The sequence below is a fragment of the Campylobacter jejuni genome (genome assembly GCF_049221745.1).
Taxonomy (GTDB): Bacteria; Campylobacterota; Campylobacteria; order Campylobacterales; family Campylobacteraceae; genus Campylobacter_D; species Campylobacter_D jejuni_E.
Genome location: NZ_JBMJAO010000010.1, coordinates 1 through 56,780, shown reverse-complemented (window position 1 = coordinate 56,780; position 56,780 = coordinate 1). Strand labels below are relative to the sequence as shown.

Genomic DNA, 56,780 nt, shown 5'->3' with positions numbered 1-56,780 from the left:
CCTTCAAAATCTTCGTAAGATCCTTTTTCAAGAGCCAAATTAGAACTCGCATTAATAGCCTCAAAACTAATTTGCTCCATAATCTCATCAATTTTATTTAAATGCTCATCACTTCCCCAATGAATCTTAGCCTCAGCAAGCATTTGTGCTTCACCCATGACTCCAAGACCTATAGCACGGGATTTTAAATTTGTATCTTTTACTTTTCTATGAGGATAAAAATTTAAATCGATTACATTATCAAGCATACGAATAGCCGTTGGCACAACACGCTCTATATCTTCTTTAGTATATACTTTGCTAAGATTTATACTTGCTAGATTACAAACGGCTGTTTTTCCATCATTTTTATATTTTTCTACTATATAAACTTTATTACCATTGATACTATCTAAAGTTGATATTTTTTTGGCTGGTTTTTCATACCCTCCATCAATGACCACCTTTTGTTCTTCATCAAAATGAAGCTCATCTCCATTTTCAAAAACTACTTTGATTTGATAATAATTTGGTTCAGTATTTTGAAAAATTTCAGTGCATAAATTTGAACTTCTAATAATTCCCACATGAGCATTTGGGTTTGCTCTATTGGCACTATCTTTAAAACATAAAAATGGCAAGCCTGTTTCAAAATAATTTAGCAAAATTTTCTTCCAAAGCTCTTTAGCTTCTACGATTTCTTTGGTAATACTTTCGTCTTTTTCATATTCTTCATAGCGTTTTTCAAAAGCCTCGCCATATAAATCACACAAATCCGCTGTATCTGCAGGATCAAAAAGAGTCCATTTATCATTTGCTCTAACTCTTTTCATAAAAAGATCATTGATCCATAAAGCAGGGAAAAGTTCATGAGCGCGACGTCTTTCTTCGCCTGAATTTTTACGCAAATCGATAAAATCACTTATATCCATGTGCCAAGGTTCTATATAAACTGCAATAGCTCCCTTTCTAGTACCTAATTGATCTACAGCTACGGCAATATCATTAGTAATTTTTAAAAAAGGTATAATTCCACCTGCAGCATTTTTATGTCCATCTATGCTTCCACCCATTGCACGCACTTTAGACCAATCCCAGCCTATACCTCCTCCGAATTTAGAAAGCAAAGCCATTTCTTGATAAGAATCAAAAATGCCTTCAATATTATCAGGAGTTGAACCTATATAGCAAGAGCTAAGTTGATGGCGCGTTGTCCTAGCGTTTGATAAAGTTGGAGTTGCAAGCATGAGTTCAAATTTAGAAATAAGATCATAAAATTTCTTTGCCCATTCTTGGGGATTAAATTCATTCTGCGCTAAAAACATTGCAATAGCCATAAACATTTGCTGAGGAAGCTCTATAGGCATACCTTTACTATCTTTAATCAAGTATCTATCATATAAAGTTTTAATACCAAGATAAGTAAATTGCATATCGCGTTCAGGTTTAATATAAGCGTTTAAATCATCTAAATCGTATTTTTCTTTAAGACCAAGTAAAATTCTTCCTTCTTTTTCACCTTTTTCAAAATATTCACGCAAATGATTATAACGATTCATGCCATTAACTTTTTTATATAAGTCAAATAAAAACAGTCTAGCTGCAACAAAGGTCCAATTTGGACAATCAATATCTATTTTATCTACTGCAGTTTTAATTAAAGTTTTTTGAATTTCTTCAGTTGAAATTCCATCACGAAATTGAATCTTTGCATCGAGTTCAAGTTCGCTTAAATTCACACCTTCTAAATCTTTTACAGCATCAGAGGTGCATTTTTTGATCTTAGAAATATCCAATTCTTCTGTACGACCATTTCTTTTAATAACTTTCATTGCCTTCCTTGCTTTTTATTTAAATGTTCTTTTAAAAATTGCATCAACATTTTTTGTATAGTAGTTATAATCGAAACATTTTCTTACATCCTCTTCGCTCAAACTTTTTCTTAAATCTTCATCGCTTAAAAGCGCTAACAAAAACAAACTTTCATTTTTTTCATTGATGGCAGCCTTGCCATTTTGCAAATCTGTCCATACTTTCATTGCATTTCTTTGAACTATTTTATAAGCTTCTTCACGACTAATGCCTTTAAATGGAAGTTCTAAAAGCACCCTACCTGAAAATACAAGCCCGCCTGTAAGATTTAAATTTTTCATCATATTTTCAGGATAAACCAAAAGCTTATCAATCAAATTTGTAAGACGCATAAGCATAAAATCAGCCGTGATAAAAGCATCAGGCAAAATAAATCTTTCAACACTAGAATGAGATATATCTCTTTCATGCCAAAGTGCAACATTTTCTAAAGCTGGAGTTACAAAAGATCTAAGCACACGACAAAGCCCTGTGATATTTTCACTTAAAACAGGATTTCTTTTATGTGGCATAGCTGAACTTCCTTTTTGTCCTACACTAAAATACTCTTCAGCCTCATAAACTTCAGTTCTTTGAAAATGTCTTATGGCTACAGCGATTTGCTCACAACTTGAAGCTAAAATTGCAATAGCAGAAATAACTTGAGCATAACGATCTCTTTGAATCACTTGATTTGAAACAGGAGCGGCTTTAAGACCTAAATTTTTACAAACTTCTTCTTCAAATTCTAAGGGAGCATGGGCAAAATTTCCCATTGCACCACTGATTTTTCCATAGCTTATCACTTCTTTTGCATGTACTAAAAGCTCTTTTGCATGCGAAATTTCATCATACCAAATAGCTAACACCAAACCAAAAGTAATAGGCTCTCCATGAATTCCATGACTTCTTCCTACCATTAAAGTATTTTTGTGTTCTAAAGCACGTTTTTTAATCGTTTCTAAAAGCAAAGAAACATCTTCTAAAATAAGTTCTAAACTCTCTTTTATCTGTAAAGCAACAGCCGTATCTATACAATCAGAGCTTGTCATTGCATAATGCACAAAACGACTCTCTTCTCCTAAGCTTTCACTTACACTTGTAAGAAAAGCAATAACATCGTGTTTTGTGGTTTTTTCTATTTCATTTATTCTTGCAATATCAAATTTTGCGTTTTTAAGAATTTTTTCACAGTCTGTGTCATTAATGAGACCAAGTTTATTCCAAGCTTTTACTGCAGCTAATTCTACTTTTAGCCATGCATTATATTTTGCTTGTGTGTCCCATTTTCTAGCCATGATTTCTCTGCTATATCTTTCAACCATCTTTGAAACCTTTTTAGCTATAATTTTATATTTTAAAAAACAGAAATTATATCAAATTATCCTAAGAAAGTTATTAAATGGCCTACATAAAAATAAAACTCTCAAACAATGGAAAAAAGGCATTTCAAGTCCTTATGGAAAATTTAAAAATTAGCATAAATGAAGCACAAAAACTCATAGATAAAAAAAGACTTTTTTGTGATGGAATTTTAGTAGAAGAAAAGAATAAAATTTTAAATGGTTTAGTGGAGCTTATAGTCTATGAAAACAATCCCAAAGGGGTAGAAATTGTCTTTGAAAATGAAGACTTTGCCATACTTGAAAAAGAAAGTGGGATCTTAAGCCATCCAAATGGTAGGCATTGTAAATACAGTCTTAGTGATGAAATTTGGCATCTTTGGGGAAAAGAAGCTTGCGTAGCACACAGGCTTGATAAAGAAACAAGTGGGCTTATACTTGTAGCCAAAAATAAAAAAGCACAGATTGATCTTAAAAGCTTATTTGAAAAAAAACTGATTCAAAAAGAATACCTTGCTCTAGCTCATGGAAAAATAGAAGAAAATTTTATAGTTGATAAAGCTATAAATTTAGCCAAAAACTACAATGATGCAAAAACAAGAATGCAAATTTGTAAAGAAGGAAAACAAGCTATCACTGAATTTGAAATTTTAGAATACTTTCCTAAAATCAATGCTACCCTTTTGCTTTGCAAACCCTTAACAGGCAGACAACACCAAATAAGAGTACATTTGCATTATAAAAACCATACCATTTTAGGCGATCCACTTTATGGACTTAGCAAAGAACAAATCGAAAGTATTTTAGATGAAAAATTAAATCCTAAAGAACGCTTAAAACTTACAGGTGCCTTGCGTTTGTGTTTGCATTCTTATCGTTTGAAATTTCAATATAAAAATCAAAATTTTGATATCAACTCAAAAATAAATATAAAAGAAATTTTCAACAATTCTATAAAATAAAATGATGTTTCACTACGCTACAATCAATCACTTTTTTACCAAAATTTTAAAACAAAAAAATAATTCTTGCTAAAACTTTAAGTATAATTAAATAAAAAAGCGAGATTTTCCAATGAAATTTGTTAATTTTATACAGGATCAAAAACCCCATCTAGGAGTACTAAATTCTAGCGGAAAAATTGTAAGTTTTACTGATCTTGGCATCGAAACTAACGACATGAATGAATTTATTATCCATTTTGATAAATTTAAACACAAGCTTACAGACTTGGATTCTAAAACAGCTTATGAAATCCCAAAAGAAAATTATCTAGCTCCTATTATAGAACCTCGTCAAGATATTATATGTCTTGGGATTAATTTTTTAGATCATGCTAAAGAATCTGCCAAATTTAAGGGTGAAAAATTTGAAGAAAGAGAGTATCCTGTATATTTTGGAAAACGCTGCAATCAAGCTACGCCACCTTTTGGTGATATACCTTTACATGCAGATGTAACTTCTCAGCTTGATTATGAATGTGAGCTTGCATTTATTTTAAGTAAAGATGCTTATAAAATCAAAGCTAAAGATGCAAAAGATTATATCTTTGGCTATACTATTATCAATGAAATTTCAGCTCGTGAACTTCAAAAACGCCACAAACAATTCTACCGAGCAAAAAGTCTTGAAGGTAGCACTATAATGGGACCTTACATCACAAGCGTAGATGAAATTTCTTATCCTCCTAAACTTCAACTTCAAAGCTATGTCAATGATGAACTACGCCAAAACTCTAACACCCAATTGTTTATTTTTGATATTGCTTATGTCTTAGAAGAACTTAGTACAGGCATGCTTTTAAAAGCTGGAAGCATTATATCTATGGGAACTCCTAGTGGAGTAGGCATGGGATTAAATCCACCTACTTTTTTAAAATCAGGAGATAAAGTACGTTGCGTCATAGAAAATTTAGGAGAACTTTGCAATAAAATAAAATAAAATAAAAAATATCAATTATTAAACAATTTACTAAAATTACGCTATAATGGCACTTTAAAAACTTAAATTAAGGCAGAAATTTATCATGAAAAAAATAATAATGATTTTATGTTTATCTTATGCAAATATAGTCTTTGCAATAGATATGATAACCCCTATTCCAAATTCCATCTCTTATGATAAAGAAAAAGCTGAACTTGGAAAAAGTCTTTATATGGATAAAAGTTTATCCAAAGATGGAAAAGTTTCGTGCAATACTTGCCATAGGCTTGATCAACACGGCGTTGATGGACTAGAATTTTCAATAGGAGTTAATAATCAACTCGATAAACCCTTTAACACTCCTACAACATTTAATTCGGTATTTAATTTTGTGCAATTTTGGAATGGTAGAGCCAAAGATTTAGCAGAACAAGCAAAGGTGCCTTTTTTTAATCCAAAAGAAATGGGGCTAAGTCCTGAACTTCTTTTACAAAAAGTTAATTCTAATGAAAATTATGTAAAAGCTTTTAAAAAACTTTATGGAGAAGTTACGGTAGAAAATATAGCTCTTGCAGTTGCTGAATTTGAAAAAACCTTAATCACTCCAAATTCTCCTTTTGATCGCTATCTTAGCGGAGATCAAAATGCTATTTCAACTCAAGCTAAAAAAGGTTATGAAGATTTTAAAGCTAATGGCTGCATTTCTTGTCATCAAGGTCAAAATATAGGTGGAAATATGTTTCAAAAAATTGGTATTTTTGAAGAATACCCAAATCAAGAAGATTTAGGACGCTACGAAATCACAAAAAGAGAAGCTGATAAAATGGTATTTAAAGTTCCTAGTCTTAGAAATATAGCTAAAACTGCACCTTATTTTCATGATGGATCTATACCTACTTTAGATGCTTGTGTTCAGTTTATGGCTTACTATCAATTGGGAAAATTTTTAGATCAAGAAACAGTTGATAATATAGTTGCATTTTTAGAAAGCTTAACAGGAGAATATCATGACAAATAAAAAAAGTTCATTTTTGATAAAATTTATTATTTTGTCTATGCTAGTTTTAGCTTTCATTCTTGTTTTATTAGGTATTATTTTTAATAATTATTCTTCATCTAAAGATAATAAAGACTTAATAAACATAGTTCAGCAGCTACAAATTTCAGATGAAAAAATCAATTCCGTTTTTCAAAATAGTTTTAATTTTATTAACTACGATCCAAGTGTTCAGGCAATAAAAAAAATGCAAGAAAATTTTGAAAAGCTTAAAAATTTTGGGATTAACATAAGCAAAGCAGAAGAAATTTTTAATGCTAAACTAATCCAGCTTAATTATTTTAAATCCGCAAATTCCATAGCAGTAAATTCAAAACTTTACTTATTTGAATTGGCTAAAAATTATTTTGAAGAATTAGAACAAAACCACGAAACAAATAAAAACAACTATAGAATAATGAGTTCTATGTTAAGCGTTCTTTCAACTGAAAGTATTTTGCAAAAAACAACACTTAATCAACTCAACAGTCTTATGAAAGAAATCAAAAACGATACAAAAAGTGAAAATTTACAACTTTTTTTAAAACACTATAAAATGATTGTAAAACAGATTTCTATCATGCAAGATAATTCTTCTATTTATGAAAATAATTCTCTTATGAAAGAGTTAAAACAACTTAACACTTTTACCCAAAACGCTATAGAACAATCTAATTTATTTAAATTTTATATCGCTTTAACAGTGTTTGGAATCACTCTTATATTATTTGTATTTTTTATTTTATTAACACTAAAAAAAGTCATCATACCAATTCATACTTTAGAAAAACTAAGCGCTAATTTAGCTAGCAAAGAAGCCAATCTACACTCTCGTTTAAATATAGATCCAAAAAGCGAGCTTGGAAAAAGTGCTCAATATATTAATTCATTTATTTCCACCGTTCAAAACTCAATCATAGAAGCTATAGAAAACGCAAAATCAAGTCATCAAAATTCACAAAAGCTCAAAAACAACTCTATGATGCTTGAAAACAGCTCTAATTCACAACATGAGCAAATTCAAGGCGTTAAAGAAATCACCTATGTCTTAGATGATCATATCAATCTTGCGGGAAATTTAGCACAAGAAAGCATAGAAAATATGCAAGATATGCACATACTGATGGATAAGGTAGAACTTACTCTATCTGAACTTGTAAATTTGATAAATGAAAACAATGAAAAAGAACAAAATATAGTAGCCAATATGGATAACCTAACTCAAAGTGCAGATAATATCATAGAAATTACAAGTTCTATTAGAGATATAGCCGATCAAACCAATCTACTTGCCTTAAATGCAGCTATTGAAGCTGCAAGAGCGGGTGAACATGGGCGTGGTTTTGCAGTTGTAGCTGATGAAGTAGGTCAACTTGCCGATAAAACAAGTAAATCTCTTTTAAATATCAATGCTACTGTTAATGCTATAGTTCAACAAATCAATGACAACAAAGCCTTGATGGATCTTATCCATGATTCTATGAAGGAAACCTCTTCAAAAACCAATGATTTACAACAAGAACTTGTAAATTCTATGCATAAACTAGAAAGCTCTATAGAATCAACTCAAACCATGAAAGATAAAAGCATGGAAGTAAAAGATAAAATGCTTATCCTAGGAACAAGCATAGACAAGGTTAACGAACTTGCAAATTCTGTTAAAGATTTATCATGCGAAATCAACAACATCTCTCAAAATGTTCTAAATGGCGCTTCTAAACTCTCTGAAAAATTGAGCAGCTTTCAGTAACTTTTTTCGTGTTAATTTAAATTAACACGAAATTTTAATAAAAAATTTATTTTTAATTTATGTTTTTCAAGTAAAATTAGCGGTTTTTATTTCAAAGGAGATACTATGGAGTTTCTTGAACTTTTATTAGTTTTAATCGCCTTGATACTGATTATCAAAAAACCAGAAAAAGAAAATTTGGCTTTTGGTTTGGTAATGGTAGCTTGGCTTTTAATGGTTTTTTTCTATGTTGGCCACAAAACAGGCGCACTATTAACAATAATGAATCTGTAAGGAAGGGCTAGATGAACGAAATCAATAAAACAAAAAATTTCTACACACTAATGTGTTTAGCAGGCTTTTTAATCATACTCTTGCCTGTAGGTATTGCAAATTTTGTATTTGGTTATATGCTAGGAGATAGTCCTTGCACGCTTTGCTGGGGACAAAGAGAAGCAATGATCTTTATCGGTGTAATGGCACTTTTCATTGTTCGTTATGGTATGAAAGGCAAATACCTTGCTGCTCTTTTAATCATGACAGCAGTAGGACTTTATCAATCTTTTGCTCACTATGGTAATCACGCTCATAGAGATTTAGATCAAGGTTTTGGTTTAGCAGTTTTTGGTATCCATACTTATTTTTGGGCTGAAGTGGTATTTTGGGCTGTTGTATTGCTTTTAGGTGTGATTTTTGCTTTTGCTCCTAAATTTAATGCTTTTGAAACAGAATTAAACGGAGAAAAATTTAGAAAATATACGAAATTTTCTCTTGCAGCTGTAGTTATCAGTGCGATTGTAGTAGCTTCAAATGTTTTCCAAGCTTTTGTAAGCACAGGAATTCCTCCTTATGTAGGACAAGGCGATCCTGTAAGATTTAGCTTAAATCCAAAATACATCATTTGGAGTAAAGAAGGTTGGAATAGTTTGTGGCAAAATATTTCTTTCTTAGGAAAGCGCGATGTTAAAGCTCCTGATTATGCTTTTGCACCTGCAAGTGAAAAACTTGGCATAAAATTTGATAATGATATCAACAATGCTCCATTTGTAAAAATCAATGATGAGCTTAAAATCACAAATGAACAAACCATAAATTTTGACAAAGCAATCAATACTCTTGATTATATCAACAATGAATTTGTAGCAAGCTCTAAATGGGATGTAGCTTTCTTAGACAATAATTTTAGCGTTAAAGAAGGTTTTGAACTCGATCCTTATTTCTCAGCTACCATCGATCCAATCATCGGTATCATACCTTATATGAACGATAAATTCATTCTTATGGGTTCAAACAAATCTTTCTTAAGATTTGCAAAAAATCCTAATGCAAGTGAAGAAGATATCGCTAAACAATACGCTGATTTTGTAAAAGGCAATGATAAATTTAAAGGCCAAGGCGAAGGTTTGGGTCGTGGAAGACTTGATACTGTAAGAGCGAAATTTAACCATGTAGCAAGCATGACTACAGATGGAAATTATCTTTATCTTGCAACTGTTCCAAACAATAAAGACGCTAAAACTTTTGTAATCTCTAAAGTTTCTTTAAAAGATCGTGTTCTTTCAGGAGAATTTACTCCAAAAGCTAATCTTAAAGAAGGTAAAACTTTAGGCGATCTTTATGTAACTTCTATGACTTTTAAAGATGGAGAAATTTATGCACTTAGCAAAAATCACAATGTGATTGCCGTAATTGATCCAATCAAAGAAGAAGTAGTAAAAACCATTGCTTTCCCAAGCTCTATCACTAATGCTAGAAGCATTTTCTTTAAAGATGGAAAAATCAACATTCTTTCTTATCAAGATGGAGTAAATAAACTTTATACTCTAAACTAAACTTTAAGTCCTAGTTTGCAACTAGGACTTGTATTTAATCTTATCTTTAAACCCTGCTTTTTCAAAACCTTTTAAACGAAGCAAACAGCTATCACACTCCCCACAAGCTTCATCTTCACTTTCATAACAAGACCAAGTAAGTTCTAAAGGCACATTTTCTTTTAAGGCTAGTTCTACAATTTGAGCTTTGTTTAGTCTAACAAGCGGAGTTTTTATACAAACTTTAAAATTCTCACTTGTACCTTCATTGACAAATTCTTGTGCCTTTTGTATAAACTCATTGGTGCAGTCAGGATAACCACTACCATCTTCTTCTACCACGCCTATAAAAATACTCTCACAATTTTCCTTTTCAGCTAAAGCTCCTGCTATACTTAAAAAAATTCCGTTGCGAAAAGGTACATAAGTAATAGGCGGAGTATCACCTATACAAAGATCATTTTTAGGAATATCCATACTTTTATCGGTTAAGGCATTACCCCCTATATCTTTGATAAAACTCACATCTAAAATATAAGATTTTTCTACTTTTAAAGCCTTGCAAATTTGCTTAAAACATTCTCTTTCTTTCTCTTGTGTGCGTTGCTCATAGTCAAAATGCAAAGCAATAATTTCATAACCTTCTTTTTTAGCTAGATAAGCACACAAAGTGCTATCCATACCACCACTTATAATACAAAGTGCTTTTTTACTCATTTTTATCCTTAAATTTGCTATAATTTCGCAATTTTAACGAAAATTTTTAAATTTAAATTGCAAAAAAGGCAAAAGCATGATAAACATAAAACTCATAGAACATATTTTTAAAGCTGCTTCTATCAGTCGCTGGAATGATTATCCAAGAATGGCAAATTTAGTCGAACTTGACAAACAAGCTCATAAATTCATCATCGCATATTTTATCGCTAAAATGGAAAAAGATGTGGATATGAGAATGATTATAGAAGGGGGAATTTTTGAGTTTTTAAGTCGTGTGGTAGTAACCGATATACGCCCTGATGTCTATCATGAAATCGTACGTCAAAAAAAGGCTGAAGTAAATGCTTGGGTTTTAAGCAAAATCGAACCTATGATAGAAGATATAGAAGAAGGAGAGTTTTTAAAGCGTTTTGAAGCGTATTTAAATGGCAATGCTTATGCTAAAGAAAGGCTTATCTTAAAAGCGGCATCATATTTTGCTACAAGATGGGAATTTAACATAGTTTATCAAACTTCTGCTTTTTTAAATGATATTGATGAGATTAAAAACAAAGTTGAAGAAGAATTAGAAGATTACTATGAGCTTATAGGGGCTAGAAAAATCGCTTTAAATCAAAAAATAGCCAAAATTATTGATCTTAGCGGAAGACTTCGCTTTCAAAAGCGTTGGGCTCAAACTCCACGCATACCAGAAACTGCAGTTTTAGGACATATGCTTGTAGTAGCAATCTTAGGATATTTTTACTCACTAAAAATCAAGGCTTGTGATAAAAGACTTGAGAATAATTTTTACTGTGCTTTATTTCATGATTTGCCAGAATCTTTAACGCGTGATATTATAAGCCCCGTAAAATACGGTATTGATGGACTTCATAACATCATAAATGATTATGAAATGAAACTGATTAATGAAAGAATTTTACCCTTTGTACCTGAGGGTTTAAGGGCTGAGTTTTCTTATATTTTAGGCATTAGAGAAGGCAGAAACGATGAGTCAAATTTTGTAAAAAATGAATTTGAAAATCGTACTTATAAAAATGCTAAAATAGAGCTTTGCAGCGGAAGTTTGAGTTCATTTAATAAAAATGAATTTGGTGCTATAGATGGTAAGGCACTTAAATACTGTGATAAAATCGCTGCTTTTATAGAAGCAGGACTTAGTATAAGTTATGGTGTAAAGTCTAAAGAGCTTGAAAGCGGTTTTTTAGGAATGCATGAGTTTTTTAAAGAAAATCCTACTATAGATGGAGTAAATTTTTTTGAAATTTGTGAAAGTTTAAGAGAATATTTTAAAATTTAAATATGGTTTTTATACTCTTATTTTCAATATATTTTAAACAAAAATATTATAAATTCAAATTTTATTTTGTATAAAATATAAAGGAGTCATTATGAATAAATACTTTCAAAAGCGCTATACTTTAGCCTTTTTTATAGGTATATTAGCGGGTATTTTCGGAGCTATTGTTAAATGGGGTTGGGAAGTACCTTTTCCTCCAAGAAATCCCAATGTTTTTTGGCCAACAGATGCTTTAGAACGCGTTACTCCACCTAAAATTTTTCTAGAACAACTAGGCTTACCTACTGATTGGACTTATATGTTTTCAGGTATGCAAATGCCTTTGTCAATTTTTATAGTGCATGTTGGTTTTTCTATCATTTTTGGAGTGGCTTATTGTATGATAGCGGAAAAATGGCATCGTATTACTATGTGGCAAGGTGCAGTTTTTGGATTTTTTGTTTATCTTTTTGCCCATGTTATTGTAATGCCTTTAATTGCAGAAGTTCCACCACTTTCTGAAATTCCTCTTGATGAGCATCTGTCTGAAATTTTTGGCCATATTGTTTGGCTATGGGGTATGGAAATAGTTCGTAGAGATATAAGAAATCGTATAACCAAAGAAATAGAAGAATGAAAGGAAATCTTTCATTCCATATCTAAAACCGCACCTTTGCTAGCATTGCTAACAAGTTTTTGATACATTCTAAGCCATCTTGAAGATATTTCTTTTTTAACTGGTATAAATTCTTTTTTGCGTTTAGCAATTTCTTCTTCACTTAGATTTACATGGATAGTATAAGCATCTACATCGATTTCTATTTCATCTCCATCTTTTAAAAGCGCTATAAGCCCACCTTCAGCTGCCTCAGGTGAAATATGCCCTATGCTTAAACCCCTTGTAGCTCCACTAAAACGTCCATCAGTGATTAAAGCCACATCAGCACCCAAACCCATACCCATTAAAAGTGAAGTAGGACTCAACATCTCTTGCATACCTGGACCACCTTTTGGGCCTTCATAACGTATCACACAAACATTTCCTTTTTGTACTTTACCTTTGATAATACCTTTTATAGATTCATCTTGAGAATTAAAACAAACTGCTTTACCTTTAAATTTTCTTTCTCCAACTATCCCCGCAGTTTTTATGACGCAACCTTGCTCAGCTAAATTTCCAAACAAAATAGCAAGCCCACCCACTTTTGAGTAAGCATTATCTACTTTGCGAATGATATTTTCATCTTTGATTTTAGCATTTTTTAAGCGTTCTTTAAGACTTTCTCCTGTGATAGTAAATGCATCAAGCTCTAAAATATGTCCTGGTCTGCTTGAAATTTCAGCCATAACCGCACTTACACCTCCTGCTTTATGAATATCATCCATATAAACACTATTAAGCGATGGAGCTATTTTTGCTATGTGTGCGACTTTGCTTGAAATGAAATTTAAATCTTTAATATCTAGTGCCACACCTGCTTCACGTGAAATCGCAAGCATGTGTAAAACAGTATTGCTACTTCCTCCCATTGCCATATCTACTACCATAGCATTACGCACGGCTTTTTGAGTGATGATATTGCGAATTTTAAAACGCTCATCCAAAGCAATTTCACAAATACGACGTGCTGCTTTTCTTAAAAGCCCTTCTCTTTCTTTACTTAAAGCCAAAATAGTACCATTACCTTCTAATGCTATGCCCATAGCTTCACATAAAGTATTCATAGAATTGGCTGTAAACATTCCAGAACAAGATCCACCGCTTGGACAGGCTGAACATTCTATGTCTTTAAATTCTTCTTCGCTAATTTTTTTAGCTTCATAAGCTCCAACAGCTTCAAATACAGAACTAAGGCTGATTTTTTCTCCTTTTTTGGTTAGTCCTGAAGCCATAGGCCCACCACTTACAAAAATGGTTGGAACATTTACCCTTAAAGCTCCCATTAACATACCAGGAGTGATTTTATCACAGTTTGGAATACAAATTAAAGCATCGAGTTGATGAGCATTCATCACTGTTTCAATGGAATTTGCGATGATTTCACGACTTGGCAAAGAATAAAGCATGCCATCATGTCCCATAGCAATACCATCATCTACGCCTATAGTATTAAATTCAAAAGGTACACAACCATTTTTGCGTATCTCATCTTTAATGATTTTAGCATAATCATTTAAAAAATAATGCCCTGGGATTATATCTATATAGCTATTTGCTACACCTATAAAAGGTTTGTCAAAATCTTCATCTTTCAAACCACAAGCACGAAGTAAAGAACGATTAGGTGCTTTTAAATGTCCTTTTTTTATCGCATCGCTTCTCATTGCAACTCCTGATAATAATTTTTTAAAATTATATTTAGCAAAGCTTAATTTTTATGAAATTCATTTTGATATACATTTTCATAAATGATAAAAATTATCAATTGACAAAGATATTTTTTTATAATACAATGCTTTTTGATAATCAAAAAGGAGTCAAAATGAGACAATATGAAACCTATAAATGCCAAAAATGTGGCAATGAAGTAGAAGTTCAAAATGTGGGTGGCGGTAAGCTTAGTTGTTGTGGTGAAGAGATGCAATGTATCACTACAGATTTAACTGCGGTAAATTTGATGAAAGCTTTTGCAGGTGAATCTATGGCAAGAAATAAATATGATTTATTTGCTGATGTAGCTGAAGAAGAAGGTTGGCATGCGGTTGCTAGACATTTTAGAGAAGCAGCTGAAAATGAAAAATGGCATGCAAGGGCAGAATTTAAAGCTTATCATGAAATCGTTGATGGCAAACCTTTAGAAGTAACTACAAAAAATCTAGTAAGTGCCGCAGAAGGTGAAAACTACGAACATACAACCATGTATCCAAATTTTGCAAAAATTGCTGAAGATGAAGGCAAAAAAGCCATAGCAAGACTATTTACAGCTATTGGTAAAGTAGAGATTGAACATGAAAGAGAATATCTAGCGCTTAAAAAAATGCTTGAAGAAGAAGAATTTTTCAATAGTGAAGTAGAAGAACTATGGGTTTGTGAAGTATGCGGACATATACACCGTGGCAAAAAAGCTCCAGCAGCCTGTCCTTTATGTAAAGCACCAAAAGAGTATTTTAAACGCGAATTTTTGGGTTAAATTAAAAAATTCTTATCCTTTTTAAGATAATATTATAATTATTTTTTAATAAAAGGATAAGAAAATGAAAAAATTACTATTTTTATTTTTTGCTTTAACAGCTTTTCTATTTGGTGCTGTAAATATCAACACTGCAACACTAAAAGAGTTAAAAAGCTTAAATGGTATTGGCGAAGCCAAGGCTAAAGCGATTTTAGAGTACCGCAAAGAAGTAAATTTTACAAGTATTGACGATCTTAAAAAAGTTAAAGGCATAGGTGATAAGCTTTTTGAAAAAATCAAAAATAATATTACAGTAGAATAAAAGGGCATTTTACCTTTCTTTTTGGAAAAATTTTGAAAACTTTATTTGACACAAAAGAACTTTTAAACGAATTTGATATAAATTTAATCGGTATTGATGAAGCAGGACGCGGTGCTTTAGCAGGTCCTATGATGATGGCAGCTTGTAAACTGAACAAAAAACTTGATGGGCTGTGTGATTCTAAAAAATTAAGCGAAAAAAAACGCGAAGAACTTTATGAAATTATTATTAAAAATTCAAACTATCTCATACTTACTTTTTCTTCAGAACAAATCGACACACTAGGCTTAAGCACTTGTTTAAAAACGGGCTTAATGCTTATAAAAAAACATTTTAAAACAGAGGATAACTTTTTATATGATGGCAATACTAGTTTAGGCATAAGTGGAATAAAAACACAAATCAAAGCCGATACCAACATTTTACAAGTAAGTGCAGCTAGCATACTTGCAAAAGTCAGCAAAGATAGGGTGATGAATTTCTTAGCTAAAGACTTTCCTTGTTATGAATTTGAAAAAAACAAAGCCTATGGTACAAAAGCACATAAAGAACTTATAGCTAAATTTGGAAGTTGCAAACTCCACCGAAAAAGTTTTAAACTTTTATGATTATTTTGCTAAATTTTGATGCAAACTCTTAGAAGTTTTGAAACCTTATCTTTGCTGTCTATATTTTCATTCACTTTAAATTCAATCTCACTTTCTTTGAGTAAATTAACGCGCCTATCGACTATACTTTTATCAAGCTTCATATCAGGGATACCATACATCAAAAGTTGCCTATTTTATCACTTCTTACAAAAACACTTACTTTATAGCCTAGTGAATTTAGAGTATTAGCACAAGCAAGCCCATCAGGCCCACTTTTCCTATGATAGCGATTTTTTGTCATTGTATTGCTTAGGTTTATTTACTCTTACTAAATTTTCTTTAAAAGCATTTTCTATAATGGATAATTTATTATTTTAATACTCACACTTATACCATTTATTGCACATACACAAGAATCCTTACAAGGAGCAGGGCAAACACGACCAGTAAATTCAGGGAAAGGATTAGTAAAATCAAGTCTTTCATAACACCTGCATGACAAAAAGCCACGCCACAATCCATACAACGCCTACCTTGAATTTCTTGTTCTTTTTTTATCTAAAGGTATAGTAAATTCTTTATAATTTAAAGCCCTTTCTTTAGGAGCAATTTTTTTAAAATCCATTCTTTTAAAGTCTAAAAAATCTCTTGCATTTCCCATTTTTTACTCCTTATTTTTGTGTAATTTTCAAAAATGCTGCTAAATTTGGTTCTTTTTCATTTTTATAAAGATCAAGCATTTTTGACATCTTTTCATAGTCTCCATGCAAAATGATGAATTTCTTTAGACTCACCGCTTTCGATGATAAGGCTTGTATGCGTTCTTAATTTTTTTACTAGATGATTATGCACTCCAGAAACAGCAAGCAAAGTTTGCATTATTTTCATCTGGTTTTAACAAATTCCCTTCACTTCCTAGATAAATCCTTGCAGAAGTCACAATCTCTTCTTTTATAGCATCAAGAGGAGGATTAGTTACTTGTGCAAAAAGTTGTTTAAAATAATTATACAAAGGTTGATAAGTTTTAGAAAATATAGCCAAAGGAGTATCCACTCCCATAGCTACTATAGCTTCTTTACCATTTTAAGCCAGCAGCCACACTCATTTTAAGCTCATTATAACTCCAACCAAAAGCTTTTTGAAGTTTTAAAATCTCATCTTCTTTTAAAAACTGATGTTTATAAACTCCACTTTTTTGTTTTTCAAGTTCAACTAAATTTTAAGCCATTTTTTATAAGGCTTAGCATTAGCATAATACTCTTTGATTTCATTATCAGCTATAACCCCTCTTTTTGATATTCTTTTCATCTAATTTTAAAGCTCCCGTTTCACTTGAAAGTATAAGCATATCGTCTTTTGTAAGATAATATCTTGAAGGACGAAAACCATTTCTATCTAAACTTGTCCCATAATCACTCCATCAGTAAAAATTATAACAGTAGGTCCATCCCAAGGTTTCATCAATAAAGAATGATACTCATAAAAAGCACGCTTTTTACTTTCCATATTTTCATTCTTATGCCAAGGTTCAGGTACCATCATCATAAAAGCTTTTTCTAAAGTGCGACCATTTAAAGCTAAAAATTCTAAAGTATTATTAAACATTGCAGAATCGCTACTAAGCTTTGCTATAATGAGTTAAAAAGCATTCCTTTATAAACTATGGTACGTAAAGAAAAGCTTGAAAAATAAAATTTGGTACATTTAAAGCTCTTTTTTCTATAAGGCGACACGTACTATAAAGCACTCTTTCAAACTCAAGTCCTGCACTTATTTTACTTGGTTTTTTTACAAAAGCTTGTAAAAAATAAGGCATAGCTTTTAAAGCGCTTAAACCTATATCACTAGGATAAAAGGTACCTCTTTAAAACCTAAAAATTCAAGTTTTTTATCCTTTAAGCCTTGTAAAAATATCTCTTTTGCTTCTTCTTTTGCATTAGTATTGGGTGATATAAACCTATGCTTTGATTATTTTCTAGAATATTTTCTAAATCCATTTTGCTCTTCTTATAAAACTGATTTAAATTTTATTAGCTTTATAAAGATTATAGCATACATTTTTTTTATAATCGATATATTTTTTATCTTAAAAATAAATAAATTAAAAAATATTTTAATGGATTTATATGAATTATATAAAAAATCATAAAAACATAGCAATAATACTACCTAAAATCAATAATGGGCCATTATAAAAAATAAAAGTTGGTATGCAAGTATCTTTAATATGATCATGTTGCTTATCGGTATTTAAACCTACAGTAGTTCCCATAGTTGTCTCGCTAGCTGGACTTCCCGCATCTCCTAAAGCTCCTGCTACTCCTAAAATAAATATAATAAGTGCTGTGCTAAAACCAAGTTCTAAACAAATAGGACAAAAAAGCGTAGCTATGATAGGTATAGTCCCAAAAGAAGTGCCTATACCCATAGTGATAATAAGTCCTATTAAAAGCATGAAAAATACTGCTAAAAACTTACTTTGTCCCATCCAAGGAACAACTGAATTTACAAGCTCTGCTACTGATCCGCTTTGTTTTAAAACTTCTCCATATCCCGCAGCAACAAGGATTACAAAAGCTATAAAACCCATCATTTTAAGTCCATCATCAAAAACTTCATTGACTTTAGAAAATTCAACTCCACCTAAAACAACCATTAAAACAAAACCCAAGAGTCCTGATAAAGGTAAATCCATAGTTAGAATTTGCAAAATCAGAGTCAAAATAAGTCCAACTAAAACGCCCCATTCTTTACGCGTCATTTTAAGATTTTCTAAATCGAGTTTAGCAATCTCTATTTCTTGATACTCTCTTGGTTTCCTATAAAACACAAAAAGTGCTAAAAAAAGTCCTATTATCATACAAATAGCTGCAAAATACATAGTATTTGTAACATCATTTAAAGAAACATTTACATTATTTGCATTTAAATTATCTTTTAAAAGATCTTGAAAAGTAAGTCCAAAACCTACTGGCAAGACCATATAAGGTGTAGTAAGTCCAAAAGTTAAAGCACAAGCTACAGCTCTACGATCGATTTTAAGCTTGTTAAAAAGACTTAAAAGAGGTGGAATTAACAAAGGTATAAAAGCTACATGGATAGGAACTAAATTTTGAGAAAAACAAGAAATTAAAGCTATAGACAAAAGCAATAAATATTTTTTATGAAAAATAAAATGACTCACTATCTTAATCAAATATGCTGTTAAATTTGTTTTTGAAATCGCTGCAGCAATAGCTCCTAAGAATATATAACTTAAGGCAGTCTTTAGATTTTCTTTCATTCCACTTATAAGTATATTCATAGTATCTATAAGTTCAAGGTGAGAAAACACTCCTGCAACAAGAGCTGAGATTAAAAGACTTAAAAGTACATTAAAACGAAATAAACAAAGTAAAGTCATTAAGGCAACACTTATAATAATAGGATTGGTAAGTAAAGTCAAAATTATTCCTTAAATATTTTTTAAAAATTTAATTGTAGAAAAAACTTAGTTAAAATGTAATAAAACTCGAACATATAATGATTTTATTTTAATATGCAAAATTATAAAAATAATTAATTTTTTTAATCAAAAAGATTAATATAGTTAATTATTTAAATCCTAAAAAATTTATAATAAAATAAAAACTATTAAAAATATAGGATTTAGCTTGCTTGGTATCGGCGTATTGTCAAATTTTTCTTTTGAGAATTTTTTAGGAAGCAAGGTTTTAGCAAAAAAACTACCTAATTAGACTTGTTTGTGGAGGTTATCCTGCAAGCACAATCTGTAATTACTAATATTAAAAACGGTTCTGAAATAAAAGCAAATAAAAAATTTGAAGTTAGAGGCAAAGCTTGGGCTGGAGAACTTGAAGTTAGTGAAGTTTATATAAGCAATGATTATGGTGTAACATGGATTAAAGCAAAGGTAGAAAAACCATTAAATAGATTAGCATAGCAAAAATGGAGCACTCAAATATCCATACCAACAAAAGGATATTATGAAATCGGAGAAAAATATAATACCAGAAGAAGACTACCTCTAGCTATACTCTTGCAAAATAAAATTCATTGAAGAAATGATTTCTTCAATGATAAATTCACACATCCAAATGTTTTACATCTTTAGCGTGTGCTTGGATATAATCGCGTCTTGGTTCAACCTCATCGCCCATAAAGAGATTAAAGGTATCGTTTGCACTTTGTGCATCTTCAATAGTAATTTTTAAAAGTCTTCTTACGCTTGGATCCATTGTGGTTTCCCAAAGTTGCTCAGGATTCATTTCCCCTAAACCTTTATAGCGTTGTATAGTAGCACCTTTTTTAGCATTGGTTTCAACATCTTCAAGAACTTCTAAAATATCTTTATCAAATTCCAAACCTCTATCTTTAATCTTATCAAAAATATAACTTGCTTCTTCATATAGTGGATGAGTGAAAAGTTCTTCATTGATCACAAGTTCTTCTAAGCCATTTTGAGTTTGAACGAAAGCTCGAATTTCACTTTCATTGATATAATGATTTAAGATATTGTGTTCTTGTGTTTCTAAAAATTGTTTGATTACACTAAATAATTCTTCATTATTTCCTTTAACTAAATTTGAATTTTCTATCATATAGCGTATCACAGAAATCACATTAAAACGCTTTTCAAGATCTTTTAAGATTGCACGATAAGCTGCAACGATTTTTAAATAATCTTTCAAATCATTCATTCCTATACCTTCATAGTTTAAACCTTCTATTCCAGTTTCTATAAGGTATTCACTTAAAGCTTTTTCATCTTTTAAATAAATTTGTTTTTTAGCTTTTTTATAAAGATAAAGTGGAGGTTGAGCCAAGTAAATATGTCCATTAATTATAAGTTCATTCATAAAACGGAAGAAGAATGTTAAAAGTAAAGTTTGTATATGTGATCCATCAACATCAGCATCTGTCATGATGATGATTTTATGATATCTAAGTTTTGAAAGATCAAAATCTTCACCTATACCACAACCAAAAGCGGTAATCATATTTTGAATTTGCTCAGATTTTAAAATTTTATCCAGTCTTGCTTTTTCAACATTTAAAATTTTACCACGTAAAGGTAGTATAGCTTGGAAAGATCTTTCTCTACCTTGTTTTGCAGAACCCCCAGCAGAATCTCCTTCCACAAGATAAATTTCACTTTCACTTGGATCTTTACTTTGACAATCAGCTAATTTCCCTGGTAAAGTCCCTACACTTAAACTTTCTTTTTTACGCGTTAATTCTCTAGCTTTTTTCGCTGCTTCTCTTCCTCTAGCTGCCATTAAGGCTTTGTTCATTATAGCTTTAGCTTCGATAGGATTTTCTTCAAAATATTTAGTCAAATACTCAAAACTTGCTTTTGAAACTATAGGACGTACATAAGTTGAACCAAGTTTGCCTTTAGTTTGTCCTTCAAATTGTGGTTCGGGTACTTTGACACTTACAACAGCGATCAAACCTTCACGCACATCTTCACCTGTGATTTTACTATCTTTTTCTCTAGCACTTGCATTTGCTTCTATATAGTTACTTATCACACGAGTTAAGCCCATTCTAAAACCAGCTTCGTGTGTTCCACCATCTGGAGTTTTAATATTATTTACAAAAGAAAGTAAATTTTCACTATAAGTATCATTGTAAAGTAAAGCTACTTCTACGTTTACATCCTCTTCATCAACACTAAAAAAGATTGGTTTGGTTAAAGCTTCTTTTTTATTTAAGTCTGTAACAAACTGAGAAATTCCACCTTCAAAGTGAAAACTTTCATGTTTACCTACGCGGTTATCTTTAAAATTTATAGTGATTTTTGGATTTAAGTATGCAAGTTCACGAAATCTTTTAGCCAAAATTTCATAATCAAATTCAGTCACTTCAAAAATTTGATCATCAGGCCAAAATTCTATAGTTGTTCCTGTTTTTTTACTTTTTCCTATCACACCAAATTCACTGATAACTTTACCTTCTGAAAATTCTTGACGATAAATTTCTCCATTTCTTTCAACTGTAGCTACAAGTTTTTTAGAAAGTGCATTTACAACTGAAACTCCAACACCGTGCAAACCGCCTGAAACTTTGTAAGTATCTTTGTCAAATTTTCCTCCAGCATGAAGGACAGTTAAAACAACAGTTAAAGTTGGCATATTTTCAGTTGGGTGTATATCAACAGGAATTCCTCTACCATTATCACTAACTATGCAGCTTCCTTCAGTAGTGATTTCTACATCTATAGTATCACAATGTCCTGCCATAGCTTCATCGATAGAATTATCCACAACTTCATAAATCATATGATGAAGTCCGCCTATGTTTGTATCTCCTATATACATACCTGGGCGTTTTCTAACAGCTTCTAGGCCTTTTAGGACTTTAATATTACTTGCACCGTAATTTTCTTGCATATTTTTCCTTTATCTATTACTTGTTTTATTACAAAATCATAGGCATGATAATCATTGATAGTCCTTGAGATTTGACTATAAATGCTGAATTAGGTTCATTTACACTTAAAGTGAATTTTTCTTCTTCTATAGAAGTTAAGAAATCAAGTAAATATTTGATTTTTATAGTAAGATTAAATTCTTCACTCACTCCTGTTTGAATTTCAAGTTCTGTTTTTGCTTCCATATTGTCTAAACTTATACCTTCAAAGATGATTTTATCTTTGTTAAAATGAAGTTTCATTTTTTCAGTTACAACGCTAATTTTTTTAAGACTATCTATAAAATCTTCAGTTGAAAAGCTAAGTTCTTGTTTGAAAGTTTTTGGTATAACTTTTTCATAATCTGGAAATTTATCGTTAATAAGTTTTGTAAAGAATTCGAAATTTTCATTTTTAGCGATAAGCATATTTTGATCATAAAAAATTTCTATTTTTTCATAGAAAAGTTTTTGCATTTCCATGATAGCTTTTTTAGGGATACTAAAACTAAATTCTTGATTATTTGCTTTTTCTAAAGTATAGATTGCAAGGCGTTTTGTATCAGTTCCTACGAAGTTAATTTTATCTGTTTTTATATCTAAAAATGCACCATTTAAGGAGTATTTTGGATTGTTTGTATCAATACTTGGTAATATTTTTTTAAGAGAACGACTTAAATCACTTGAGTCAATGTCAAATTGATTTTTTCCTTCTATATTTGGAAAATTTGGAAAATCTTCATGATTAAACATAGGAAGTTTGTATTTTGTACTTTTTTGTCTTATAAATAAAAAATTATCAATGGTTTCTAAAACAACTTCTTCATTGTTTAAACTTTTAATAACGTCTGCAATACTTTTTGCATTTGCAGTAGCAAAACCACTTGATTCTACGCGGATTTTTTTTATCTTATAGTTGATACCTATTTCATAATCACTAGCTCTAATAAGAAGTTTATCTTCATCAGCATGAAAAAAAAGATGAGAAGTAATGGTGCTTGAGTCTTTTTTTTCTACATAAGCATTACATAAAATCACTGCAGATTCTAAAGTATTTTTATTGATACTTAACTTCATTTTTTCTCCTTGGTTTATTTTAATTTTAAATTCGTTGTAATAATAAGCTTGTTGAAATTGTGAAATTCTTCAAAGCAAAATAATCAAATTTGTATTTTATCATACTTTGCTTAATTTCTTTTTTTCACACTCTAGAATTTATTTTTCACATCCTTTCACTTAACTTTGACTTTTAACAAGAATTTTGTTTTTAAGTTCTTCGATTTTTGCTTTTAAAGAAGCATCATTTTCTATCATTTCTGTAATTTTTTTAACATTATGTGAAATAGCCGTGTGATCTTTCATTTCAAAATAATTCGCAAGTTGTGGCATAGTCAAAGCTGTAAGTGTCCTAGCTAGGTAAATCACAATGCGTCTTGCTGTGACTATATTTTGAGTTTTTTTATTGGATTTCACATCGCTTGGTTTGATGTTAAATTCTTTACATACTAAAGATAAAATGTCATCTATAGTGATATTTTCTTTCTTTTCTTTGATATGATCTTTCATCACACTTTTAGCAAGTTCGAGTGTGATTTCTTGTCCTAGTATGGTTGCATAAGCATTTAAACTTATGATGATACCTTCGATTTCTCTTATATTATCCCCTAAAGAAGTGGCGATATAGTTTATGATATCATTAGAAAGATTGATATCATTAAATTCACATTTTTTCCTTATGATGGCTATTTTTGTATCTAGTTGAGGTGGAGTTATATCAGCTATGATCCCATGAGAAAAACGACTTTTTAAACGTTCAGTTATACCTTTTAGCATGTTGGGTGGATTATCTGAAGTCATGATGATTTGTCCATCGTTGTTTTTGATTTCATTAAATATAAAGAAAAATTCTTCCTGAATTTTATCAGTTTTTCCTAAAAACTGCACATCATCTATAAGCAAAACATCGCAGTTTCTGTACTTTTCATGAAATTTATCCAAAGAGCCATTTTTTAAATTTGAAGTAAAATCATTGATAAAATTTTCACTTGTAGCATAAATGACTTTTTTTCCCATTTCTAAGCTCGCATTTCCAACTGCTTGAAGCAAATGTGTTTTTCCAAGTCCTGTAGGCCCATAAACAAAGATAGGATTATAAAGTTTTCCAAGCTTGTCTTTATGTATTATAGCTTTACATGCTCCATAAGCGTATTTGTTAGAATCTCCCACAACAAAACTTTCAAAAGTAAAAGAAGGATTTAAAATCGTGCTTTGTGCTTTTATATGAGCTATGTCGATTTTTGTGCTTTTGTTGTTTTGTTTAGCACTTTGTGCTTGTATGTTTATGATGGCTTTATTTCCGCTTTGCACTTCATAAAAATGCGCGATTTTTTTACCGTATTTTGTTTGTATGAATTTAGCCATGAGTTCATTTGGAGCGTTAAAAATCAAAAGATCTGCTTTGCTTTGTTTTTCGTTGAATTTTAAATTTGACAGATAGTTTTCGTATTCGTTTTCACTTAATTCTTTTTTTAAATTTTCAAGTATTTGACTTGGATTCATAATCTCTCTTTAAATTTTGTATAATGTATAAATTTTATCTTAAATTTCATAAAAAAAGGTTAAAATCCGCTTTTGTATTTTATTTTCAAAAGGTATGGATTTGAAAATTTTAGGTATAGATCCAGGTTCGAGAAATTGCGGTTATGCTATCATAGAAGCCAACAAAGGAAAAAACATTCTCATAGAAGCAGGACTTATAAAGATAAAGCCAAGTACTTTACAGTATCAAATCACAGAACTTTGCGAGGGTTTGGACTTGATTTTTAAAAATCATTCTTTTGATGAGGTAGCTATAGAAGATATCTTTTTTGCTTACAATCCAAAAACCGTTTTAAAACTCGCACAATTTCGTGGAGCTCTATCTTTAAAAATCCTTCAAATTCATGGAGACTTTGTAGAATATACTCCCTTACAAGTGAAAAAAGCCGTTACAGGTAAGGCAAAAGCCACAAAAGAACAAGTTGCCTTTATGGTAAAAAGACTTTTAGGACTTAGTAAAGATATCAAGCCTTTAGATATCACAGATGCTATCGCAGTGGCTTTAACTCATGCGGCAAATTTAAGAGTTAGGGTGTGATTTTGGTAATTTTCATTACACAAAAGCCCAAAGCTCCATAAACTCCGAAAATACCTTTAAATTTTTTCTATATTTTTTCTAAATTTTCCTAAAAAATTTTAAAAGTTGGAACAGAACTTGCTTATAAACTTCACATAAACGCAAAAGTTTTTTAAAGCCAAAGCGTTAAATTTTTAAAGCAATATTTTATAAAGGATTTAAGATGATGAGATCACTTTGGTCCGGAGTGAGCGGACTACAAGCACATCAAGTTGCGATGGATGTTGAAGGTAATAACATTTCAAATGTTAATACCACTGGTTTTAAATACTCTCGTGCAGATTTTGGGACTATGTTTAGCCAAACTGTGAAAATCGCTACAGCGCCAACTGACGGAAGAGGTGGATCAAACCCACTTCAAATCGGTCTTGGTGTTTCAGTAAGTTCTACGACAAGAATTCACTCTCAAGGTTCAGTTCAAACTACAGATAAAAATACTGACGTTGCTATCAATGGTGATGGTTTTTTTATGGTAAGTGATGATGGCGGACTTACAAACTATCTTACACGTTCAGGGGATTTTAAACTTGATGCTTATGGAAATTTTGTTAATAATGCAGGCTTTGTGGTTCAAGGATGGAATATCAACTGGGATACTCAAAGTATAGATAGTTCAAGAAGCCCACAAAACATCTTCATCGATCCAGGTATGCATATCCCTGCAGCACAATCAACCGAAGTGGCTATCAAAGCAAATTTAAATAGTGGGCTTAGTATAGGCACAGCTAGCACCCCTTTATATGCACTTGATTCTGTTCATGGATATAATGTAAAAACAAGTGAAACTAAAGATGAAAATGATACAGGAACGACTCAGTTTTATACTACTTCTAAAAATTCAGTTGAAGTAACTGAAAAAGGTGTGGATGCGGCTTCTTTGTTTAATTCTAATGGTCAAGGGCTTAATCTAAGAGATGGTCAAGGAATTTGGGTTTCATATGCAGATGCACAATATTCTACCAATAAAGTAGGTTTAAGTGCTTTTGATGCAAATAATCATAAAACTCAAACAGCGGCTTTTTGGGGAAATGACAATCAAAAAACAAAATTAAGCATAGTTCTAAATGGTGTTAAAATAGAAAATGAAAATATAACAAGTATAGATGACGCTATAACTTATATTAACACTTTCACAGCTTCTAATGACACAAGAACAGGAACTGGAGTAAAAGCGGTTAAAAATAAAGATGGAAGTGGAATTGATTTTGTTAATACAAATTCTGATGGTACCACAGATAGTATGAAAAATATCAATCTTGTAGTAAATTCTGATAATACTGCAGGTGAGGTTTGGACAGCAACTTGGAAAAATGGTGCAGATGGTGCAGATGGTTCATTTGAATATGCACAAGTACAACAAAATAATGCTTCTCTATGGACAGCAACAGGTGGAACAGCAGGAGAACAAGATAAATTAACAGGTGGTAGAAATGCTCAAGTTATCACTGCTCATAAATATATTTATAGTTCTTCAGCTCAAACTCTTCCTCCTATGTATAATCCTGATGGAGGTTATGCTTATGTTCCAGGAACAAATGGAGATGGAAATCCTACTTGGAATGGCACAGATACTGCTAATGTGGGTTCGCAAAATTATTATAATGCAGTAATGAATGGATCTTTATTAAATACCGATGTAAGGACTTTTCACACTACTGAGGATTTAAGAGAGCTTTTACAAAGAGATGCAAGATATGGGGTTGATTATGATGGAAGTGGAACTTTTGCTGCAGCAGATGTAAATGAAAATGTTAAAGTAGTTGTAAATTCATCAGGGGCTTTTTCTATCACTAATGTTAATGAAACTTCAAAAAGTCCAGCACTTGTTACAGGTGGTCAAGGATCATTAGATTTTGGACCTCATAATATGAATTTTAATATCACTGCTTATACAGATGAAAAAGGAACTGTAAGCACTAATGATGCCTTTACAAAGATCTTTAAAGGACTTGATGGATCTTTTCCTGCTGGAAATCAAGTTAAACAAAGTGAACTTTTAAAACTTAGTGCTTTTTCAGCTGGACTTGAAATTTATGACTCTTTAGGTTCTAAACACACCCTAGAAGTGCAATTTGTAAAACAAAGCACCACTCAAGATGGGGGTAATGAATGGCAAATGATCATTCGCGTACCAGAACCTGCAGAGATCAACACTACAGGCGAAGGTCCGAACAATATTATCGTAGGTAGTGCAAGATTTAATAATGATGGATCTTTATCAAACTATACTCCAAGAACTATAAATTTCTCACCAAATAATGGTGCCGCACCAAATCAACAAATCAAACTTTCTTTCGGAACAAGCGGAAGCAATGATGGCCTTGTAAGCTCAAACTCTGCTTCAACTTTAACTTCTCAAGCAACCGATGGTTATACTTCAGGAAACTTAAAACCTGATGCAATTCGCGTTGATGATAAAGGAAATATCTTAGGTGAATTTACCAATGGTAAAACCTTTGCAGTAGCAAAAATCGCTATGGCTTCAGTGGCAAATAACTCAGGTCTTGAAGAAATAGGTGGAAATCTTTTCAAAGTTACTGCAAATAGTGGTAATATCGTAGTAGGGGAAGCAGGAACAGGTGGACGCGGTGAGATGAAAACCTCAGCTCTTGAAATGTCAAATGTGGATTTAAGCCGTTCTTTAACAGAGCTTATCATCATACAAAGGGGTTATCAAGCAAACTCTAAAACCATTTCAACGAGTGATCAAATGCTTCAAACTTTGATCCAGCTTAAACAATAATTTAAGCTTAGCATTCTATAAAATATTGTTTTTTTGCTCCCTTAAAGGGAGCAAGCCTTGCTTTACAAGCCTATCTTGGTAGTTTTGTAATACTGGGCTTAGGCTTGAACTGCCTTCAATTTATTGCTAACTCACTCTTGCTAGGGGTGAGTTGCAATAAAATTGTATTTATTTGCTTGTATCATAATCGTTTTAAAAACTTATTTTGTTATAATTTTTGCTTGAATTTAAATTTAAAGGAAAATCTATGCGTTATGGTGAAAAAGAAATCAAAGAATTTGATGTAGAAAAAATGGAAATTTGGCCAAATGATGCGAAGAATGACTATATCATAAAAATTACTTTACCTGAATTTATGTGTGCTTGTCCACGTTCAGGTTATCCTGACTTTGCGACGATTTATCTTGAGTATATACCTGATCAATTTGTGGTTGAGCTTAAGGCGATAAAACTTTATATCAATACTTTTATGTATAGAAATGTTTCACATGAAGCAAGCATCAATGAAATTTATAATACTTTAAAAGATAAATTAAAACCAAAGTGGATTAAAGTTGTAGGGGATTTTAACCCGCGTGGAAATGTGCATACGGTAATAGAATGTCGTAGTGATATAGTTGTTCCAAAATAATATTGAGTAAAATATTCACATATTTTTATGTAAAGATTAAATATTTTTATAAAAAGATCTTATTTAACCTTTGAAGAATGTATAATAAAAAGATCTAAATTTTTTAGATCGAATTTTATTATATAAGGAGTTAGGTTATGAATAAAAAATTATTAAGTATTATTGCAAGTGCTACTTTGTTTTCAAATTTAGCTTTAGCAGATGAGAATTCTGGTTTTTTTATAGGTGCTGATGCAGCTTTTTTGCATACTAAAGTAAAAAGCGATCTTAAGCATAATGGGAATAAAAGTTCAGTGATCAATGGAGATATGATAGAAAATATTCCGGTTTTAGATTTGAAAATAGGATATCGTTTAAATCAACTCCATAGAATTTATTTTCTTTATGCTAATTCTGATGGCTTTGATGATTTTATTACAACTCCTCAGTTTAATATAGAAGCTGATTTTTCTATAAATAAATTTTTATTAGGTTATGATTTTACTCCAGAACTTTTTGAAAAAACAAGAGGAGTTTTAGGCGTGTATTCTGGTTACGCAAGAACAGATATTGATTTAAAAACTTCGCGTTTATCTTTATCTAAAAAATTTGATGGTTTTGTTTATGGAGTTAAAGCAGGTGTCATATATGAGCTAACTGAACACAATGAAATAGAACTAGGTGTTAAAGCTGAACAAATAAGATATAATTCTAGAAATTTTTATGAAAATAGTATTGGATCAAATTTTTATGATCCTAAACAAACAAACTATAGTATTTATTTAGGATATGCTTATAAATTTTAAAAAAATGCAACTTAAAGTTGCATTTTATCAACCTCCACCGATAAAATATTTTTCAACATCGTCAAGTAGCTTTTCGCAAATTTGAGAATCTGTGTTTTTTTCTACTACAAGATTGATATAAGTTTTTGTGTCTCTGAAGCTTCCTGCTGATTTTGAATTTTCGCGAGTGAGTTTTTGAGCATCTCTAGTGTATTCTATATTGATGTTAAATTTAAGTGCAGCACTTGCTTCGCCTAAATTTGTTTTTACTACTACATTCATTTTAGAAGCTTTAGCGAGTGTAGCTTGGGTTTTGTTTATGATCTCTTTAAAGCGTTGGCAAGATCGTATGAGCGTAGCGATAAATTTGTTATCAAGCCCCTCATAAGCTACTTTGAGTTTGTTTTTGATATCTTTTGTACTTTCTTTTTCAGGGGCGACAAAAACCATGTAAAAACCATTTTTTATAGCTACATTGTCTGTTTTTACATCGCGTCCACTTGACATAACTTTAACATAAATGGCATTATCAAGATAAACACGATCTACCATAGGGCCATAAATTTCGTATTCTTTTTTTCGGACTATGACTTCACGGGCTAGCATATTTAATTTTACATTGGCTTCGTGAATAACAGGTTCCATTTCTTTTTTAATTTCTAAGAGTTCTTTTAACATCAACATCCTTTTTGTTACTTAAAATTACAATTATATCAATAATTTTCTTAATTTAAGAATTTTACAAATACATTTACTAAAAATATGATACATTAAAGATTAATTTTAACAAAGGAGGAAAAGATGAAACAAATTTTTAAAATTTCAAATTCAGTCCAACAAAAAAGTAAAGATACTTTTAATCTGCTACTGCAACTCTCACTCTAAAACTCAATTTTATTTTTAATCATTTTTTGTATTTTTTATTTTTATCATCGTTTTTAAGTTTTTGAATTTTCAAATTCATTTAGTCTGTTTATTTTAAAGAATTAAATTATGAAAGATAATAGAATTATCTACTTTACGTGATGGAGAACAAGCTTTAAGCAGTTCTTTGAATATTAATCAAAAATTACAAATCGCTTTAGCACTTGAAAATTTAGGCGTAGATATTATAGAAGCAGGTTTTCCTGTATCTTCAAAAAGAGGATTTTAGGGTGGTTCAAAGTATTGCTTCTAAGGTTAAAATTCAACCATTTGTGCACTTTCTAGAGCATTAGATATAGATATGGCTTATGAGGCTTTTAAAAGAAGCTAAAATTTTAGAATTCATACTTTTATAGCTACTTCAGAGTTGCATATACAAGATAAGTTGAAAAAAGATTTTGATGAAATTTTGCTTATGGCAACTGGAGCTAAAACTATAAATATCCCAGATACTGTGGGCTTACTTTGGGCGGATATTTTTAAAACAATGCCTTAAGAAATGGTTTGCTTGCCATAGAATTTGCTAAAGATGAGATTTTAGAAATAGCTGAAGAATTAAAAAAATCTCAAGATAAAAACATAAAAATTTATTTACTGGAAAAAAAGAGTATTTTTTAAAGATAAGATTTTTTTGATTTAGATGATTTTTACAGAATTTGTCTTTTGGAAGGACTTGATAATATAACTTTGACTTTAACATGAAGCACAAATCAAAACCTATGTGAAAAAACTCAAAAAGCTTTTTGGCTTAGAATTTTTTCATAAGCTAAAAAAGGATCTTGGTAGTTAGGTATGTCAAAGTTTCCATAAAAATTAAAATCGAGCTTTTTAAAAAGTAAATTCATAGGAAAATTTTTACTATGAGTATCTGCTCTTAAACTTGCCTTGTGATTTTCTAAGGTAAAATTTTCGCAAAAATTTAAAAGTTTTTGTGCTACGCCTTTGCCTTTTGCATTTTGTTTGACGGCTAAACGGTGTAGATAAAAGGCTTTATCATCATAATTTTTGTTAAAAATAACTTGTTTGTAAAATTCAGGTTCAAATTTTTCATTGATACAGATAAAGTCTAAAATTTCATCATTTTCTTTAAACACATAAAGTTCTTGTGCTTGTATATCTTCTTGAAAAATTATTTCATTGGGATAATTCTCATCCCATTGGTGAAAATTCATAGCTTTCATAGTATTTAAAGCATCTTTTGTGATTTCAAGTATAGAATTTAAATCTTTATGGACGGCTTTTTGTATGATAGTGTTCTGCATAATAATCCTTTGCATAAGGAAAGGGTGATGGTGGCTCCGATTGGACTTGAACCAACGGCCACTACCATGTCAAGGTAGTGCTCTACCAGCTGAGCTACGGAACCATATGGTGGAGCATAGCGGGTTCGAACCGCTGACCCCAACGCTGCCAGCGTTGTGCTCTCCCAGCTGAGCTAATGCCCCAAATGAAGTTTGTATTATAACTTAGTTTGCCTTAAAGTTTATTTGATGGCAGACAGGAAGGGATTCGAACCCTCGAAAGCTTGCACTTTACACGCGTTCCAGGCGTGCTCCTTCAACCGCTCGGACACCTGTCTATGAAATAAAGCGTTCATTATATCTATAAAAGCTTTAAAAATAAAGAAATTTTTTAAATATTGAAAATAAAATTATTTTTTTAAAAAATCAGAAAATTTTTAGTAAAAAATAGTATAATTATATTTTTATTTTTAGTCAGGGTAGCTCAGCTGGTTAGAGCGCTGGTCTCATAAGCCGGAGGTCGGGAGTTCAAGTCTCCCCCTTGACACCATTAAGTGTAATAGTTATTTTTTTTCTTTTGTTACTACAAAAACAATTCCACCAAAACCTATAATCACAACAGCTGTTATAAAAATGATTTCAAAAATATCTAGCATTGTCATTGTTCTTTTGCCCTTTCTTTTAACTGTCCGCAAGCAGCTGAAATATCAAGCCCTTTACTTTCTCTTATAGTGCAAGTTACACCTTTGCTACTGAGTAAATCTTGGAATTTAATCGCATTTTCTAAACTAGGGCGTTTATATAAACTTCCTTCATGTGGATTAAAGAGTATTAAATTCACTTTAGCTTTAATACCATTTAAAAGTTTGACTAATTCTTTAGCATGTTCAAGCTTATCATTGATACCATCAATCAAAAGATATTCAAACATCACTCTTTTTCTTTGATCTATAGGAAATTCACGCACCGCATCCATAATCGCAGCGATATTGTAAGCTTTATTGATAGGCATAAGTTTGGTTCGAAGCTCATCATTAACCGCGTGTAATGATATAGCAAGTAAAACACCTAAATTCATTTGACCTAATTCTTTGATTTGTTTTGCCAAACCGCTAGTACTGATGGTTTGACGGCGGGGACTTATGGCAAGCCCATCATTTTGTGATAAAATTTTTACCGCTTTAGAAACATTTTTAAGATTATCCAAAGGCTCACCCATACCCATATATACTATATTTACACGGCGTTCATAAGGGATATTGTTTTGTTTTTTGACCCATAAAATTTGTCCGACTATCTCCCCTGCGCTTAAATTTCTTTTTAAACCTCCTTTAGCAGTAAGGCAAAAACTACAGCCACTTTTACAACCTACTTGAGAAGAAACACAGATAGTATATCTCGCATGAGAAATTCTTTTGCCTTCTGTATCTATTTTTTCTTCTTTCATAGGCAAAAGCACACTTTCCACTCTTAAACCATCAGTAAGTTCAAAAAGATATTTTATACTTCCATCTTTACTTTGCTCATTTTTAACGCATTTTACAGGAGAAAAATGAAAATTTTGTGTAAGTTCCAAACGTAGATCTTTTGGTAAACTTGACATATCGGAAAAATTATTGGCGTATTTTTGATAAATCCATTGATAAATTTGTTTCACGCGAAACATAGGTTTGATTTTTTCTCCTAATTCCTCAGGTGAAAAATCTAAAATATTAACAAGCTCTTTCAAAATTATTTCCCTTTTTAAATATAATGATATTTTTTCAAATATTCTTCTAGTTTTTCTTTCGCCTTTTGATGATTTTTTATAAAATCTTCGTGAGCATTTTCATTGCAAAAATTTGTCGCACACAAAATACACTCTGCATCAATATCTAAATTTTTAGCTACACTTAAAACAGAAAAAGCTTCCATATTTTCTGCAAAAAAACCTAATTTTGAAAATTCTTTTGCTGCTTTTGAATTTTGACAAATATAATTTGAAGAATTAATTTTAATTGTTTCACGAGAAACATTTTCTTTTTCTAAACAAATTTCATATTTTGCAGGAGTATAAAAAGCATGTGAAATTTTAGAAAATTCTATATTGAAAGCGTGAGAACTTTTGTAAATTTCTAAAATTTCTCCTTTATCATAAAGCCCACAAGTTCCTATAAATATAAGCTTTGATGGTTTTTCATTTAAGCAAAGTTGGCTTAAATGAAAAGTGGATTCAACTAAACCTATACCTATAGCTTTTGCAAAAGAAAAATTTTCATTTCCACCCGCACAAACAATCATTTTGATCCTTATGAAATTTTACAAAAAATAATTCTACCTAAAAAGACTTAATTAAGAATTTTTAGATAAAATTATTTCTCATGGTTAAAGCAAAAAAACAATACGGACAAAATTTTTTAATCGATAAAAGCGTATTGGCAAAAATCATCCAAGCCATACCTAAAGAGATGAACAATATCATTGAGATTGGGCCTGGCTTAGGTGATTTAACGCAAGAACTTTTAAAAATTTCTCAAGTAAAAGCTTATGAAATCGATAATGATCTCATACCTATTTTAAAAAAGAAATTTCAAAAAGAACTTGAATGTGGAAAATTTAACTTGATCCATCAAGACGCAAGCGAAGCTTTTAATCCTAGTCTTGATGAAAAACCATATTTTTTGGTTGCAAATTTGCCTTATTATGTTGCAAGTCATATTATATTAAAAGCTTTAGAAGATAAAAATTGTCTAGGGCTTATTGTAATGGTGCAAAAAGAAATGGCTGAAAAATTCTGTGCTAAAGAAGGAAATAGTGAGTTTTCTTCCTTAGGTGTTTTAAGTGCAATGATTTGCGAAAGAAAAATACTTTTTGATGTTGATCCACAATGTTTTAATCCGCCGCCAAAAGTTATGTCAGCGGTAATGAGTTTGATTAAAACTAAGGATTTTGATGAACTTTTTGAAATAGAAAATTTCAAAAATTTTCTAAAAGACTGTTTTAAAGCTCCTAGAAAACAACTCTTAGGAAATTTAAAAACATATAAAGTAAAAGTTTTAGAAGTTTTAAGCACTCTTGGCTTAAAAGAAAACATCAGACCACATGAAATTTGCGTTGATTCATACCTTAAAATTTATGACAAATTAAAGGATGAATATGGACGAAAACAAAGAGATAAATAAAAATGAACAAAATCCAAACTCAAATTCAAAAAACAATAAACGCTATAAATATAAAAATCGTAGAAAAAAATTAGCTGATTCTTTGCAAAATGAAAACGATACTCCAAAAATCGATCAAAATTCCAACAAGGAAAATTCTGAAAACTCAGAAAATAAAACTGAGAAAAAAAAGAAGAAAAATCGTAATCTTCCTTCAAAACTCACAGGCAATGAAGATTGGCAAATCGCTCTTGCAGAATGTATAGAAGCTAACCGTGTTTCACATGAAAACCGCTTACACCCTTTAAAATATAATAATTCTAGCGAACATAAAATCCGCATCACTCCTTTAGGAGGTTTAGGGGAAATTGGTGGAAATATTAGTATTTTTGAAACTAATAAAGATGCAATTATAGTAGATATAGGAATGAGCTTTCCTGATGGAACTATGCATGGGGTAGATATTATTATTCCTGATTTTGACTATGTAAGAAAAATTAAAGATAAAATTCGCGGTATAGTAATCACTCATGCACATGAAGATCATATTGGTGCGGTACCTTATTTTTTTAAAGAATTTCAATTTCCTATCTATGCTACACCTTTAGCTTTAGGAATGATTTCAAATAAATTCGAAGAACATGGCTTAAAAGCAGAACGCAAATGGTTTCGCCCTGTAGAAAAACGCAAAGTTTATGAAATAGGAGAATTTGATATAGAGTGGATCCACATCACGCATTCTATCATAGATGCTTCAGCACTTGCAATCAAAACGAAGGCAGGAACTATCATCCATACAGGTGATTTTAAGATCGATCAAACCCCAATTGATGGTTATCCAACGGATTTAGGACGTTTGGCACATTATGGAGAAGAAGGGGTTTTATGTCTTTTAAGCGATAGTACAAATTCTTATAAAGAAGGCTATACAAAAAGTGAAAGTTCTGTAGGACCAACTTTTGATCAAATTTTTGCACGCACCAAAGGCAGGGTGATCATGAGTACTTTTAGCTCTAATATCCACCGTGTTTATCAAGCTATCACTTATGGTTTAAAATACGGCAGAAAAGTTTGTGTTATCGGTCGCTCTATGGAAAGAAATCTTTATACCACTATGGAATTAGGCTACATCAAACTTGATAGAAAAATTTTCATCGATGCTGATGAAGTAAGTAAATATAAAGACAATGAAGTGCTTATCGTAACTACAGGAAGTCAAGGCGAAACCATGAGTGCGCTTTATAGAATGGCAACAGATGAGCATAAATTTATAAAGATTAAGCCTACAGATCAAGTAATCATTTCAGCCAAAGCTATACCAGGAAATGAAGCAAGCGTTTCTGCGGTGCTTGACTATCTTTTAAAAGCAGGAGCTAAAGTAGCGTATCAAGAATTTAGTGAAATTCATGTAAGCGGACACGCTAGTATAGAAGAGCAAAAGCTTATGCTAACCCTTACCAAACCTAAATTTTTCCTACCAGTTCATGGGGAATACAATCACATCACCAAACATAAAGAAACAGCGATGAAATGCGGCATTCCTGAAAGAAATATCTATCTTATGAGCGATGGTGATCAAGTAGAACTTTGCCAAAAATATATCAAGCGTGTAAAAACTGTAAAAACGGGTAAGGTTTTCGTAGATAATCAAATCAACAAGCAAATTGCTGATGATGTGGTTATAGATCGTCAAAAACTTGCAGATAGTGGTATAGTTGTTATCATTGCACAAATTGATAAAAATACAAAGGCACTTATCAACAAGCCAAGAGTATTTAGCTATGGACTTGTAGCAGATAAACATGATCACGCTTTTAGTAAAGATATGGCCGAGGTTTTGGGGCAATTTTTCATCAATATTAAAGATGAAGCGCTTAATGATCCAAGATTTTTAGAAAATCAAATTCGTCAAGTTTTAAGAAAGCATATCTTTAGAAAGATTAAAAAATACCCTACTATAGTTCCAACTATTTTTGTTATGTAAAAAAGGGCAAAGACGCCCTTTTTAAGGAAGATCAAATGAGAATTAATAAATTTATATCCCATAACACCCGCTATTCACGCCGTGAAGCTGATGAACTTATCAAGCAAGGCTTAGTAAAAATAAACAACAAAATTGCCCTTTTAAGCGATGAAGTTAAATTTGATGATAAAGTCTTTGTTAAAGGTAAAAGAGTGCAAAAAAGAACGCAATTTAGCGTGATAATCTACCATAAACAAAAAGGTGAAATTGTCAGTAAAAAAGACGATCGTGGAAGAAAAACTATATACGATACCTTGCCAAGACAATTTAGTACTTGGCTTAGTGTAGGCAGGCTAGATTATGCAAGCGAAGGCTTGCTTTTGCTTACAGATTCTCCTGTGATTGCTGATGCTTTAATGCATAGCGATTTAGAAAGAGAATACTACCTTAAAGTTAAAGGTACGGTGAGTAAACAAGTCATCGAGGCAATGCAAAATGGACTTGAGATTAAAAACGAAAAAAAAGGCGCACACGCAAAAACTAAAATTACCTCTATGAGTTTTGCTCCTTTTATAGACTTTGAAATTTTTGGATCAAGCGGAGGTTATACCAAACTTAGAGTAGTTATAAATGAAGGTAAAAATAGAGAGCTTAGACGATTTTTTGGACATTTTGATCTTGAAGTCATGGATCTTAAGCGTGTTGCTTTTGGGGCTTTAGATCTTGGTGTGTTAAAGGCGGGAAAACATCGTTATTTAGAAAATGGCGAATATGAAAAATTGAGAGATTTTTTAAAATTTAATGAAATAAGATATTGACCATTATATACAAAAATTTAAAAAATAATGATAATTTTTAAATTCTAAAAATTCTATTTTATCCTTTTTAAAAGGAAAATAATAGAAAAATTTCATCAAATTCCTTGACTTTGAAAACAAGATTTTATATACTCTCATTTCAATTTTTTATAAATTGGTTAGTTTCCAACTAACGAGTTCTTTTTAAAGGAAATATTATGGAAAGAATTAGGCTTAAGCTAAAAGCTTATGACCATCGAGTACTAGACAGAACAGTTGCAGCAATCGTAGAAGCTGTTAAAAGAACAGGTGCGGATATCAGAGGTCCAATACCAATGCCTACTAAAATCAAACGCTATACAGTTTTAAAATCTCCACACATTAACAAAGATTCTCGTGAGCAGTTTGAAATAAGAATTCACGCGCGTATGCTAGATATAGTAGCAGCGACTCCAGATACAGTTGATTCTTTAACTAAGCTCGATTTAGCGCCAGAAGTAAGCGTTGAAGTAAGAGCTATGGGTAAGTAAGGATAAGATATGGAATATATTGTAGAAAAAATTGGAATGAGCAGAACAATTACTAATCCAAGTATCGCTGTAACTTTACTAAGAGTTGTAAATGCAAAAGTATGTGAAGTTGAAGGCGGAAAGGCTTTAGTAGCATATCCAAAAGGTAAAGCAAGTAATAAATGTGTCGCAGGACAACAAAAAAAATACAATCTTTCTGCAGAATACAATAGATTTGCGACTTTAGAAGTAGCAAACACTGAAGCAGGAGATTTAGATGAAACTCCATTAAATGAAGCAAAAATTTTAAAAGTAAGCTTTAACACTAAAGGTAGAGGTTATAGCGGTGTTATGAAAAGACATAACTTCGCAGGGGGTCCAGCAAGTCACGGTTCGAGATTTCACAGACGCCACGGATCTATTGGTAATAGAGAATGGCCAGGTCGTGTTCAACCAGGTATGAAAATGGCAGGACACTATGGAAATACTAAAGTAACCGTTAAAAACGAAGTTGTATCTTATGATGCTGAAAACAAAATTTTAGTAGTTAAAGGTGCAGTGCCAGGTTATAATGGTGCTATGGGTAAAATAAGGATTGCAAAATGAGTAAAGTAGTTGTTTTAAATGATAAATTAGAAAAAGCAGGTGAACTTGATTTACCTTCAAAATATGCGGAAGTAAATCCACATAATCTTTACTTGTATGTAAAATCTTACCTTGCAAGTTTAAGAGCAAATACAGCTCATACTAAAGGTAGAAGTGATGTAAGTGGTGGTGGTAAAAAACCTTGGAGGCAAAAAGGTCGTGGCGGTGCTAGAGCAGGTTCAACAAGAACTAACGTTTGGGTAGGCGGTGCGGTTGCTTTTGGTCCAACAAATGAAAGAAACTACTTCCAAAAAGTAAATAAAAAACAAAAAAGATTGGCGCTTGAAAGAGCTTTAGCAGATAAAGCAGCTAAGGGTGTGTTATTTACTGCTGATTCTTTGGCTATTGAAAGTGGTAAAACAAAAGATGCAAACGCTGTGATTAAAAAACTTGGCGTCAAAGATGCTTTAATCGTTAAAGATTTACTAGATGAAAAAACGCTTTTAGCTTACAGAAATTTAGCAAATTGCTATGTAGTTGATGTAACTGAGGTAAATGCTTATTTAGTATCTGTATTTAATGCTGTTATTATGGAAAAATCAGTGTTAGAATCTATTACAAAAGAGGGATAATTATGGCAGATATTACTGATATAAAGACTATACTTTACACAGAAAAAAGTTTGAATTTGCAAGAGCAAGGTGTCGTAGTTATTCAAACTTCACCAAAAATGACTAAAACAGGTTTAAAAGCAGTTTTAAAAGAGTATTTTGGTGTAACTCCAAAAAGCATCAATTCTTTAAGAATGGATGGAAAAGTTAAGCGTTTTAGAGGTCGTTTAGGTCAAAGAAACGATTATAAAAAATTCTATGTTAAGCTACCTGAAGGTGTTAGCTTAGAAAATACGGAGGCTTAAGATGGCAATTAAAACTTATAAACCATATACTCCAAGTAGAAGATATATTACAGGTTTAAGTTCTGAAGATATTACAGCTAAACCAAGTGTACGCTCACTACTTGTTAAACTTCCAGCACACGCAGGTCGTAATAGCTATGGAAGAATTACAAGTCGTCATAAAGAAGCGGGCGCTAAAAAACTTTACAGAATTATTGATTTTAAACGTCGTAAATTTGGCATAGAAGGTAAAGTAGAAGCGATTGAGTATGATCCATACAGAAATTGTAGAATTGCCTTGATTGCTTATAAAGATGGGGAAAAAAGATATATTCTTCAACCACGTGGATTAAGCGTTGGTGATATCGTTGCAGCTGCTGAAAGTGGACTTGATATTAAACCAGGTAATGCAATGAAACTTAAAAATATTCCTGTGGGTACTATTGTTCATAATGTTGAGCTAAAGCCAGGAAAAGGAGGTCAAATGATCCGTTCTGCAGGAGCTTATGCGCAACTCATGGGTAAAGAAGAAAAATATGTTATCTTAAGACTTGCAAGTGGTGAGATGAGACAAGTTTTAGCTGAATGTATGGCAAGTATCGGCGAAGTGGGTAATGAAGAATGGGCTAACGTAACTATTGGTAAAGCAGGTAGAAATCGCCACAGAGGTATCCGTCCACAAACAAGAGGTTCGGCTATGAACCCAGTAGATCACCCGCATGGTGGGGGTGAAGGTAAGAAAAATTCAGGCCGTCATCCAGTAACTCCATGGGGTAAGCCAACCAAAGGTGCGAAAACTCGTCGCAAAAAAGCTAGCGATAAGCTAATAATTTCAAGAAGAAAAGGAAAGTAAGATGGCTAGATCACTAAAAAAAGGTCCTTTTGTTGATGATCATGTAATGAAAAAAGTCATCGCTGCTAAAAAGGCTAATGATAATAAACCTATTAAAACTTGGTCAAGAAGAAGCACAATTATTCCTGATATGATAGGACTTACATTTAATGTTCATAATGGCAAAAGCTTTATACCAGTTTATATTACTGAAAATCACATCGGCTATAAGCTTGGTGAATTTGCTCCAACACGTACATTTAAAGGGCATAAAGGCTCTGTACAAAAGAAAATTGGTAAGTAAAGGGGTAAGATATGAGTAAAGCATTAATTAAATTCATAAGACTATCCCCAACTAAAGCAAGGTTGATTGCTAGAGAAGTTCAGGGGATGAATGCAGAATTAGCTATGGCTAGTTTAAAATTTATGCCAAATAAAGGTGCAAAATATATTTCAAATGCAATTTCAAGTGCGGTGGCAAATGGTGGCTTTGAGGCAAATGAGGTTATTGTAAAAAGTTGCCGTGTTGATGCTGCTGCTGTATTGAAAAGATTTAGACCAAGAGCTAGAGGAAGTGCAAGTCGTATTAGAAAACCAACTTCACATATTTTAGTAGAAGTGACAAAAGCGGAAGTGAAAGCTGAAGAGAAAAAAACAGTAGCTAAAAAAGCCCCAGCAGCTAAAAAAACTACTACAACAAAAGCTCCAGCTAAGAAAACAACAAGCACTAAAAAAGCAATGGCGAAAAAGGAAAGCTAATGGGACAAAAAGTTAATCCAATTGGTCTAAGACTAGGAATCAATAGAAACTGGGAATCAAGATGGTTTCCAACTAAAGTAAATTTAGTAGAAAATATCGGTGAAGATTATAAAATTAGAGCTTTCTTAAAAAGAAAACTTTATTATGCAGGAATTAGTCAAATTTTAGTAGAAAGAACTGCTAAAAAACTTCGTGTAACTGTTGTGGCTGCAAGACCTGGTATTATCATCGGTAAAAAAGGTAGTGATGTTGATAATTTAAGAAAAGAATTGCAAGATTTAATTGGCAAAGATGTAAATATCAATATCAAAGAAGAAAGAAAAGCAGGAGCTTCAGCTCAACTTGCTGCTGAAAGTGTTGCAACTCAACTTGAAAAAAGAATTGCTTTTAGAAGAGCGATGAAAAAAGTAATTCAAGGTGCTCAAAAAGCAGGTGCTAAAGGGATTAAAGTTTCAGTTTCTGGTCGTTTAGGCGGTGCTGAAATGGCAAGAACAGAATGGTATCTTGAAGGACGCGTTCCACTTCATACTTTAAGAGCAAAAATCGATTATGGTTTTGCAGAAGCTAGAACTACTTATGGAAATATAGGGGTTAAAGTATGGATCTTTAAAGGTGAAGTATTACACAAAGGTATGCAACCTGAAAAAACTGAAGAAAGTGCTCCAGCTAAAAAGCCAAGACGCACAAGAAGGGGTAAATAATCATGTTAATGCCAAAAAGAACTAAATATCGCAAAATGATGAAAGGGCGTAACAGAGGTTATGCTAATCGTGGAACAGAATTTACTTTTGGTGAATTTGCATTAAAAGCAACTGAAGCAGGACGCATTAATTCACGCCAGATTGAAGCAGCACGTATTGCTTTAACTCGTTTTGTTAAAAGACAAGGAAAAACTTGGATTAGAGTTTTCCCAGATAAGCCTTTAACAAAAAAACCTTTAGAAACTCGTATGGGTAAAGGTAAAGGTGCTGTTGAAGAATGGGTAATGAATATCAAGCCAGGTCGTATTATTTATGAAATGGCAGGAGTAAGCGAAGAAATGGCAAGAGAAGCATTAACTTTAGCTATGCATAAACTTCCATTTAAAACTAAGTTTGTTACAAGAGAGAGCCAAAATGAAATATACTGAGATTAAAGATAAAACAGCAGCTGAGCTTGCAACAATGCTAAAAGAAAAAAAGGTGCTTTTATTCACTTTAAAACAAAAGCTAAAAACAATGCAACTTACTAATCCAAAAGAGATTAGCCAAGTAAAAAAAGACATTGCTAGAATAAATACAGCAATTAACGCTTTAAGATAAGGATAGAAAATGGCATTTAAAAGAGAAATTCAAGGCGTTGTTGTTAAAATCGCTGGTGAAAAAACAGCAAGTGTTTTGGTTGAAAGAAAAGTGGTTCATCCAAGATATAGAAAAATTGTTAAACGCTTTAAAAAATATCTAATTCATGATGAGAGAAATGAAGTTAAAGTGGGTGATACTGTTGTGGCAGTAGAGTGTAGACCACTTTCAAAAAGAAAATCATTTCGCTTAAAATCTGTATTAGCTACAGGAGTTGAGTAATGATTCAAAGTTTTACAAGACTTGCAGTTGCTGATAATAGCGGTGCAAAAGAATTAATGTGTATTAAAGTTTTAGGTGGTAGTAAAAGAAGGTATGCTACTGTAGGTGATGTAATCGTTGCGTCTGTTAAAAAAGCTTTACCAAATGGAAAAGTTAAAAAAGGTCAAGTGGTAAAAGCAGTTATTGTTAGAACTAAAAAAGAAATTCATAGAGATAATGGTTCTTTGATTCGTTTTGATGAAAATGCTGCAGTTATTCTTGATAACAAAAGAGAGCCTATTGGAACTCGTATCTTTGGGCCAGTGGGCAGAGAAGTTAGATATGGTGGTTTTATGAAAATTGTTTCGCTAGCACCGGAGGTATTATAATGGCAGTTAAATTAAAAATCAAAAAAGGTGATAGCGTTAAGGTTATCACAGGCGATGATAAAGGTAAAACAGGTAAAGTTTTAGCGGTATATCCAAAAACACTTAAAGTGGTAGTTGAAGGATGTAAGATTGCTAAAAAAGCTATTAAACCTAGCGAAAAAAATCCAAATGGTGGTTTTATCAATAAAGAAATGCCAATGGATATTTCCAATGTGGCAAAAGTTCAGGAGTAAGCAATGATGAGATTAAAAGAAAAATATAATCAAAGCATTAAGCCTGCATTGGTTAAAGAATTTGATATTAAAAATCCTATGCTTATCCCTATGATCGAAAAAGTAGTCATCAGTGTGGGTGCTGGCGAATTAGCCAAAGATCAAAAAGTATTACAAAATATTGCAGATACTATCTCTTTAATTGCAGGTCAAAAAGCTGTAATTACTAAAGCTAAAAAATCAGTTGCAGGATTTAAGGTTCGCGAAGGTTTTCCTGTAGGTGTGATGGTGACTTTAAGAAAAGAAAATATGTATGCTTTTCTTGATAAATTAATTTCTATTGCTTTACCAAGGGTAAAAGATTTTAGAGGTTTAAGTAGAGATGGTTTTGATGGACGCGGAAACTATAATTTCGGTCTTGATGAACAGTTGATGTTCCCAGAAGTAGAGTATGATAAAATTTTAAGAACTCATGGTATGAACATTTCTATAGTTACAACAGCACAAAATGACAAACAGGCACAAAAGTTATTAGAACTTATGGGTGTGCCATTTACAAAAGGAAAGTAAGATGGCTAAAAAATCAATGATTGCAAAAGCGGCACGCAAGCCTAAATTTAAAGTTAGGGGTTATACAAGATGCCAAATTTGTGGACGTCCGCATTCGGTTTATAGAGATTTTGGAATTTGTAGAGTTTGCTTAAGAAAAATGGGCAATGAGGGCTTAATTCCAGGTCTTAAAAAAGCAAGTTGGTAAGGATAAAATATGATAAATGATATTATTTCAGATTCACTCACTCGTATCAGAAATGCAGGAATGAGAAAGCTTGAAACGACTAAGCTTTTACATTCTAAAGTTGTAGAAGCTTTGGTTGGAATTTTTCAAGCTAAAGGCTATATTGAGAGTTTTAATGTTATCGAAGAAGATAAAAAGAAATTTATTAATGTAGTTTTAAAATACGATGAAAGGGGTAAGAGTGTTATCAATGAGCTTAAAAGAATTTCTAAACCTGGTCGTCGTGTTTATAAAGGCAAAGATGAAATAAAGCGTTTTAAAAATGGTTATGGTACTATCATAGTTAGCACAAGTCATGGTGTTTTAGCTAATGATGAAGCTTATAAAGCAGGTGTTGGCGGCGAAATTTTATGTACTATTTGGTAAAAATCTGCTTTTTATGGCATTGGGTATCCATTCTTTACAAAAAAGTAGAAATATCCTAGACAAATAAAAAGGAAAAATATGTCTCGTATAGGTAAACAACCAATTGCTATTCCAGCTGGAGTAGAAGTAAAATTAGAAGGAAATTTGCTTAAATTTAAAAAAGGAAATTTAGCAAAAGAACTTGATACTAAAGCAAATGTAAATGTTGAGATTAAAGATAATAATATTCTTTTTTCTCCAAAAGGTGAAGATAGACAAAGTAGAGCTTATTGGGGAACTTATAGAGCTTTAGCTTATAATATTGTTGTAGGTTTAACTCAAGGTTTTTCAAAAACTCTTGAAATTAACGGAGTTGGTTATAAAGCAGCCTTAAAAGGCAAAGTATTGGAGTTAAGTCTCGGTTTCTCGCATCCTATTAACTATGATATTCCAGAAGGAATTGAGATTGTAGTGGATAAAAATACCATTGTGGTTAAAGGAAGTGATAAACAAGTTGTAGGTCAAGTTGCTGCTCAAATTCGTGAATTTAGACCACCAGAACCTTATAAAGGAAAAGGCGTTAAGTATTCTGATGAACGCATTATCCGTAAAGCTGGTAAAACATCTAAGAAGTAAGGGTAGAATATGAGAGCAAATGTATTAAAAAGAAAACTAACTTTAAGAATCAAAAGAAAAAAAAGAATTAGAGCGAAAATTTTAGGTTGTGAAAATTTTCCAAGAATTTCTGTATTTAAATCAAACAGAACTCTATATATCCAAGCGATTGATGATGTAAAAGCTATAACTTTAGCAGCAATTGATGGACGCAAACTTGGCGTCAAAGCAAATAAAGAAGGTGCTAAAAAAATCGCTGCTGAATTTGCTAAAACTTTAAAAGCTAAAAAGATAGAACAAGCTGTTTTTGATAGAAATGGTTATGTATATCATGGTGTTATTGCAGCATTGGCTGAATCTTTAAGAGAAAATGGCATTAAGCTATAAGGGGTAAATCGATGGAAAAATATAATAGAGAAGAATTTGAAGAAGTAATCGTCGATATCGGCAGAGTTACTAAGGTTGTTAAGGGTGGTAGAAGATTTAGATTTACTGCTTTAGTTATCGTTGGAAACCGTAAAGGTTTAGTAGGTGTTGGTTATGGTAAAGCTAAAGAAGTTCCAGATGCTATTCGTAAAGCTGTTGATGATGCATTTAAAAATATTGTTGAAGTTAAAACTAAGGGTTCAACTATTGCTCATGATGTAGAAGTAAAATACAATGCAAGTAGAATTTTACTTAAACCAGCTAGCGAAGGTACAGGAGTTATCGCAGGTGGTTCTACACGCCCTATCGTGGAACTTGCAGGTATTAAAGACATCTTAACCAAGTCTTTGGGTTCAAATAATTCAGCTAATGTGGTTCGTGCTACAATCAAAGCTTTAACAATGTTAAAAGGATAAGAAGATGAATTTAACAAAAGCAGCGGGTTCAACGCATAAAACTAAAAGAATTGGCCGTGGTCAAGGTTCTGGTATGGGTAAAACTGCCACTAAAGGGGGTAAAGGTCAAACTGCTAGAAAAGGTTATAATGAGAAAAGAGGTTTTGAAGGAGGTCAACAACCACTTCAAAGAAGATTACCAAAAGTAGGTTTTACTTCTAAAATTCAAAAACCTTATGTGATCAATGTTGAAAAAATCACAGCTGTAAAAGAGCTTAGTGACATTACATTTGAGAGCATTAAAAGTGTTCACAAAATTTCAAAATCTGTGAATAAAATCAAACTAATTGGTGCAAGTGCAAAAGACTTAGTATCAAAAATCAAAGACGAGAATATTAGCGTCACCGGATCAAAATAATGAATAGAGCATTGACGAATAAGATTTTAATCACCTTAGCATTTTTGTTTGCTTATAGGGTTCTGGCTTATGTGCCAGTTCCTGGCGTCAATGCTGATGTGATTGCGGAATTTTTTAATAACAATCAAAACAATGCTTTGGGTTTATTTAATGTTTTTAGTGGTGGAGCAGCTGAACGCTTTTCTATCATTTCTTTAGGTATTATGCCTTATATTACTGCTTCTATTATCATGGAGCTTCTTGCGGCAACTTTTCCAAATATCGGTAAGATGAAAAAAGAGCGTGATAGTATGCAAAAATATATGCAAATTATCCGTTATGCGACTATCGCGATTACTTTGGTTCAAAGTATAGGCGTTGCTATAGGTTTACAAAGCTTACATGGTCGTGGTGGTGCAGGGGCTATAATGGTGGAAGATTTAAATATGTTTATCGCACTTTGTGCTATTTCTATGCTTGCAGGAACTATGCTTTTAATGTGGCTTGGCGAACAAATCACACAAAGAGGTATAGGAAATGGTATTTCTTTAATCATTTTTGCAGGTATTGTTTCAGGTATTCCAAGGGCGATTTCAGGAACTGTAGGACAAATCAATTCAGGCGAGATGAATTTCTTAACCGCTTTTGCAATTTTTGCTTTGATTTTAATCACCATAGGCGTGATTATTTATGTAGAACTTGGAGAAAGAAGAATTCCTATATCTTATTCTCGTAAAGTTGTAATGCAAAATCAAAACAAACGTATTATGAATTATATTCCTATTAAACTAAATCTTAGTGGGGTTATTCCACCGATTTTTGCTAGTGCGATTTTGATGTTTCCAACAACAATTTTACAAACTAGTACAAATCCTTATCTACAAGCCATTAATGACTTTTTAAATCCAAATGGTTATTTGTTTCACGTTTTAACTTTCTTGTTTGTAATTTTCTTTGCTTATTTTTATGCTTCTATTGTATTTAATGCCAAGGATATAGCAGAAAATTTAAAAAAACAAGGCGGTTTTATCCCTGGAATTCGTCCAGGTGAAGGAACTTCAAATTATCTTAACGAAGTGGCTTCTCGTTTGACTTTATCAGGTTCTATTTATTTAGGGCTTGTTGCAACCTTGCCTTGGGTTTTGGTGAAATTTATGGGTGTACCTTTTCATTTTGGTGGTACTTCCGTACTTATTGTAGTTCAAGTAGCACTTGATACGATGAGAAAAATTGAAGCTCAAATTTATATGAGTAAATACCAAACTTTAAGTGCAGTAGGTTTGTAATATATTTCAACAAGGATAGTTTTCCTTGTTGAAATAATTTTTTATTCTTTTTCTTGTATGTTTTATTTTTTATCAAATATGTAAATAATCTACAAAAATTTAAATTAGCTTTTAAAATTTTTTAATTTTTAAAAAAAATACTAAAAATATGCAATACTAAAATTAGATTTGTTTGGGAGAAGCCATGAAGAATACCTTAAAAAAGAATTTTTTCACTTTGATTTTGCTTTCTTTTTGTGGCTCCATTATTTATGGTTCGCCTTATTTTAGAAAGTATTATTTATGATTATATGGCTTTGTATCATTTAGATAATTTTCAAATGGGTTTATTAGGTAATGCTTATGGTTTGTTAGGACTTTTTTCTTATGCTTTGGGTGAATATTTAGCAGATAAGTGCTAAATACACTATCACTCAAAAGATGAATATTGGTAGGGAAAATTGCATGATGGATGCTGATATTGTTCTGACTAAACCAGTGATAAGGAGTATTTTTATATCAAGGGTAAAATGCAGGTTAAGGAAAATGAAAAACTTGTCTTCAATAAAAATTATAATTATAAAGCTCTAAGAAAGAGTTTGTAAATCCTAAATAATTTATCAGGTTTAATTAAAAATTATGAAGAATATAATTAATTAAATTAATTTATCCTAGGTTTTTGCTTTAAAAATAAAAACACAATGCACACTATAAAAATTACTATTGACCATATTAAAAAAGCATCTACAAGACCCATTTTCCTAACGATAGGTTGAGAGATAATAGGACTTAAAAATTGTCCTAAAAATATACAACTTGCTAAAATTCCATAAGCCCTAGCGCGAGCATTTTCAGGACAGATTGAAAAAAGATAAGCCGTATTATTTACAAGCATAATACCTCCGCCCATTCCAAGCAAAGCTAAGGCGATTAAAACTATAAAAAAGCTATCTACTAAAAAAAGCAGCAAAAAAGAACAAGATACGATAAAAAGAGTTAAAACATAGATAGTTTTAATACTTAAGAATTTTATAATATATCTATAGCTTAGAGAGAAAAAACCATAACATAGCGCAGATACAGACATCGAAATACCTATATATTTAGGATCCAATCCTAAATGTTCTTCTATATAGTAAGGAAGTTGAGTTGGCGAAATATAATAAACTACCATGATAAAAAAACCTATAAAATAGATAGGGAAAAATTGCCAATAATTTGTTTTTGCTTCTATTTTTGTATGATTATAGAATTTAAATTTTCTAGGTTCAAAAAGATAAATGATAGCCATTAAGGTGATTAAAATTCCAAGTCCATATACCAAAAAAGGATAACGCCAAGAATAACTCGAAACAAATCCCGCAATAGAAATAAAAACAGCGCCCCCTACTGCACAAAAAAATCCTTGAAGACTTAAAGCATTTTCTCTGCGATTAAAGCCACCACGACTATAATAATCTCCAAGCAAGGCTGAAGCGCCTGTCATTATAAAAGCAGTTGCTATACCAAAGATAGCTCTTGAAGTCAGTATAGCATAAATATCATTTAAGAAAAAGCCACTTACCCCAGAAATAGTCCAAACCACCATAGCTGGAAGAATGAATTTTAATTTGTCAAATTTATCCATTAAAATACCAGCAAATGGAGATAAAATGACAACAAAAATAGCAGGGATGGTTAAAACTAAGCGAACAAGTATATCAAGATGAGTTAGTGTGAAACTTGAAGTAAGAGTAGCACCACTTTGGGTTAAAAGTTCTTCAAAATGTCTGTTGATAGCAGGCAGAGCAGATGAAATGACTACGCTTCCTAGCATAGTCATAGCGGCCATAGAAAACACAGCCGCTTTAAATCCGGATTTTTCAGTAATTTGAATTATTTTTTTATCCATTTTTGTGTCATTTGGATGAAATTTATAAGTTTTATCATTCATAATTTTTACCTTTTTTATTTTATTATACTCCAAAAATTATGGTTTGTATTTAAAATTACTTAAAATTATATTTTATTTATTTTGTTATGATAGTTTTATTTTTAAAATATTTTAGCCTGATTAAAATATATTTTATAAGTAGAATTTTAAATATTTTTAGCTAAATTCAGCTTTTTATTTAACAAGGGTGCAAAATGAAAAAAAAATTAATCATAGTAGAATCTCCTGCAAAAGCTAAAACCATAGGAAATTTTTTGGGAAAAGATTATGAAGTGATTGCCTCTAAAGGACATATTAGAGATTTACCTAAATCAAGCTTTGGGATTAAAATAGAAGATGATGAATTTATCCCCGAGTATAGAATCACAAGTGATCATAGCGCCTTAGTTAAAGAACTTAAAAGCAAGGCTAAAGATGCCAAAGAAGTCTATCTTGCAACGGATGAGGATAGAGAAGGAGAAGCCATTGCTTATCATATTGCAAAAGCTATAGGAAAAGATGAAAACACCTTGCCACGCATTGTTTTTCACGAAATCACTAAAAGTGCTATAGAAAATGCTTTAAAAAATCCAAGAAAATTAGATATGCACTCTGTAAATGCCCAACAAACTAGACGCCTTTTAGATCGCATTGTGGGATATAAACTCAGCCCCTTATTAGGGCAAAAAATTCAAAGAGGACTTAGTGCTGGGCGTGTTCAAAGTGCAGCTTTAAAGATCATAGTCGATCGTGAAAAAGAAATTCGTGCCTTTGTACCCCTAGAATATTTTAGTATAGATATGATTTTTCAAAAAGATTTAGATGCAGAACTAGTTGAGTTTGACAAAGCTAAGATAGAAAAACTTACCATTACCAATAAAGATCGTGCTAAACTTATATTAGAAGCTTGTAAAAATGAAGCTTATAATATAAATGATATTGAAAGTAAAGAAAGAAAAATCGCTCCACCACCTCCTTTTATGACTTCAACTTTGCAACAAAGTGCTAGCAATCGCCTTGGTTTTAACCCTAAAAAAACCATGATGATAGCCCAAAAACTCTATGAAGGAGTAAATACTCACGAGGGTGTGATGGGGGTTATTACTTATATGAGAACTGATAGTTTAAATTTGGCCAAAGAAGCTATAGAAAATGCAAGAAAATTCATACAAACAAATTTTGGCAAAGACTATCTTCCAAGCAAGGCAAATGTATATACTACAAAGACTAAAGGCGCTCAAGAAGCCCATGAAGCTATACGCCCTACAAATTTAAGCTTTACTCCAGAAATTGCAGCCAAATTTTTAGACAAAGATGAGTTAAAACTTTACACACTTATTTACAATCGCTTTTTAGCTTGTCAAATGAATCCTGCCATCTCTCAAACTCAAAATGTATTTATAAAAAATGATAGAGCAGTTTTTAAAATAAGTGGTAGAAAAATCCTTTTTGATGGATATTATAAAGTTTATGGTGATATGGATAAGGATAAAATTTTACCAAATCTTAAAATAGGTGAAAATTTAAAAGTACAAAATTTAGAAATGAACTCACATTTTACCGAACCACCTTCAAGGTATTCAGAAGCAGGACTTGTAAAAAAACTTGAAAGTTTAGGTATAGGTCGTCCTTCTACCTATGCACCAATCATTTCTATACTTACAAGCCGTGATTATGTAAAAATAGACAAAAAACAACTCATTCCTAGCGAGGTTGCTTTTAATGTAACCGAAGTGCTTGAGAAAAATTTTAGCGATATAGTAGATAGCAAATTTACTTCAAATCTTGAAAACACCTTAGATGAAATCGCAGAAGATAAAGTAGATTGGCAAGAAACTTTAAAAGAATTTTACTATCCTTTTATGAGAAAAATCGAAGAAGGAAAAACAAAAATCGCTAGTCAAAAAACTGTCACAAAATTAGGTGAAAGTTGTCCTGATTGTGGCGGGGAACTTGCTATTAGAAAAGGGCGTTTTGGAGAATTTGTAGCGTGTTTAAATTTTCCAAAATGTAAGTATTCAAGAAATTTAAAAAGTGAAAGCAAAAACGAAAGCGAAAATACAGCCGCAAAAGCTAAAGTTAATGGCACAGGCATTACTTGTCCAAGTTGTCAAAAAGGTGAAATCGTAGAACGCTTTTCAAAACGTGGTAAATTTTATGGTTGTAGCACTTATCCAAAATGCAATTTTATAAGCAAATACAAACCAAGTGAAGAAAAATGCGAAGAGTGTAGCGAAACTTTAGTGATAAAAGAGCTTAAAAAGGTACATTCTTAGAATGTTTAAAGTGTAAAATCAAAAAAGAAATGAAGGATTAAAATGCAAATCATGCTTTGTGCTATTTCAAATATAGCCAGTGGAAATTGTTCGCAAGACTGTAAATACTGCACTCAAAGTGCCCATGTAAAAACAGATATTCAAAAATATCGTCGTAAAGAACTTTCACAAATCGTTTTAGAAGCAAAAATGGCAAAGAAAAATGAAGCCTTAGGTTTTTGTTTGGTTACAGCAGGACTTGGGCTTGATGATGAAAAGCTTGAGTATGTTTGTGAGGCTGCTAAGGCCGTGCAAAAGGAAGTGCCTAATTTGCTTTTAATTGCCTGTAATGGTATGGCAAGCGTGGAACAACTTAGAGAACTTAAAAAAGCAGGAATTTTTTCTTATAATCACAATCTTGAAACTTCTAAGGAATTTTTTCCACAAATTTGCACCACGCATACTTGGGAAAGTAGATTTCAAACCAATTTAAACGCTAAAGAAGCAGGGCTTATGCTTTGTTGTGGTGGAATTTATGGTATGGGTGAGAGTGAAGAAGATAGGCTAAGTTTTAGAAAATCTTTGCAAGAATTACAGCCTTTTTCAACACCTATTAATTTTTTTATAGCAAATGAAAATTTAAAACTACAAGTTCCAAAACTTAGTGCTGATGAAGCCTTAAAAATTGTTCGTGATACCAAAGAAGCTTTACCGCAAAGCGTGATAATGGTAGCAGGTGGTCGTGAAGTGGTATTACAAGAAAGGCAGTATGAAATTTTTCAAGCAGGTGCTGGGGCTATTGTTATAGGAGATTATTTAACCACTAAAGGTGAAGAACCAAGTCAAGATATAATAAAATTAAAAGAAATGGGATTTACTTTTGCATCAGAGTGTCATTGATACACAGGCTTTAATCGATTTAAAAATTCTTATTGTTATAGCTTTATGCTTACTTTTTTCTCCGCATATTGCAAAAATTTTACGCTTGCCTCTTTCAGCTACTGAAATTATTTTAGGTACGATAATAGCGTATTTTGGTTTCATAGGAAAAAGTGAAAATTTTGCACTTTTAGCCAATGTAGGTTTTTATTATCTAATGTTTATAGCGGGCATGGAGGTAAATTTAAGGGCCTTTTTTAATATGGATAAAGAAATTGCCAAAAAAAGCTTTTTTTATATTTTTTTACTTTATGCCTTATCTTCTTTTATAGTATGGATTTTTGGACTTTCTTTAGTATTTGTTATCATTATACCTGTGATGAGTGTAGGGCTTTTATCTTTACTTTTTAAAGATTTTGGAAAAGAGTGTTATTGGCTAAATATTGCTATGATAGTAGCTACTTTAGCTGAGGTGATTTCTATTGTGCTTTTGACTATAGCGGGAGCTTTTTTACGCGAAGGAACAGGTATTATTGATGTAGTGCAAAGTATTTTGTATCTTAATATCTTTTTAGGACTTTGCTTGCTTGGATTTAAAATACTTGGTGTGCTTTTTTGGTGGTATCCTCAGCTTAAAGTTGTGCTTATGCCATGGGAAGATAAAAATGAAAAAGATATAAGATTTTGTATGGCCATTTTTATACTGATCATTGTTGCTATGGTTATTACAAAACTTGAAATAGTTCTTGGTTCTTTTATAGCAGGCTCATTTATAACTACTTTTTTTGATCATAAAAAAGATCTTGAGCATAAGCTTTCTACTTTTGGACATGGGTTTTTGATCCCTATTTTTTTTATCCATATAGGTTCAACCTTTGATCTTAAAATGATTTTAGATTATAAAATCGTTTTACAAGCATTTTTACTTATGTTTGTTATGGTGGGTTTAAGAATTTTATGTGCAAGTGTTTTTTTGAAAAAAATTGGTTTTAAAAATATGATTTTATTTGGTCTTAGTCATTCTATGCCTTTAACCTTGCTTATAGCAACAGCAACTTTAGGATATTCTGGCAAGGTTATTGATGAGAAGCTTTATTCAGCGCTTATTTTAACAGCGTTATTTGAGGCTATTATTGTTATGAGTATGATTAAATTTCTTTCTAATTCTAAAAAATGAAAGTTACTTTTTTACTCAAAAAAGCAAACAAAATCTTAAAAATTTAATAATAAAAAAACTCATAATCGTCCTTTTTTGTTAGAATTAATAAAAGCAACAATAAAAGGAGTGAAAATGTCAAATTCCGTTACTATAACTGATAATAGAAGTGGAAAAAGTTACGAATTTCCTATATATGATGCCACAACTGGTCCAAGCGTGGTGGATATGTCAAGTTTTTATAAACAAACAGGAATGTTTTCTTATGATGAGGGCTTGACTTCTACGGCTACTTGTAAATCAAAAATCACTTATATTGATGGAGAAAACGGAATTTTAATGCACCGTGGCTACCCTATAGAATGGCTTGCTGAAAACAAACTTTATTTAGATGTGGTTCATCTTTTACTTTATAAAGAATTACCTGATGCTACGCGTCTTGAAGCGTTTCGTTATGAAATGAAAAAGCGTTCTTTTATCCATGAAGGTATGCATCGTCTTTTTGATTCTTTTCCTGATAATGCTCATCCCATGGCAGTTTTACAAGGTGCTGTTTCATCGCTTAGTGCTTTTTATCCTGATCATTTGAATATGAATGTAAAAGAAGAATATATGGAAATGGCAGCTAGAATAGTAGCTAAAATTCCTACTATAGTGGCAACCGCTTATAGATATAAACATGGCTTTCCTATGGCTTATCCGAATTTAGATCGTGGTTTTACAGAAAATTTCTTATATATGCTAAGAACCTATCCTTACGATCATGTAGAGCTTAAACCTATAGAAGTAAAAGCACTTGATACAGTTTTTATGCTTCATGCAGATCATGAGCAAAATGCTTCAACTTCAACAGTTCGTGCTGTGGGTTCAACTCATGCTCATCCTTATGCATGTATAGCAGCAGGTATTGGTGCACTTTGGGGTCATGCACATGGTGGAGCTAATGAAGGTGTTATTAGAATGCTTGAGCAAATAGGTAGTGTTGATAGAGTGGATGAATTTATTAAAAGAGCTAAGGATAAAAACGATCCTTTCCGCTTGATGGGCTTTGGACATAGGGTTTATAAAAATTTTGATCCTAGAGCAAAAGTACTTAAAAAACTTCGTGATCAACTTATTGATGAGTTAGGCATTGATACCAATCTTATTAAAGTAGCAACGCGTATAGAAGAGATTGCTTTAAGTGATGATTATTTTGTTCAAAGAGGGCTATATCCGAATGTTGATTTTCATAGCGGACTTATTTTAAAAGCCTTAGGTATTCCAAATGAAATGTTTGCCACTTTATTTGTTATAGGACGCACTCCAGGATGGATAGCTCAGTGGATAGAACAAAAAGAGCAAGAAAGTCTTAAAATAGTCCGTCCAAGACAACTTTATTTGGGTGAAACTAGTAAAATTTAATTAAAATTTTTGTGGAAATTAAAAATTCCACAAAATCTTCTTGTATAATTTTAAAAAATCTTATAGAAAGTCTTATAATCATGCTTAATCTTGATAAATTTTTAGAAATTGCTATAAATGCTAGCAATCAAGCCTCTAAAGCTATTTTAGAAGAGAGAAAAAATTTCAAAACTTGGGAAAAAGAAGATAAAAGCCCGCTTACATCAGCAGATCTTGCTTCTAATGAAATTTTAAATGATATTTTAGGTTCTACGGATATTAAAATTTTATCAGAAGAAAAATTACTCAGCAAAGAAGAGTGTGAAGAATTAAAAACTTTTTGGCTTATCGATCCTCTTGATGGAACAAGTGGATTTTTAAAAGGTAGTAATGAATTTTGCATTATGATAAGTTTGGTTCATGACAATCGTCCTGTTTTATCGCTTATACAAAATCCATCAAAAGGTGATATGTTCTATGCCCATGCAAAAACTAAGGTTTATAAAAATGATAAAATTTTGCAAATTGACCAGCAAGAATACGAGAAAAATAAATATAAAGCCTTATTGAGTGTTAATCATCTTAGTAAAGAAGATGAAAATTTCGCTAAAAAACATCATTTAGAACCTATCAATATAGGCTCTGGGCTTAAATTTTGTGCTATTTTAGAGGCTAAAGCAGGAGTTTATAAAAGATTTGAAAAGCTTAATATTTGGGATATTGTAGCAGGAGATTTTTTGATTAATCAAAATGGAGGATTTATGGGAGATTTTTCTAAAAAATATATTTTATATAACCCTTTAAATTATAAATCCAGTCCTTTTATTTGTGTTTCATCTAGGAATTTTTTACAAGATTTTTTATAAAATAAAGAGTATAATTTTATATTTAAATAGTTTATAAGGATGAAGATGAGGTATTGTTTCATTTTATTTTTAAGTTTAGTTTTAAGTTCTAGTCTTTCGGCGAATAATTTTTCTCAGAAAAAAGTTATTAAAATTGAAAAAAGTGCGGATAGTTTTGAACTAATAGATCTAAATCAAAATGTTGCAAATCCAAATCTAAATCAACAAAAAGCATTGTTTGATAGTTCTACCTTGATTGAAAAAAAATCGCAAATCACCAAAGATAAAGATATTGATTTTGCTATTGTATTAACTTCTAGGAAAAATTTTGGTTATTTTTTAGATGGTTTTAGGGTGAGTGATAAGGAATTTTCTACATTATTTGCTAAAAATTTGATTCAAAGTTTAAAGCTTAATTTAGTTAATTCTGCTGCAAATGGTATTTATCAAAGTCCTAAAACTTTGTCATATTTTAGCCCTAAGGATGCAAAACTTATAAATGTAAGTCCTTTTTTAACACAAGAAAAAGATAAGGCTAAAATGTATGCTAAATTTACAGATTATGTTGTGGTGGTAAATTTGCAAGATTTTTATGTAAATATTACAAATTATTTTATCACAACGAGCAAGGAAGGTGTGGCTAGTATTAATTTTAAAATTATTTCTACAAGCAATGGAAAAATTCTTGCAGCAAAAAATGCAAAATTAAATTTGACATTAAAAGATCAAGATGCAAAACAAAATTATCAAGATATTGTAAATCAAATGCCAAAAATGTTAGCTGATGTTATCAAAAACCAAATTTTCCACCTAAAGCTCTTAAACTAAGCTTTAGTTTAAAATATCTTTAATCAGTTTTTGCAAATTCTTTTTTGTTTCTTCTTGTTCTTTTATGATAAA

60 protein-coding genes, 4 tRNA genes and 7 pseudogenes (1 of these 71 running past the window's edge) are annotated in these 56,780 nt (G+C 31.6%); 50 read left to right on the top strand and 21 right to left on the bottom strand.

The features are described from left to right. Both nrdA and purB read right to left on the bottom strand, forming a co-directional pair. A protein-coding gene (gene nrdA / locus ACOTU8_RS07605) for a ribonucleoside-diphosphate reductase subunit alpha (protein ID WP_422342393.1) crosses the window boundary here: on the bottom strand, positions 1–1,811 show its 5' portion. It extends 559 nt beyond the left edge of the window; only the first 1,811 of its 2,370 coding nucleotides appear in the window; it begins with the start codon at positions 1,809–1,811; the stop codon falls past the left edge of the window. A gap of 15 nt (positions 1,812–1,826) precedes the next feature. Then, complete coding sequence (purB, locus tag ACOTU8_RS07600; RefSeq protein ID WP_422342392.1) at positions 1,827–3,155, bottom strand: adenylosuccinate lyase; 1,329 nt, start codon at positions 3,153–3,155, stop codon at positions 1,827–1,829. 77 nt (positions 3,156–3,232) lie between these two features. Here purB and ACOTU8_RS07595 point away from each other — a divergent pair, with 77 nt between their 5' ends. The 6 genes from ACOTU8_RS07595 (at position 3,233) to dsbI (ending at position 9,693) form a co-directional block, all read left to right on the top strand. Further along, positions 3,233–4,135: an RluA family pseudouridine synthase gene (locus tag ACOTU8_RS07595; RefSeq protein WP_422342391.1), complete on the top strand. Its 903-nt coding sequence runs from the start codon at positions 3,233–3,235 to the stop codon at positions 4,133–4,135. A gap of 112 nt (positions 4,136–4,247) precedes the next feature. Continuing rightward, the gene (locus ACOTU8_RS07590) at positions 4,248–5,114 is read left to right on the top strand and encodes a fumarylacetoacetate hydrolase family protein (RefSeq protein WP_422342390.1); all 867 of its coding nucleotides are present in this window, start codon (positions 4,248–4,250) and stop codon (positions 5,112–5,114) included. Between the two features lie 85 nt (positions 5,115–5,199). Next, positions 5,200–6,114 carry a cytochrome-c peroxidase gene (locus ACOTU8_RS07585; protein ID WP_422342389.1) on the top strand — a complete coding sequence of 305 codons (915 nt, stop codon included), beginning with the start codon at positions 5,200–5,202 and terminating at the stop codon, positions 6,112–6,114. Beyond that, positions 6,104–7,882, top strand: coding sequence for a methyl-accepting chemotaxis protein (locus tag ACOTU8_RS07580; RefSeq protein WP_422342388.1), 1,779 nt, complete (start codon positions 6,104–6,106; stop codon positions 7,880–7,882). Before ACOTU8_RS07585 ends, ACOTU8_RS07580 begins: the two co-directional genes overlap by 11 nt. A gap of 105 nt (positions 7,883–7,987) precedes the next feature. Further along, positions 7,988–8,155, top strand: a complete 168-nt coding sequence (gene dba, locus ACOTU8_RS07575; RefSeq protein ID WP_002779270.1) for a disulfide bond formation protein Dba — start codon at positions 7,988–7,990, stop codon at positions 8,153–8,155. Positions 8,156–8,166: 11 nt separating this feature from the next. Beyond that, on the top strand, positions 8,167–9,693 hold the full coding sequence (gene dsbI / locus ACOTU8_RS07570; RefSeq protein ID WP_422342387.1) for a disulfide bond formation protein DsbI: 1,527 nt from the start codon (positions 8,167–8,169) through the stop codon (positions 9,691–9,693). A 21-nt stretch (positions 9,694–9,714) separates the two neighbouring features. On the opposite strand, the gene queC is transcribed toward dsbI, so the two are convergent. Beyond that, a complete protein-coding gene (queC, locus tag ACOTU8_RS07565) occupies positions 9,715–10,389 on the bottom strand; it encodes a 7-cyano-7-deazaguanine synthase QueC (protein WP_422342386.1) in 675 nt (224 codons plus the stop codon). Positions 10,390–10,465: 76 nt separating this feature from the next. Between queC and ACOTU8_RS07560 the strand changes: the two genes are divergently transcribed. Further along, entirely contained in the window at positions 10,466–11,692 is a 1,227-nt protein-coding gene (locus ACOTU8_RS07560; RefSeq protein ID WP_422342385.1) for an HD domain-containing protein, read from the top strand. A 91-nt stretch (positions 11,693–11,783) separates the two neighbouring features. Further along, a complete protein-coding gene (locus tag ACOTU8_RS07555) occupies positions 11,784–12,308 on the top strand; it encodes a YagU family protein (RefSeq protein ID WP_422342384.1) in 525 nt (174 codons plus the stop codon). Between the two features lie 11 nt (positions 12,309–12,319). On the opposite strand, the gene ilvD is transcribed toward ACOTU8_RS07555, so the two are convergent. Next, positions 12,320–13,996: a dihydroxy-acid dehydratase gene (ilvD, locus tag ACOTU8_RS07550; RefSeq protein WP_422342383.1), complete on the bottom strand. Its 1,677-nt coding sequence runs from the start codon at positions 13,994–13,996 to the stop codon at positions 12,320–12,322. Positions 13,997–14,154: 158 nt separating this feature from the next. Here ilvD and rrc point away from each other — a divergent pair, with 158 nt between their 5' ends. From rrc to rnhB, 3 genes are all read left to right on the top strand, one after another. Then, positions 14,155–14,802, top strand: coding sequence for a ferritin family protein (gene rrc / locus ACOTU8_RS07545; protein ID WP_422342382.1), 648 nt, complete (start codon positions 14,155–14,157; stop codon positions 14,800–14,802). Positions 14,803–14,866: 64 nt separating this feature from the next. Continuing rightward, complete coding sequence (locus ACOTU8_RS07540) at positions 14,867–15,106, top strand: ComEA family DNA-binding protein (protein WP_422342381.1); 240 nt, start codon at positions 14,867–14,869, stop codon at positions 15,104–15,106. A gap of 32 nt (positions 15,107–15,138) precedes the next feature. Then, a complete protein-coding gene (gene rnhB / locus ACOTU8_RS07535) occupies positions 15,139–15,714 on the top strand; it encodes a ribonuclease HII (protein ID WP_422342380.1) in 576 nt (191 codons plus the stop codon). Between the two features lie 26 nt (positions 15,715–15,740). Here rnhB and ACOTU8_RS07530 read toward each other — a convergent pair. The 4 genes and pseudogenes from ACOTU8_RS07530 to ACOTU8_RS07515 all read right to left on the bottom strand — a co-directional run. Then, positions 15,741–16,357, bottom strand: a pseudogene (locus ACOTU8_RS07530) (NAD-binding protein); the annotation flags it as partial. A gap of 10 nt (positions 16,358–16,367) precedes the next feature. Continuing rightward, a pseudogene (locus ACOTU8_RS07525) lies at positions 16,368–16,460 on the bottom strand (hypothetical protein); the annotation flags it as partial. Position 16,461: 1 nt separating this feature from the next. Next, positions 16,462–17,653 (bottom strand): annotated as a pseudogene (locus ACOTU8_RS07520) (glutamate synthase central domain-containing protein); the annotation flags it as partial. Positions 17,654–17,840: 187 nt separating this feature from the next. Beyond that, positions 17,841–19,148 carry a Na+/H+ antiporter family protein gene (locus ACOTU8_RS07515; RefSeq protein ID WP_422342399.1) on the bottom strand — a complete coding sequence of 436 codons (1,308 nt, stop codon included), beginning with the start codon at positions 19,146–19,148 and terminating at the stop codon, positions 17,841–17,843. Between the two features lie 315 nt (positions 19,149–19,463). Between ACOTU8_RS07515 and ACOTU8_RS07510 the strand changes: the two are divergent. Further along, positions 19,464–19,637, top strand: a pseudogene (locus ACOTU8_RS07510) (molybdopterin containing oxidoreductase); the annotation flags it as partial. 145 nt (positions 19,638–19,782) lie between these two features. Here the strand turns inward: ACOTU8_RS07510 and gyrB are convergent. The 3 genes from gyrB to dnaA all read right to left on the bottom strand — a co-directional run bounded on the left by gyrB (position 19,783) and on the right by dnaA (position 24,670). Next, entirely contained in the window at positions 19,783–22,092 is a 2,310-nt protein-coding gene (gene gyrB / locus ACOTU8_RS07505; RefSeq protein WP_422342379.1) for a DNA topoisomerase (ATP-hydrolyzing) subunit B, read from the bottom strand. A 28-nt stretch (positions 22,093–22,120) separates the two neighbouring features. Next, the gene (gene dnaN / locus ACOTU8_RS07500) at positions 22,121–23,188 is read right to left on the bottom strand and encodes a DNA polymerase III subunit beta (RefSeq protein WP_422342378.1); all 1,068 of its coding nucleotides are present in this window, start codon (positions 23,186–23,188) and stop codon (positions 22,121–22,123) included. 159 nt (positions 23,189–23,347) lie between these two features. After that, on the bottom strand, positions 23,348–24,670 hold the full coding sequence (gene dnaA, locus ACOTU8_RS07495; protein WP_422342377.1) for a chromosomal replication initiator protein DnaA: 1,323 nt from the start codon (positions 24,668–24,670) through the stop codon (positions 23,348–23,350). 94 nt (positions 24,671–24,764) lie between these two features. On the opposite strand from dnaA, the gene ruvC reads away from it, so the two are divergent. The 4 genes from ruvC to ACOTU8_RS07475 all read left to right on the top strand — a co-directional run bounded on the left by ruvC (position 24,765) and on the right by ACOTU8_RS07475 (position 29,445). After that, complete coding sequence (ruvC, locus tag ACOTU8_RS07490; RefSeq protein WP_422342376.1) at positions 24,765–25,247, top strand: crossover junction endodeoxyribonuclease RuvC; 483 nt, start codon at positions 24,765–24,767, stop codon at positions 25,245–25,247. 202 nt (positions 25,248–25,449) lie between these two features. Then, on the top strand, positions 25,450–28,029 hold the full coding sequence (flgE, locus tag ACOTU8_RS07485; protein WP_422342375.1) for a flagellar hook protein FlgE: 2,580 nt from the start codon (positions 25,450–25,452) through the stop codon (positions 28,027–28,029). Between the two features lie 247 nt (positions 28,030–28,276). After that, positions 28,277–28,660, top strand: a complete 384-nt coding sequence (queF, locus tag ACOTU8_RS07480; RefSeq protein ID WP_422342374.1) for a preQ(1) synthase — start codon at positions 28,277–28,279, stop codon at positions 28,658–28,660. A gap of 137 nt (positions 28,661–28,797) precedes the next feature. After that, positions 28,798–29,445, top strand: a complete 648-nt coding sequence (locus ACOTU8_RS07475; RefSeq protein ID WP_422342373.1) for an outer membrane beta-barrel protein — start codon at positions 28,798–28,800, stop codon at positions 29,443–29,445. Between the two features lie 27 nt (positions 29,446–29,472). Here the strand turns inward: ACOTU8_RS07475 and ACOTU8_RS07470 are convergent, their stop codons facing one another. After that, positions 29,473–30,102 carry a hypothetical protein gene (locus tag ACOTU8_RS07470; protein ID WP_422342372.1) on the bottom strand — a complete coding sequence of 210 codons (630 nt, stop codon included), beginning with the start codon at positions 30,100–30,102 and terminating at the stop codon, positions 29,473–29,475. A gap of 322 nt (positions 30,103–30,424) precedes the next feature. Here ACOTU8_RS07470 and ACOTU8_RS07465 point away from each other — a divergent pair. Together ACOTU8_RS07465 and leuD are read left to right on the top strand one after the other, a co-directional pair. After that, positions 30,425–30,808 (top strand): annotated as a pseudogene (locus tag ACOTU8_RS07465) (2-isopropylmalate synthase); the annotation flags it as partial. A gap of 23 nt (positions 30,809–30,831) precedes the next feature. Beyond that, positions 30,832–31,100, top strand: a pseudogene (gene leuD, locus ACOTU8_RS07460) (3-isopropylmalate dehydratase small subunit); the annotation flags it as partial. On the opposite strand, the gene ACOTU8_RS07455 reads toward leuD, so the two are convergent. The 4 genes from ACOTU8_RS07455 to ACOTU8_RS07440 form a co-directional block, all read right to left on the bottom strand. Further along, complete coding sequence (locus tag ACOTU8_RS07455; protein WP_422342371.1) at positions 31,080–31,610, bottom strand: GNAT family N-acetyltransferase; 531 nt, start codon at positions 31,608–31,610, stop codon at positions 31,080–31,082. The pseudogene leuD and the gene ACOTU8_RS07455 overlap by 21 nt on opposite strands. Positions 31,611–31,638: 28 nt before the next feature. Beyond that, positions 31,639–31,714 (bottom strand) — tRNA-Val (locus ACOTU8_RS07450). Positions 31,715–31,717: 3 nt separating this feature from the next. After that, positions 31,718–31,793, bottom strand: a tRNA-Ala gene (locus ACOTU8_RS07445). 46 nt (positions 31,794–31,839) lie between these two features. Continuing rightward, a tRNA-Ser gene (locus ACOTU8_RS07440) sits at positions 31,840–31,927 on the bottom strand. Between the two features lie 135 nt (positions 31,928–32,062). On the opposite strand from ACOTU8_RS07440, the gene ACOTU8_RS07435 reads away from it, so the two are divergent. After that, positions 32,063–32,139: transfer RNA gene (locus ACOTU8_RS07435), tRNA-Met, on the top strand. A gap of 13 nt (positions 32,140–32,152) precedes the next feature. Here the strand turns inward: ACOTU8_RS07435 and ACOTU8_RS07430 are convergent. From ACOTU8_RS07430 to ACOTU8_RS07420, 3 genes are read right to left on the bottom strand one after another with little or no spacing between them, the layout of a single operon-like run. Then, positions 32,153–32,251 carry a hypothetical protein gene (locus tag ACOTU8_RS07430; protein WP_002867513.1) on the bottom strand — a complete coding sequence of 33 codons (99 nt, stop codon included), beginning with the start codon at positions 32,249–32,251 and terminating at the stop codon, positions 32,153–32,155. Beyond that, the gene (rlmN, locus tag ACOTU8_RS07425; protein ID WP_422342370.1) at positions 32,248–33,318 is read right to left on the bottom strand and encodes a 23S rRNA (adenine(2503)-C(2))-methyltransferase RlmN; all 1,071 of its coding nucleotides are present in this window, start codon (positions 33,316–33,318) and stop codon (positions 32,248–32,250) included. The genes ACOTU8_RS07430 and rlmN overlap by 4 nt, the downstream gene beginning before the upstream one ends. Positions 33,319–33,332: 14 nt before the next feature. Next, complete coding sequence (locus ACOTU8_RS07420) at positions 33,333–33,869, bottom strand: purine-nucleoside phosphorylase (protein WP_422342369.1); 537 nt, start codon at positions 33,867–33,869, stop codon at positions 33,333–33,335. Positions 33,870–33,949: 80 nt separating this feature from the next. Here ACOTU8_RS07420 and rsmA point away from each other — a divergent pair, with 80 nt between their 5' ends. From rsmA to ACOTU8_RS07295, 25 genes are all read left to right on the top strand, one after another. Further along, positions 33,950–34,750 carry a 16S rRNA (adenine(1518)-N(6)/adenine(1519)-N(6))-dimethyltransferase RsmA gene (gene rsmA / locus ACOTU8_RS07415; RefSeq protein WP_422342368.1) on the top strand — a complete coding sequence of 267 codons (801 nt, stop codon included), beginning with the start codon at positions 33,950–33,952 and terminating at the stop codon, positions 34,748–34,750. Continuing rightward, a complete protein-coding gene (locus tag ACOTU8_RS07410) occupies positions 34,719–36,713 on the top strand; it encodes a ribonuclease J (protein WP_422342367.1) in 1,995 nt (664 codons plus the stop codon). Before rsmA ends, ACOTU8_RS07410 begins: the two co-directional genes overlap by 32 nt. 35 nt (positions 36,714–36,748) lie before the next feature. Beyond that, on the top strand, positions 36,749–37,510 hold the full coding sequence (locus ACOTU8_RS07405; RefSeq protein WP_422342366.1) for a pseudouridine synthase: 762 nt from the start codon (positions 36,749–36,751) through the stop codon (positions 37,508–37,510). 197 nt (positions 37,511–37,707) lie between these two features. Beyond that, positions 37,708–38,019, top strand: coding sequence for a 30S ribosomal protein S10 (gene rpsJ / locus ACOTU8_RS07400; protein ID WP_002779353.1), 312 nt, complete (start codon positions 37,708–37,710; stop codon positions 38,017–38,019). 9 nt (positions 38,020–38,028) lie between these two features. Next, positions 38,029–38,604, top strand: a complete 576-nt coding sequence (gene rplC, locus ACOTU8_RS07395; RefSeq protein ID WP_002779987.1) for a 50S ribosomal protein L3 — start codon at positions 38,029–38,031, stop codon at positions 38,602–38,604. Then, positions 38,601–39,215 carry a 50S ribosomal protein L4 gene (gene rplD / locus ACOTU8_RS07390; RefSeq protein ID WP_002851146.1) on the top strand — a complete coding sequence of 205 codons (615 nt, stop codon included), beginning with the start codon at positions 38,601–38,603 and terminating at the stop codon, positions 39,213–39,215. The genes rplC and rplD overlap by 4 nt, the downstream gene beginning before the upstream one ends. Before the next feature lie 2 nt (positions 39,216–39,217). Beyond that, positions 39,218–39,499 (top strand): 50S ribosomal protein L23, encoded by a 282-nt coding sequence (rplW, locus tag ACOTU8_RS07385; RefSeq protein ID WP_002856384.1) that lies wholly within the window; start codon positions 39,218–39,220, stop codon positions 39,497–39,499. 1 nt (position 39,500) lies between these two features. Beyond that, positions 39,501–40,331, top strand: a complete 831-nt coding sequence (rplB, locus tag ACOTU8_RS07380) for a 50S ribosomal protein L2 (RefSeq protein ID WP_002825501.1) — start codon at positions 39,501–39,503, stop codon at positions 40,329–40,331. Position 40,332: 1 nt separating this feature from the next. Further along, entirely contained in the window at positions 40,333–40,614 is a 282-nt protein-coding gene (rpsS, locus tag ACOTU8_RS07375) for a 30S ribosomal protein S19 (RefSeq protein ID WP_002779444.1), read from the top strand. A gap of 11 nt (positions 40,615–40,625) precedes the next feature. Further along, the gene (gene rplV, locus ACOTU8_RS07370) at positions 40,626–41,069 is read left to right on the top strand and encodes a 50S ribosomal protein L22 (RefSeq protein WP_422342365.1); all 444 of its coding nucleotides are present in this window, start codon (positions 40,626–40,628) and stop codon (positions 41,067–41,069) included. Continuing rightward, entirely contained in the window at positions 41,069–41,770 is a 702-nt protein-coding gene (gene rpsC, locus ACOTU8_RS07365; protein ID WP_422342364.1) for a 30S ribosomal protein S3, read from the top strand. The genes rplV and rpsC overlap by 1 nt, the downstream gene beginning before the upstream one ends. 2 nt (positions 41,771–41,772) lie before the next feature. Beyond that, positions 41,773–42,198: a 50S ribosomal protein L16 gene (gene rplP / locus ACOTU8_RS07360; RefSeq protein WP_002779441.1), complete on the top strand. Its 426-nt coding sequence runs from the start codon at positions 41,773–41,775 to the stop codon at positions 42,196–42,198. Further along, positions 42,185–42,370 carry a 50S ribosomal protein L29 gene (gene rpmC, locus ACOTU8_RS07355; protein ID WP_002851566.1) on the top strand — a complete coding sequence of 62 codons (186 nt, stop codon included), beginning with the start codon at positions 42,185–42,187 and terminating at the stop codon, positions 42,368–42,370. The genes rplP and rpmC overlap by 14 nt, the downstream gene beginning before the upstream one ends. Before the next feature lie 9 nt (positions 42,371–42,379). Beyond that, the gene (gene rpsQ / locus ACOTU8_RS07350) at positions 42,380–42,631 is read left to right on the top strand and encodes a 30S ribosomal protein S17 (RefSeq protein ID WP_002851549.1); all 252 of its coding nucleotides are present in this window, start codon (positions 42,380–42,382) and stop codon (positions 42,629–42,631) included. Beyond that, entirely contained in the window at positions 42,631–42,999 is a 369-nt protein-coding gene (gene rplN / locus ACOTU8_RS07345) for a 50S ribosomal protein L14 (protein WP_002779438.1), read from the top strand. The genes rpsQ and rplN overlap by 1 nt, the downstream gene beginning before the upstream one ends. Then, positions 42,999–43,232 (top strand): 50S ribosomal protein L24, encoded by a 234-nt coding sequence (gene rplX / locus ACOTU8_RS07340; protein ID WP_002779437.1) that lies wholly within the window; start codon positions 42,999–43,001, stop codon positions 43,230–43,232. The genes rplN and rplX overlap by 1 nt, the downstream gene beginning before the upstream one ends. A gap of 3 nt (positions 43,233–43,235) precedes the next feature. Next, on the top strand, positions 43,236–43,781 hold the full coding sequence (rplE, locus tag ACOTU8_RS07335; protein WP_422342363.1) for a 50S ribosomal protein L5: 546 nt from the start codon (positions 43,236–43,238) through the stop codon (positions 43,779–43,781). 1 nt (position 43,782) lies between these two features. Further along, on the top strand, positions 43,783–43,968 hold the full coding sequence (rpsN, locus tag ACOTU8_RS07330) for a type Z 30S ribosomal protein S14 (RefSeq protein WP_002779433.1): 186 nt from the start codon (positions 43,783–43,785) through the stop codon (positions 43,966–43,968). Positions 43,969–43,977: 9 nt separating this feature from the next. Next, positions 43,978–44,373: a 30S ribosomal protein S8 gene (rpsH, locus tag ACOTU8_RS07325; protein ID WP_422342362.1), complete on the top strand. Its 396-nt coding sequence runs from the start codon at positions 43,978–43,980 to the stop codon at positions 44,371–44,373. 78 nt (positions 44,374–44,451) lie between these two features. Beyond that, on the top strand, positions 44,452–44,988 hold the full coding sequence (rplF, locus tag ACOTU8_RS07320; RefSeq protein ID WP_044261767.1) for a 50S ribosomal protein L6: 537 nt from the start codon (positions 44,452–44,454) through the stop codon (positions 44,986–44,988). Between the two features lie 9 nt (positions 44,989–44,997). Continuing rightward, the gene (gene rplR, locus ACOTU8_RS07315) at positions 44,998–45,354 is read left to right on the top strand and encodes a 50S ribosomal protein L18 (protein WP_422342361.1); all 357 of its coding nucleotides are present in this window, start codon (positions 44,998–45,000) and stop codon (positions 45,352–45,354) included. An 11-nt stretch (positions 45,355–45,365) separates the two neighbouring features. Beyond that, positions 45,366–45,809: a 30S ribosomal protein S5 gene (rpsE, locus tag ACOTU8_RS07310; RefSeq protein WP_002779428.1), complete on the top strand. Its 444-nt coding sequence runs from the start codon at positions 45,366–45,368 to the stop codon at positions 45,807–45,809. Between the two features lie 4 nt (positions 45,810–45,813). Then, complete coding sequence (gene rplO, locus ACOTU8_RS07305; RefSeq protein ID WP_422342360.1) at positions 45,814–46,206, top strand: 50S ribosomal protein L15; 393 nt, start codon at positions 45,814–45,816, stop codon at positions 46,204–46,206. Next, positions 46,206–47,471, top strand: coding sequence for a preprotein translocase subunit SecY (gene secY / locus ACOTU8_RS07300; protein ID WP_002922072.1), 1,266 nt, complete (start codon positions 46,206–46,208; stop codon positions 47,469–47,471). Before rplO ends, secY begins: the two co-directional genes overlap by 1 nt. A gap of 236 nt (positions 47,472–47,707) precedes the next feature. After that, entirely contained in the window at positions 47,708–47,872 is a 165-nt protein-coding gene (locus ACOTU8_RS07295; protein WP_422342359.1) for a hypothetical protein, read from the top strand. 239 nt (positions 47,873–48,111) lie between these two features. Here ACOTU8_RS07295 and ACOTU8_RS07290 read toward each other — a convergent pair whose 3' ends face one another. Beyond that, on the bottom strand, positions 48,112–49,383 hold the full coding sequence (locus ACOTU8_RS07290; RefSeq protein ID WP_422342358.1) for an MFS transporter: 1,272 nt from the start codon (positions 49,381–49,383) through the stop codon (positions 48,112–48,114). Positions 49,384–49,577: 194 nt separating this feature from the next. Between ACOTU8_RS07290 and topA the strand changes: the two are divergent. The 6 genes and pseudogenes from topA to ACOTU8_RS07260 all read left to right on the top strand — a co-directional run bounded on the left by topA (position 49,578) and on the right by ACOTU8_RS07260 (position 56,708). Further along, a pseudogene (topA, locus tag ACOTU8_RS07285) lies at positions 49,578–51,679 on the top strand (type I DNA topoisomerase). A 1-nt stretch (position 51,680) separates the two neighbouring features. Beyond that, positions 51,681–52,517: a biotin synthase gene (bioB, locus tag ACOTU8_RS07280; protein ID WP_422342357.1), complete on the top strand. Its 837-nt coding sequence runs from the start codon at positions 51,681–51,683 to the stop codon at positions 52,515–52,517. After that, positions 52,498–53,673 (top strand): cation:proton antiporter, encoded by a 1,176-nt coding sequence (locus tag ACOTU8_RS07275; RefSeq protein ID WP_422342356.1) that lies wholly within the window; start codon positions 52,498–52,500, stop codon positions 53,671–53,673. Before bioB ends, ACOTU8_RS07275 begins: the two co-directional genes overlap by 20 nt. Before the next feature lie 114 nt (positions 53,674–53,787). Further along, the gene (gene gltA / locus ACOTU8_RS07270) at positions 53,788–55,056 is read left to right on the top strand and encodes a citrate synthase (RefSeq protein ID WP_422342355.1); all 1,269 of its coding nucleotides are present in this window, start codon (positions 53,788–53,790) and stop codon (positions 55,054–55,056) included. Positions 55,057–55,136: 80 nt separating this feature from the next. Then, the gene (cysQ, locus tag ACOTU8_RS07265) at positions 55,137–55,901 is read left to right on the top strand and encodes a 3'(2'),5'-bisphosphate nucleotidase CysQ (protein WP_422342354.1); all 765 of its coding nucleotides are present in this window, start codon (positions 55,137–55,139) and stop codon (positions 55,899–55,901) included. A 39-nt stretch (positions 55,902–55,940) separates the two neighbouring features. Then, on the top strand, positions 55,941–56,708 hold the full coding sequence (locus ACOTU8_RS07260) for a hypothetical protein (protein ID WP_422342353.1): 768 nt from the start codon (positions 55,941–55,943) through the stop codon (positions 56,706–56,708). A gap of 3 nt (positions 56,709–56,711) precedes the next feature. On the opposite strand, the gene ACOTU8_RS07255 is transcribed toward ACOTU8_RS07260, so the two are convergent. Continuing rightward, positions 56,712–56,780 (bottom strand): hypothetical protein (locus ACOTU8_RS07255; RefSeq protein WP_422342398.1); only part of this gene is annotated, 69 nt, incomplete at its 5' end.

Coding starts and splice junctions, on each gene's coding strand:
- purB (WP_422342392.1), bottom strand. CDS start 3,155: ATGGTTGAAAGATATAGCAGAGAAATCATGGCTAGAAAATGGGACACA.
- ACOTU8_RS07595 (WP_422342391.1), top strand. CDS start 3,233: ATGGCCTACATAAAAATAAAACTCTCAAACAATGGAAAAAAGGCATTT.
- ACOTU8_RS07590 (WP_422342390.1), top strand. CDS start 4,248: ATGAAATTTGTTAATTTTATACAGGATCAAAAACCCCATCTAGGAGTA.
- ACOTU8_RS07585 (WP_422342389.1), top strand. CDS start 5,200: ATGAAAAAAATAATAATGATTTTATGTTTATCTTATGCAAATATAGTC.
- ACOTU8_RS07580 (WP_422342388.1), top strand. CDS start 6,104: ATGACAAATAAAAAAAGTTCATTTTTGATAAAATTTATTATTTTGTCT.
- dba (WP_002779270.1), top strand. CDS start 7,988: ATGGAGTTTCTTGAACTTTTATTAGTTTTAATCGCCTTGATACTGATT.
- dsbI (WP_422342387.1), top strand. CDS start 8,167: ATGAACGAAATCAATAAAACAAAAAATTTCTACACACTAATGTGTTTA.
- queC (WP_422342386.1), bottom strand. CDS start 10,389: ATGAGTAAAAAAGCACTTTGTATTATAAGTGGTGGTATGGATAGCACT.
- ACOTU8_RS07560 (WP_422342385.1), top strand. CDS start 10,466: ATGATAAACATAAAACTCATAGAACATATTTTTAAAGCTGCTTCTATC.
- ACOTU8_RS07555 (WP_422342384.1), top strand. CDS start 11,784: ATGAATAAATACTTTCAAAAGCGCTATACTTTAGCCTTTTTTATAGGT.
- ilvD (WP_422342383.1), bottom strand. CDS start 13,996: ATGAGAAGCGATGCGATAAAAAAAGGACATTTAAAAGCACCTAATCGT.
- rrc (WP_422342382.1), top strand. CDS start 14,155: ATGAGACAATATGAAACCTATAAATGCCAAAAATGTGGCAATGAAGTA.
- ACOTU8_RS07540 (WP_422342381.1), top strand. CDS start 14,867: ATGAAAAAATTACTATTTTTATTTTTTGCTTTAACAGCTTTTCTATTT.
- gyrB (WP_422342379.1), bottom strand. CDS start 22,092: ATGCAAGAAAATTACGGTGCAAGTAATATTAAAGTCCTAAAAGGCCTA.
- dnaN (WP_422342378.1), bottom strand. CDS start 23,188: ATGAAGTTAAGTATCAATAAAAATACTTTAGAATCTGCAGTGATTTTA.
- dnaA (WP_422342377.1), bottom strand. CDS start 24,670: ATGAATCCAAGTCAAATACTTGAAAATTTAAAAAAAGAATTAAGTGAA.
- ruvC (WP_422342376.1), top strand. CDS start 24,765: ATGGATTTGAAAATTTTAGGTATAGATCCAGGTTCGAGAAATTGCGGT.
- flgE (WP_422342375.1), top strand. CDS start 25,450: ATGATGAGATCACTTTGGTCCGGAGTGAGCGGACTACAAGCACATCAA.
- queF (WP_422342374.1), top strand. CDS start 28,277: ATGCGTTATGGTGAAAAAGAAATCAAAGAATTTGATGTAGAAAAAATG.
- ACOTU8_RS07475 (WP_422342373.1), top strand. CDS start 28,798: ATGAATAAAAAATTATTAAGTATTATTGCAAGTGCTACTTTGTTTTCA.
- ACOTU8_RS07470 (WP_422342372.1), bottom strand. CDS start 30,102: ATGTTAAAAGAACTCTTAGAAATTAAAAAAGAAATGGAACCTGTTATT.
- ACOTU8_RS07455 (WP_422342371.1), bottom strand. CDS start 31,610: ATGCAGAACACTATCATACAAAAAGCCGTCCATAAAGATTTAAATTCT.
- ACOTU8_RS07430 (WP_002867513.1), bottom strand. CDS start 32,251: ATGACAATGCTAGATATTTTTGAAATCATTTTTATAACAGCTGTTGTG.
- ACOTU8_RS07420 (WP_422342369.1), bottom strand. CDS start 33,869: ATGATTGTTTGTGCGGGTGGAAATGAAAATTTTTCTTTTGCAAAAGCT.
- rsmA (WP_422342368.1), top strand. CDS start 33,950: ATGGTTAAAGCAAAAAAACAATACGGACAAAATTTTTTAATCGATAAA.
- ACOTU8_RS07410 (WP_422342367.1), top strand. CDS start 34,719: ATGAATATGGACGAAAACAAAGAGATAAATAAAAATGAACAAAATCCA.
- ACOTU8_RS07405 (WP_422342366.1), top strand. CDS start 36,749: ATGAGAATTAATAAATTTATATCCCATAACACCCGCTATTCACGCCGT.
- rpsJ (WP_002779353.1), top strand. CDS start 37,708: ATGGAAAGAATTAGGCTTAAGCTAAAAGCTTATGACCATCGAGTACTA.
- rplC (WP_002779987.1), top strand. CDS start 38,029: ATGGAATATATTGTAGAAAAAATTGGAATGAGCAGAACAATTACTAAT.
- rplD (WP_002851146.1), top strand. CDS start 38,601: ATGAGTAAAGTAGTTGTTTTAAATGATAAATTAGAAAAAGCAGGTGAA.
- rplW (WP_002856384.1), top strand. CDS start 39,218: ATGGCAGATATTACTGATATAAAGACTATACTTTACACAGAAAAAAGT.
- rplB (WP_002825501.1), top strand. CDS start 39,501: ATGGCAATTAAAACTTATAAACCATATACTCCAAGTAGAAGATATATT.
- rpsS (WP_002779444.1), top strand. CDS start 40,333: ATGGCTAGATCACTAAAAAAAGGTCCTTTTGTTGATGATCATGTAATG.
- rplV (WP_422342365.1), top strand. CDS start 40,626: ATGAGTAAAGCATTAATTAAATTCATAAGACTATCCCCAACTAAAGCA.
- rpsC (WP_422342364.1), top strand. CDS start 41,069: ATGGGACAAAAAGTTAATCCAATTGGTCTAAGACTAGGAATCAATAGA.
- rplP (WP_002779441.1), top strand. CDS start 41,773: ATGTTAATGCCAAAAAGAACTAAATATCGCAAAATGATGAAAGGGCGT.
- rpmC (WP_002851566.1), top strand. CDS start 42,185: ATGAAATATACTGAGATTAAAGATAAAACAGCAGCTGAGCTTGCAACA.
- rpsQ (WP_002851549.1), top strand. CDS start 42,380: ATGGCATTTAAAAGAGAAATTCAAGGCGTTGTTGTTAAAATCGCTGGT.
- rplN (WP_002779438.1), top strand. CDS start 42,631: ATGATTCAAAGTTTTACAAGACTTGCAGTTGCTGATAATAGCGGTGCA.
- rplX (WP_002779437.1), top strand. CDS start 42,999: ATGGCAGTTAAATTAAAAATCAAAAAAGGTGATAGCGTTAAGGTTATC.
- rplE (WP_422342363.1), top strand. CDS start 43,236: ATGATGAGATTAAAAGAAAAATATAATCAAAGCATTAAGCCTGCATTG.
- rpsN (WP_002779433.1), top strand. CDS start 43,783: ATGGCTAAAAAATCAATGATTGCAAAAGCGGCACGCAAGCCTAAATTT.
- rpsH (WP_422342362.1), top strand. CDS start 43,978: ATGATAAATGATATTATTTCAGATTCACTCACTCGTATCAGAAATGCA.
- rplF (WP_044261767.1), top strand. CDS start 44,452: ATGTCTCGTATAGGTAAACAACCAATTGCTATTCCAGCTGGAGTAGAA.
- rplR (WP_422342361.1), top strand. CDS start 44,998: ATGAGAGCAAATGTATTAAAAAGAAAACTAACTTTAAGAATCAAAAGA.
- rpsE (WP_002779428.1), top strand. CDS start 45,366: ATGGAAAAATATAATAGAGAAGAATTTGAAGAAGTAATCGTCGATATC.
- rplO (WP_422342360.1), top strand. CDS start 45,814: ATGAATTTAACAAAAGCAGCGGGTTCAACGCATAAAACTAAAAGAATT.
- secY (WP_002922072.1), top strand. CDS start 46,206: ATGAATAGAGCATTGACGAATAAGATTTTAATCACCTTAGCATTTTTG.
- ACOTU8_RS07290 (WP_422342358.1), bottom strand. CDS start 49,383: ATGAATGATAAAACTTATAAATTTCATCCAAATGACACAAAAATGGAT.
- bioB (WP_422342357.1), top strand. CDS start 51,681: ATGCAAATCATGCTTTGTGCTATTTCAAATATAGCCAGTGGAAATTGT.
- gltA (WP_422342355.1), top strand. CDS start 53,788: ATGTCAAATTCCGTTACTATAACTGATAATAGAAGTGGAAAAAGTTAC.
- cysQ (WP_422342354.1), top strand. CDS start 55,137: ATGCTTAATCTTGATAAATTTTTAGAAATTGCTATAAATGCTAGCAAT.
- ACOTU8_RS07260 (WP_422342353.1), top strand. CDS start 55,941: ATGAAGATGAGGTATTGTTTCATTTTATTTTTAAGTTTAGTTTTAAGT.